The organism is Hyphomonas sp. UBA4505 (assembly GCF_002388685.1).
GTDB lineage: Bacteria > Pseudomonadota > Alphaproteobacteria > Caulobacterales > Hyphomonadaceae > Hyphomonas.
Window position 1 is genome coordinate 166,228 of record NZ_DGMZ01000011.1, and the last position, 56,005, is coordinate 222,232.

The window sequence follows — 56,005 nt, forward strand, 5'->3', positions numbered from 1 at the left end:
TGCCGGGGTGCAGGATCTGAGTATGTTCGGCGCCAACTGGATTGAGTTTGCGCCGGATGGCAAGAAGCTGGTCGTGTCCATGAAGGGCGGCGCATTGCAACTCTGGCAGCTCACTTTTGGGGCTGACTAAGCGCCCCATCTGCACGTCCGGTGCTTGACCCTGCCGCCCGCGCTAGTATGCCGTGCAGGCTTGTAACTACTGGCTGGACCCCTTCATGGCAGACCTGATTCTCGAACTCTTTTCAGAGGAAATCCCCGCGCGCATGCAGGCGAAGGCTGAGAGTGATCTCGGTACTGCACTGGAAAAGGCGCTGGGCGAGGCGGGGCTGAACTGGTCGAAGCTGGAAACGGCCTCTGGCCCGCGACGCCTGACGGTGTTCATGGATGGCCTGACAGAGCGCTCTGCGGATGTGAAGGAAGAGCGCAAAGGCCCGAAGGTCGGCGCGCCGGACAAGGCGGTCGAGGGCTTCCTGCGTGGCGCGGGGCTGAGTGACATCAGTCAGGCCGAAGTGCGCTCCGATCCGAAGAAGGGCGACTTCTACGTTGCCGTGATCGAAACGCCGGGCCGCGATGCGACCGATATCATTGCCGAAGCTGTGCCTGCCATCATTCGCGGTTTCCATTGGCCCAAGAGCATGCGCTGGGGCACGGGTGACCTGCGCTGGGTGCGCCCGTTGCAGCGGATTGTCTGTGTGCTGGACGGAAAAGTGGTGCCATTTGAAGTGGATGGCATTTCCAGTGGCGACGAGACCGAAGGCCACCGCGTGCATGGCCGTGGGCCGTTCAAGGTAACTTTTCGCAAGGATTATGAGAGCCAGCTCAGTGGCGCTGGCCATGTGAAGCTGACGCGCGATGCGCGGCGGGAGGTGATCCTCGCCGGCATCGAGAAGGTTTGCGCCGAGGCTGGCCTCGAATGGATTGAAGACAAGGGCCTGCTCGAAGAGGTCGTTGGCCTCGCCGAATGGCCGGTCGTCGTGCTCGGCGACATGGACCCGGCCTTCCTGGCGCTGCCGCCGGAAGTGATCCAGCTATCCATGCGGACACACCAGAAATATTTCGCCGTTAATGACAGGAAGACCGGGAAGCTGGCGCCGAACTTCATCGTGGTAGCGAACATCGAGGCCGCTGATGGCGGCAAGAAGCTCGCCGAGGGCAATTCCCGCGTCCTGTCGGCGCGGCTCGATGATGGCCGGTTCTTCTGGGAGAAGGACAAGGCGACGCCCCTGGAAGACATGGCCGAGAAGCTCTCGACCATCGCCTTCAAGGCCGAGCTTGGTAGCCTTGGTGACAAGGTGGAGCGCGTCGCCGCGCTCGCCCACGAACTCGCCCCCAAAGTTGGCGCCGATCCGGGCCTTGCCGAACGCGCCGCGCGTCTCGCTAAGGCCGACCTCGTGTCGGAAATGGTTGGCGAGTTCCCGGAATTGCAGGGCGTGATGGGGCGGTATTATGCGCTGGAGGCTGGCGAACCGGCTGCCGTCGCCGATGCCATCCGAGATCATTACAAGCCGCAAGGCCCGAGCGACTCCGTGCCCACCGACCCGGTGAGCATCGCCGTCGCGCTCGCCGACAAGCTGGATACGCTGGTTGGATTTTGGGCGATTGATGAGAAGCCTACGGGATCAAAGGACCCATTCGCGCTACGCCGCGCAGCTCTAGGTGTCGTTCGGATCACTCTGGCCAATGATTTACGTCTTGGGTTCCAAGGAATCCTTGGTATGTCAGATTTTGAATTCCAAAATCAGAAAGGTCTGCAGATTTCGGATGGACCGTTTGTCGGCCTAACCAAGCTTTCTTTGGATTCGCTCGATCTGCTTTCGTTCTTTGCGGACCGTTTGAAGCAGCATTTGCGGGATGAAGGCCAACGCCACGACCTGATCGACGCCGTCTTCGCGCTCGGCGAAGATGACCTCGTGCTCATCACGCGCCGCGTCGAAGCTCTGGGCGCGTTCCTTGATACCGAAGACGGCGCAAACCTGCTCGCGGGCTACAAGCGCGCCGCGAACATCCTCAAGGCCGAGGAGAAAAAGGGCGATCTGCCTGCTGATCTCTCCGTCAATGACGCCCTCATCGCCAAGGGGCCAGCCGAGGAAAAAGCCCTCGCGAAAGCCCTGTCCGATGTCGAGGCCGCCATTGAAAATCCGCTGAAGTCCGAGGATTTCACCGCAGCTATGGCCGAACTTGCCAAATTGCGTGGTCCGGTGGACGCTTTCTTCGAAGCGGTCATGGTCAATGACGAGGATTCCGCTGTGCGCGCAAATCGTCTGGCGCTGCTCACAAAAATCCGTGGAACACTTCACCGCGTAGCGGATTTCTCCCGCATCGATGGCTGATGCAGGTCAGGGCGCTCGCGTGCCCTTGTGTCAGACTGAAACGGCCTGCCTGCACGGGAACGCGCCAATGTGTCACGAACAACGTTGTCACCCCCCGCGTGCCCTTTCGGACACTGGCCAATGGCGCTGCAATGCAGCATAGGAATTGCAATTCGCCCCCCGTTAACTTGGGGGACACGACATATGTATCGGAAGGCAGAATTCATGGGTGAAGCAGCACTGAAGCCAGCAGACGAAACCTGGGTGTATGCTTTTGGAGGCGGGAGCGCAGACGGCGACGCCTCAATGAAGAATTTGCTCGGAGGCAAGGGCGCGAATCTCGCCGAAATGGCGAAGTTGGGTTTGCCCGTGCCACCGGGATTCACGCTGACGACTGCAGTCTGTACTGCTTATTACGAATTGGAGCGCCAGTATCCGGCAGCTCTGGAAGCGCAGGTTGATGCCGCGCTCGCAGCCGTCGAGCAGGAAACCGGCAAGGGCTTCGGCGACCCTGAAAATCCACTGCTCGTATCCGTACGCTCAGGCGCGCGCGCTTCGATGCCGGGCATGATGGACACGGTCCTGAACCTCGGCCTGAACGAATCAGCTGCCGCAGGACTGGCCAAAAAGGCCGGCGAACGCTTCGCCTATGATTCCTATCGCCGCTTCATCCAGATGTATTCCAATGTCGTGTTGAACATCAGCCATGACGAGTTTGAGCACATTCTGGACGATTACAAAGACCGTCAGGGCTATGATCTCGATACCGAGATGACGGCCGATGACTGGAAGCAGATCATCTCGCTCTACAAGGACGCGGTTCAGTACAATCTTGGTCGCCCTTTCCCGGATGATCCGAAGGAACAGCTCTGGGGCGCCATCACGGCGGTGTTCGGTTCGTGGATGAATGACCGCGCGATCACCTATCGCAAGCTGAATGATATTCCTGAAGAATGGGGCACGGCGGTCAATGTGCAGGCCATGGTGTTCGGTAATCTCGGCGAGACGTCTGCCACAGGCGTTGCGTTCACACGCGACCCGTCGAATGGTGACCCGGTCTTCTATGGCGAATATCTGATCAATGCTCAGGGCGAAGACGTGGTGGCGGGCATCCGTACGCCCGCGCCGATCTCCCGTGAGCGCGCAGATACGCTGGGCTCGACCGATGCGCCGCTCGAAGAGTCGATGCCGGAAGTCTATACCCAGCTGCGCGACGTCGCGAACACGCTGGAGCAACACTACAAGGATATGCAGGATCTCGAGTTCACGGTCGAAGATGGCCGCCTCTACATGCTGCAGACCCGTAACGGCAAACGTACCGCTGCCGCAGCGCTCAAGATCGCTGTCGACATGGCACGCGAAGGCCTGGTGACGGAAGAGGAGGCCATCCTGCGCCTTGAACCGTCTCAGCTGGACCAGTTGCTTCACCCAACCATTTCTGAAGATGCCAAGCGCGACGTAATCGTGATAGGCCTTCCCGCCAGTCCCGGCGCGGCCGTTGGGAAGGTCGTGTTTGAGTCAGAAGATGCCTGGGCCATGGCTGAAAAGGGCGAGGACGTGATCCTCGTGCGCATCGAGACCAGCCCGGAAGACATCAAGGGCATGCATGCTTCCCGCGCCATTGTTACGGCACGCGGCGGCATGACCAGCCACGCCGCCGTTGTGGCCCGTGGCATGGGCCGGCCGTGTGTCTGCGGCGCCGGTGGCCTGCAGATCGATACCAAGGCGGGCGTGTTCCGCGTGATGGGCCGTGAAATCAAGAAAGGCGACGTGATCACTGTGGACGGGGCGACCGGTCAGGTGATGATGGGCGCCGTCGAAATGCGCCAACCTGATCTGTCGGGTGATTTCGGTTTGCTGATGAGCTGGGCTGACAAGGTGCGCACGCTGAAAGTGCGCGCCAATGCTGAAACGCCTCTGGATACGCGTACGGCGGTTGAATTTGGCGCCGAAGGCGTTGGCCTCTGCCGCACTGAGCACATGTTCTTTGAAGAAGAGCGTATCCCCGAAGTGCGGGCGATGATCCTTGCGGATGGCGAGAGTGGCCGTCGCGCTGCGCTCGACAAACTCTTGCCGATGCAGCGGAGCGATTTCGAGGAAATCTTCCGCATTCTGGAAGATCGGCCAGCCACGATCCGACTGCTCGACCCACCGCTCCACGAATTCCTGCCGCACACAGATGCGGACATGGACGAAGTTGCCAAGGCTTCTGGCGTCAGCGCGGATGAGTTGCGCCGCCGGGCTGCAGAACTGCATGAGAGCAATCCCATGCTGGGCCATCGCGGCTGCCGTCTCGGCATCACCTATCCCGAAATCTATGAGATGCAGGCGCGCGCTATTTTCGAAGCCGCCGTTAATGTTTCAAAGGAGACGGGTCGCAAGCCAATTCCGGAAGTGATGATCCCACTGGTCGCCACGCACAAGGAGCTCGCAATCCTGAAAGCGGTTGTGGACGAGGTTGCCCAATCGGTGTTTTCCGAGACGGGTGTCACGCTGGACTATATGGTCGGCACGATGATCGAGCTGCCACGCGCGGCGCTTCAGGCTGCTGAGATTGCACAATCCGCCGCGTTCTTCTCGTTCGGCACGAATGACTTGACCCAGACGACACTCGGCATTTCGCGCGATGATGCAGGCCGGTTCCTCAAGATTTATGAGGACAAAGGCATATACGAAAAAGACCCATTCGTGACGCTCGACCAGGTCGGCGTAGGAGAATTGGTCAAAATCGCTACTGAGCGGGGTCGTAAATCACGTCCTGGAATCAAGCTTGGAATCTGCGGTGAGCATGGCGGCGACCCGGCTTCGATTAACTTTTGTCAGTTGGCGGGACTCGATTACGTGTCATGCTCTCCGTATCGTGTGCCAATCGCGCGTCTCGCTGCGGCACATGCGGCGTTGAAAGCCAAATAAAGACGACTGTCCGCTAGAAACCGGCAGGATTTGGGTGTTGCTTCCGGGCAACACCCATTTTTGTGCAGTGCGAAATATTTCACGAAATTTGCAGAAATATTCCACTGTATTACAGAGGCTTGGCCGCTTTCTCCTAATGTAACGGTTTAAATCGAAAATCCGGGGCGGATCTATCCTGACAGAAAAGTCACTCACGTATCTGGCCAGCTTCTTGCTAGGTACCGGGAGAGATGGATATCCAACTCGAAGCGGGGCCAGAAACGGTCTCATAATTTTTAGTCAAACCAACAACACCCGGGGTTCGTAGGACGGAATATACCGTCTGCCGGGGGATTGGGGAGCGGTGATGTTAAGGGTTCTTCAACCACGAAGGGCGACTCTATCGCCAATGCGTGGGCTCCAAGAGCAGCTCAAGCGTTGGTGGATGGCTATGACGAACGAAGAGCAGAGAGATATTGTCATTCGCGGGGCGACCGTTGCGGTCTGCGCTGTGGCTGCGACTGTAACTCTTCCCCTGATTGGCGAACTCCAGATGGAGAAGCGCGCCGAAGCTGATTTCCATGCGGAAGCGGTACGCTTGGCTTCTATTGAAGACGGCGGCGTCACCGTGCGCGCTGATCCGATGACGCCAAGCCTGCTGGATACGCCTTGGATCCGTACCGTCGAGTACACTCTCAAGCGCGATACCGGCGCTTCAATGAGCCGTTATGCGATGCGCGACCGCGATGGTGCTGCACTTTCATCGCTGGTTTCGTTCCGTCCGGAGCACATCAAACGCGCCGAAAAGATTAACGACGAGGCACAGTGTCTGTCCCAGGCTATCTATTATGAGGCCGGAACAGAATCGCTGGGCGGCAAGATGGCCGTTGCCGAAGTCATCGCGAATCGGGTTCGCGACCATCGCTATCCTGACAGCGTCTGTGACGTCGTTTTTCAGGGTGCGACTCGCACAACCGGTTGCCAGTTCACCTTCACCTGTGACGGCGCCATGACCCGCGAGCCACGCGGTCGTAATTGGGATACTGCCCAGAAGGTCGCAGCACACGTACTGATGAACCTCAACGAGGAACGCACAGGCGGCGCGACGCATTATCACGCCACTTATGTTGACCCGATCTGGAGCGCTGGCCTCATCAAGACCGACAAGATTGGTTTGCACATCTTCTATCGGTTCCCGCGCGGCGCCGAATGGGCCCAAGTGCGCCAGAACTACAATCGCAAGCGCGAGCGCGTCATCACGGCAGCGGCTGAGGCTGATGTGAATGCTGCGGCGACGTCTGTGATCAAGACCACCGACGACGCCAAGGTTGAGAAGGTGGCCATGAATGCCCCGGCACCAACTCTGTCGCCGGCCTCTGTGACCACCTCTACGCGCACGATCACCAATGGTGCCCCGAAGTTCAACACGATGCGTAAATCGTCCGAGGTCTCCGACTATACGGCAGCCCAGGTGACGCAGGCGGCGGTAAGAAGCTCCGCTTCAGCCGCCGGCGCCATGAACTAGGAAACATCAGTCGCGTGGGGGCACACCCGCCTTCACGCGCTTCTGGATAGCGCCTGGCAACCAGCGCGCCATGAAACGTGCCCGTTCAGCATCTTTGCCAACCATGAAATGTGTATCTTTGCCATGAGCGGCGTCCCAGGCGCGTTCCGCAGCCATGGAAACCGGATACACATTCATGCCGTTTTCCTTGAGCTGGTCAGACATCTTGTGGTTCGAGCCGTCGCGATCCCCCATTTCGAGGATCGGCGTTTCAATGAACCACGGCATCAGACTGGTGACGCGAATGTCGAGATCGCGAAATTCGGCGTCGAGCGCTTCGGTCAGACCACGCACAGCGAACTTGGTTGCAGAATAAACAGCCAGTTGTGGTGAGCCGACAACTCCCGCGGTAGAGGCCGTGTTCACAATGCGTGCGCCTGATGTCGCCTTCAGAAGGGAGAGTGAAGCCTGCACGCCGTTCACTACACCTTTCACATTGATGTCGATGATCGCGTCATTATCCTCGCCTGTGATGTCTTCGAACCAGCCATGACGTCCAATGCCCGCATTGTTGAAGAGTACGTTCATTGCCCCTTCAGTGGCTTCGCGGAAATCCTTGATGGCAGCGGCCCAGTCCTCGCGGCTGCGAACATCAAGCCTTGCTTTCAGGCAGTTCTCGGATCCGATCTCGGCTTCGACGGCATCGAGGCCAGCAGTGTTCACATCATAAAGGCCGCAGAACCAGCCGCGTTTTGCAAAATAGCGCGCGGTCTCTGCTCCGATGCCGGATGCTGCGCCCGTAATAAAGATACTCTTTCGCCCGCTCGCTCGCGTCATGGGCTTTCCTCCTGCTGATATCAGGGACTGATCGCCCTTTGCAGCAGTGTCAGACCACATCCATACCCACGTCAAGATTGGGAGCAGAATGCGTTAGCGCCCCCACGGAAATAAAGTCCACACCGGTCTCAGCGATTGCCGCAACGGTACCCAGATTGACTCCGCCAGATGCTTCGAGCGTGACGCGGCCCTGATTCATTTCAACGGCGCGGCGCAAGGTGTCGGTATCCATATTGTCGAGCAGGACGGCATGCGGCCCATGTTTCAGCGCTTCTGCGAATTGGTCGAGTGTATCGACTTCAATTTCGATCATGCGCAGGTGGCCCGCATAGGCCTTGGCGCGTTCCAGTGCGAGCGCCACGGAGCCACCGCAAGCAGCGATGTGATTGTCCTTGATCAGGATGGCATCATCCAGGCCGTAGCGATGTGCTGTACCTCCGCCGCACCGAACGGCGCGCTTCTCCAGCGCCCGGTGACCTGGGGTCGTTTTCCGGGTGCAGACAATTGTTGCGGACGTGTGAGAAATCTTTGCGACGTAGTTGCGCGTCATCGTGGCGACCGCTGACAGTCGTCCAATAAAATTCAGCATCGTGCGCTCAGCCGTCAGGATAGAGCGCGCGCTGCCGTCAAGGCGCGCGACAACATCGCCGGGTTTTACTGCCGTGCCATCATCCATCTGAACATCCAGTTCCACGCTTGGATCGATCAGGGTAAGCGCGTGGGCCGCAGCGTCGAGACCTGCGATCACGCCGGGCTGGCGCGCTGCAATAACGACGCTGAGTTGGGTTTCCGGCGCAATGGTCGCGTCCGTGGTCAGATCACCTGCGCGGCCAAGGTCTTCTGACAGGGCAAGCCGAACGATGGGATCGAGGATGATCGCGGGCAGCGGCGGGGGAAGCAGTTTCATACGCGGACGGTCTCCTCAAAATCTCTCAGCAGGAACTGGCGTTCCGGTTGGATCATGTCTGGATAGTCAGACCGGAAATGTCCGCCCCGGCTTTCCTTGCGATTGATTGCGGCCTGAACGATCAGTCTCGCAGTGGTCAGCGCGCGAGCCGGCCCATGTATGGTGTTCAAGCGCTCGATCAGTTCAAGCACGCTGGTCATGCCGGTGGCATTTCGCACAACTCCACATTTTTCGGACATGGCGCCGCGCAATTCCTGCAGGGCTGGAACGGGTAACGCCCCTGGAACATGACCTGTTGATGCGTTAGGGGTGGCGAACTCAGCTTCGCGCAGGCGCTCGGCAATGCGGTGGGCAAATACGACAGCTTCTAACAAAGAGTTGGATGCAAGGCGATTTGCGCCGTGTACGCCGGTAGATGTACATTCGCCGCAGACGGACAGTCCATCGAGGCTGCTGCGCCCCCAGAAGTCTGGGACGATGCCACCCATATGATAGTGCGCCGCTGGAGCAACCGGGATCAATTCGGTGCGTGGGTCGATGCCGGCAGATTTGCAAGTGCCAAATACTGTTGGGAAATGGTCCGGGAAGTGTTCACCCACAGCCGTGCGGCAATCGAGGAATGTGCCTCGGCCAGACAAGCGCTCTGTGTGCACGGCGCGCGCCACTTCATCGCGCGGCGCGAGTTCGGCCAATTCATGGTAGCTTGCCATAAAGGCCGTGCCGTCTCGATTATGGAGCGTGGCGCCTTCACCGCGGAGGGCCTCGGTCGCGAGGGGGGCAGGATCGCGGCCAATGTCGATGGCCGTAGGATGGAATTGGACGAATTCTAGATCTGCAATCAGTGCGCCCGCTTCCCAGGCCATCGCAACAGCGTCGCCGCGCGCTTCGGGTGGGTTGGTGGTAACCTGGAACAGGCCGCCGGAACCGCCGGTGCACAGCACCGTTTCCCGCGCGGTCCGTGTGGAGAGCGTTCCGGCATTGTCCCGCAATATGACGCCTGCCACCTGAAGATTGGCATCCTGCATCAGGCCGGTGGCGCGGACGCCTTCGATGATGGTGATATGTGGCGCGGCGGCAACGGCCGCGACCAGCGCATCCATGATGGCCTTGCCCGCAAGGTCTCCGGCAACGCGTGCCACGCGCGGGTGAGAATGAGCGGCTTCAAGCGACAAGGCCAATGCGCCATCCGGCGTGCGGTCAAATGGAACGCCCAGCGCGACAAGATCGCGAACCCGGGCCGGGCCTTCCTCTGCAATGAGGCGGGCGATGATTGGGTCGACGAGTCCCGCGCCGGCCGCAACGGTGTCTGCGGCATGTTGTTCGGGGCTGTCCAGGGGGTGCATGGCAGCGGCCAGGCCGCCTTGCGCCCATGCGGAGGATGCGGCTTGGCCAAGCGGAGCCGGGGAGATGACGGTGCAGGGGCGCGGCGCCAGTTGCAGCGCCAGGAACAGGCCAGCAAGGCCGGCGCCTACGATCAGAACGTCATCATCGACTGGCCCATTGGCCGTCAGGGTTTGCGGAATGGAGGCGCTCACGGATCAGGAAATGCCGTCATTCGCGCGGCGGAATTCCGCCGGTGCGGTCACGGCAGACACCAGCGCGCCAAACATCCGATCAGCGGATTGGATGGTGAGCGTGAAATTGTCTGGTACATAGATCAGGCCCTCGACCTTGGCTTCCAGCATTTCCTCGATCTGGGACCGAATCGAAATTTGGTCTCCGAAGCGGCGAGCCTTGCAGGATTGGCGTACAACCGACCGGCCCCACATTGAGCAGACTTCAACCGCTGTGAGCTCACAGCTATATTGGCCTTCATCCGGGTGCGGAGAAAGATACATGGTGCCAGACATCATGCACTCCCCATTGCGATAGGGTTTTGTCTGGAAGCTCCAGGTGCCAAGGACATCCGATGAATCTCCCTCGCGTTTGCTGTCGGCATGAGCGGGAGTGCAGACCAAAAGGCCTGCGATCGCCATTGCCGCGAGACCGTATATGCCTCGGACCATTCTACCTCTCCTTGCGCCCTGAGACACATTACGCCGCTCCCCCGCGATTGCACAACCTGTCTGGCTGCTAGACGACCATTTCAAGCTCAAGTGGTTTCAAACCGGTCTTGAACGCGAGCGGCTTGACCATTTTCGGCAGGGCCATCATGGCGTCGAGGGCTTCCTTGGCGCGCACGCGGACATCCTCAGGGATGAGCACCTCGTACTCGCCCGTGACCAGGCAATCATAGATGTTTTCCAGCGTGATACGCTTCATGTGCGGGCAGAGATTGCATGGACGGATGAAGTTCACGTTCGGATTGGCCGACGCCACATTGTCACTCATCGAGCATTCCGTCAGCAGGACGACCTTGTTCGGGCTTTCCTCGGCAACGTAATTGGCCAGCGCGGACGTCGAGCCGGCAAAGTCGGCGGCTTCCAGTACATCCGGCGGACATTCCGGGTGAGCCAGGATGACGACGCCTGGGTGGGCTTCGCGCAATTGCTCGACATCGTCGGCGCTGAACATCTCGTGCACTTCACACGCGCCCGGCCAGGTCATGACGCGGATGCCGGTCTGGGCAGCCACGTTCTTGGCAAGGTATTGGTCCGGCACGAGGATAACCGTGTCAGTATTCCATTCAGCAGCGATGGCTTCGACGACCTGCGCCGCATTCGAACTGGTGCAGGTGATGTGGCACTCGGCCTTTACCTCAGCGGTACAGTTTACGTAGGTCACGACCGGGTAATTCGGGAATTTCTCCTTGATCAGGCGCACATCGGCGCCCGTGATCGAGGCGGCGAGCGAACAGCCCGCGCGGGTGTCCGGTATAAGGACGGTCTTTTCAGGCGCGAGGATCTTCGAGGTCTCGGCCATGAAGTGCACTCCGGCCTGCACGATGATATCGGCATCCACATTGGCAGCTTCACGGGCCAGCTGGAGGCTGTCACCACGGAAATCGCCGACAAGCTGGAAGATGTCCGGCGTCATGTAATTGTGCGCCAGGATGACGGCGTTCTTCTCTTTCTTGAGCCGATTGACTGCCGCCACGAGGGGCGCAATGGCTGGCCATTCCATCGGAGTGATGAAATCCTGTACCAGCGGGTACAGGTCATCGGTCTCCATTTTCACCGCGTCATCATAGACGAGGCCGCGCGCTTCAGCGGCAGAAGCGCCGCGCAGCGGAGTTGGCGTGGGGCAGCCGGGGCCGGAATCAATAAGACGTGCCATGTTGTCCTCCTTCGTAGCAGACCGACTTATGCTCGATCTGAGTATAATATGGGCCTGAAGCCTCGCGTTTCAAGGGGGTCGGCCTTCAAACGTCCGCAGACAGGTGGCTCTTGTGACAGCAGCTTGAAGCTTTTGCGCAGTCTGAGCAAAAGGGGAGTAGCGCTTTCAGCCTCGTCCGGCAAGTTCAAACACGCGTGAACCCCGCGTCAGCTTTCGTCAAACAGTGCCAGCGCGGCGGTTGTCATGGCCGCCACAACCACTGCGATGGTCGTGTCATGATCCGCCCTATGACAGCTCTCAACGCCACCTTGCCTGCTCTCCGCTCACCAACGATTTCGCACTTCTTCGGCAAATCCGGGCAAGTCCTTCACGGTCATCTGGCTGCCATCGTCAAGAATGACACGTCCTGAGAACAGGCCAAAGACCTGGTCCTGCGCAGTTTTCAATATGCCAAGGTCGGTCGTCTGGTGACGATTGATGATGGGAGCGAAATCCATCTCAAATCGATTGTCATTGCTGGTAAATTTCCATAGCGCGGAATCAGGCGCACCTTCAGGCATATGGAATGTGACATGGTCGAGCTTGTGGGCTTTACCATCCACGAACAGCATGTTTTCGCTGGCGGCGGATGTGTCGCCGAACCCATAGCCGATGTTAAACCCAAACGGTCGCCCCTTGACCAGGCCGGAAGCAGAGCCCCAATACCATGTGTTGTTATACGTCCAGACGCCGCGGCCCCAATCCAGTACAGCAAAGGCACTCTCAGGGGAGAACTGATACGTCTCCTCGCCCAGGGTGATCTTCCCGCGCGCGGGCATGCAGTTGATTTTCTGATTGTAATAAAAAGCCTTCGGGGCATTTGGAAACGGTGTCGCAACAACCATCCGGTCCATATCGGGCTGATCGAGCCATAATTCCCCGTGCAGTCCTTTTCCGTTGGCGAAAGCCGGATCATTCACCGTCAGGCGCCGCCCTCCTGCCTCATGCCGAAAGCTCAATTCCAGATCGCCCTTGCGCTGGGAAATGTCGCCACTATCGGCGCTGGCTGGCAACTTCATCTTGCCCATCGACCACGGGATGATAGCGCCATGATTGGTGCCTGTTTTCTGTTCCAGGTCGAGCCAGGATGTGCCTAGGAACCCAAGATAGCCATTGTCAGCGACAGTCAGAGCCAGCCCGAAACGGGGTGTCAGGATGCAGTAATAGTCCCACTCCTTTATGCGCAGGGCGCCCGCTTTGATGGCAGAGCGATCATAAGTCCTGACCTCGCTGGTCGCATATCCTCGTTCGACCAATCGCCCCCGCGCATCAAGTAGAGGGCCTACGCCCATTCTGTGTTGCATTCTCCCTCCTGGCGCGCCGGATATCTGAGATTTCGGAGCTTGTGGAAGACATATAAAGATAAGGTGGGCGTGCCTTCTACCCTCGACGTTAGGTCACTCCATATCGTCTTTCCTGTGCCGCATGGGAAAGTACCTTGCGAATTCGTCTGAGAATCTGTGCCCTCATACTCTTCCACATTTGCGCGGACACAGACTTCCTCTCCTTTAGCCTTCAGCAGGCGTGCCGCGCACTGATCGAAGTAATCGCGGGCGATCTTCCCGCGCCGCTCGCGACAGCGCTCCCTTGCCTAGTGTATGCCAAGTTGGACGAGGTGTAGGAGGACTCAGGTTTAGCTGTGCGAAATCGAGGAGCACCTGCCGTGCCGCACCTGCGTGTCCGGCTAGGGGCGCAGGCTCACCCCTCGAACAGTTCCAACGCGGCCGCAGTCATAGCCTCGACGCCTGTGGCAATGGTCGGGTCGTAATCCGGAGCGAAGAATGGCGAATGCAGTGAAGGCAGGGGCAGGGAACTGTCTTTGGCGGCCTCATAGCGCGCAGGCTCCACTGCGCCGACCCAGAATAGGAGGCCTGGAATGTTTTCGTCCGTCCGTCCGAACTGGCTGAAATCCTCGCCGCCCATGACCGGGGCTACTTCCTTGACATTGTCTTCGCCGATTGCGTCCGCAATGGCCGCCATGGCTGTTTCGGCCAGGTCGGCGTTGTTGAAGAGCGATGGTGTATAGTCCTGCTCGATCGTGATCTCTGGCTCAGGCGCCCCGAAGGCCTCGGCTTGCGCCTTGGCAATGCGCTCAATGCCGCTCAGCAACATTTGACGGGTCGCGTCGTCATAGGAGCGCACCGTCAGGAGCAGCGTTGCTTCGTCGGAAATGATGTTGTGCTTTGCGCCGGCCTTGAACGAGCCGACTGTAATAACGGCAGAGTCTTGCGGGTTCGTATTACGCGAGACGAGGCTCTGCAGAGCTACGACGATGTGAGATCCGATCAGGATCGGGTCGCGTGTTGTGTGCGGGTAGGCGCCATGCCCGCCGACGCCTTTCACGGTGATGTCGACACTGTCGACATTCGCCATGGCGTAGCCCTTCGTATAGACAACCGTGCCAGCGGGCGCGGCTGCGGAAACGTGCAGCGCCAAATTGTAGTCCGGCTGAGGGAAGCGGCTGTAGAGGCCATCGGCCAGCATGGCCTGGGCGCCAAGGCCGATCTCTTCGGCTGGCTGGGCGATCATTACAAGTGTGCCGCTCCACTGATCCTTGCGGGCAGCCAGTGCGCGGGCGGTGCCGATCCAACTGGTCATGTGGATGTCGTGGCCGCAGGCATGCATGACCGGGCTCTCGACGCCAGTCCATGTGGTCGACTGGACCTCTGAGGCAAACGGGAAACCCGTTTGGTCAGGAACGGGCAGGGCATCCATATCGGCGCGGATCATGACGGTCGGGCCATCCCCATTGTGCAATACGCCAACGACGCCGTGTCCGCCGACGCCATCCTTGACCTCACCTACATCTTTCATTGCCTTGGCGACCACCCAGTCCTGACCAATGCCGGTGGAAACGTCGAAGCCGAGATTTTCAAGTTCAGAGGCCATCAGAGCGGCCGATTTGGCTTCCTTGAACGAAAGTTCCGGATTGGCGTGAAGTTGTTTGTAGATTTCGATCAGTTCTGCATCAGCCTTTGGCAAGTTGGTTTCTGCTGAAGGAGTGGCCGCGGATGAGGCCGGGGCGACCGTATTCGATGCTTCGGCCTCGGTCGTTGCGCCCGTGTCGGAGGCGACCGGTTGCGGCGTTTCAGCGGCGTCATTTCCGTTTCCGCAAGCAACGAGTGCAAGCGCGAGAGAAGAGATGGCAACATTACGGAACATGGGTTTCGACCTCCGGCTAAGGTAAGAAGGCACCGTAGCGGCGTTTTCAGCGCTGCCAAGGGGGCGAAAATGTCCTGCATTCTACGGCAATCGCCGGGTTGCGTCGGCGTGCTGCGCTGCATATAAGGGGCGGTCCAAAGGAGATTATCTGCTCATGGCCCGCGTTACCGTTGAAGACTGCGTCGAAAAGGTTCCAAACCGTTTCGAGCTTGTCCTGCTTGCTGCACATCGTGCCCGCATGATCCGCGAAGGTTCGCCGATTACTGTGGACCGCGATAATGACAAGGACCCAGTTGTGTCGCTGCGCGAGATTGCTGACGAGTCGATTGATCTGAAAGTGGTCAAGGAAGCGCTGATCTCCAATCTGCAGGACATTCGTCCAGGCGAAGAGAACGAGCGCGAAGCCGACCGTTTGGCTCTGGAATCTGCACCTGCTGCAACCGAAGAAGACGTCATGCGGGCCTATCAGGCCGAGCTGGAGTCCGGACGGGACGACCGGCTGTAGGAGGCCAGATGGACGGCAGCACCCTATCCGCAAAGGATGAAGGGGCTGGCGACATGGCTGGCACAGAGCGACCGGCTGCGGAAAAACCTAAAGATGTCCTGACCCGGCAGCAGCTGATCGATAAGGTTCGCGCCTATCACCCTCGGGTGAAGTCCGAACTTCTCGGTGCCGCTTACGATTTTGCCAAAACGCATCATGGCGAACAGATGCGCGATTCGGGCGATGCGTATTATTCCCATCCTGTTGAAGTCGCGAGCCTTCTGGCTGACGTCAAGCTCGACGAGATCACCATCGTCGCGGGCCTCCTTCACGATGTGGTCGAGGACACCGAGATCGATATCGGCGATGTCGAAGTGCGCTTTGGTGCGGATGTGGCCGAACTGGTCGATGGGGTCACGAAGCTCGACAAGCTTGAATACAGCTCCAAGGAATTGGCTCAGGCCGAGAACTTCCAGAAGTTCATTCTCGCAACCACCAGCGACATTAGAGTTCTGTTGGTGAAGCTGGCCGACCGGCTTCACAATATGCGCACGCTGCACTTTCGGAAGAAGGCATCCAGCCGCGAACGCACCGCGCGGGAAACCATGGACATTTACGGCCCGCTCGCCCGCCGCGTCGGTCTTTACCAGATTGCTGCCGAGATGGAGGACCTGGCTTTCCAGGAGCTCAATCCAGAAGCGCGTCGTGCCATTCTCTATCGTCAGGACGAACTTGCGCTCGAAAATGCCGATGATCTTGAGCGTATCCGGGGTGACCTTGAGCAATTGATGGAGGTTTCCGGAATTCCTTGCCGCATCAAGGGTCGTCGGAAACAACCTTATTCGCTATGGCGCAAGCTTGAGAAGAAATCGATTTCCTTTCGGGATGTCGCTGACTTGTTCGCTTTTCGCGTGATCGTGGAGAGTGTTGAGGATTGCTACCGGGTTCTGGGAGAAATCCACAGACTCTGGGCCTGCATCCCTGACCGTTTCCGTGACTATATCTCCGTGCCCAAGCCGAACGGTTATGCCAGCCTGCACACAACCGTACGCGCTTCCGGCAACCGGCGTGTCGAACTCCAGATACGCACTGAAGAGATGGACCGCACCGCCGAGTTCGGCGTGGCTGCGCATTGGGGCTACAAGAACCGCGCCTACGGCTTTGACATCGATTCGGCGCGTGCTGCCGGTCTTGACCCTGCCGCCAATCTCGAAGCCTTCGCAGAATTGCTTCAGGATGGCGGCGATCCGAGCGAGTTCATGGAGCACGCCAAGCTCGAAATGTATCGCGAGCACGTCTTTGCTTTCTCTCCGAAGGGCAAGTTGATCATCCTGCCAGCCGGCGCCATGCCGTTGGACTTTGCCTATGCGGTGCACTCGGCGGTGGGTGACACATGTGTTGGCGCCAAGATCAATGGCGAGGTGAAGCCGTTACGCCGCCCGCTGAAAAATGGAGACGTTGTCGAGATCATCCGGGGCAAAGCGCCTCACGCCATTCATGGCTGGGAAGCGCTGGCGATCACCGGGCGCGCGCGCTCTGCGATGCGCAAGCTTGTGCGCGACAAGGAAACAACAGAGTTCCGGCGCCTCGGTCAGGGGCTGATCAATATGGCGCTGCGACGGGCAGGTATTGATCCGGTTGATGTAAAGATGAACCATACGGCCCGCCTCGCCGGTTTTGAGGATATGGAAGACATGTCCGAAGCGCTGGGGCGCGGTCGAATTTCGTCAAACGATGTGATCCAGGCGGCCTTTCCGGGTTACCGGCCGGAACGCGAGGACGATCCCACGAAGGTCCGCATGGACAGTGAGCATACGCCGCTCATGGTATCCGGCACTGAGCTGTCACCGGGCGTGACGCTTCATCTCGGAAATTGCTGCTGCCCGTTGCCTGGGGACCGTATCATGGGGGTTCATGAACCGGGCAAGGGCATTGTGGTCCATGTCGCGAGTTGTCCAAAGCTCGCCGAATATGACGATAAACCCGAGCTCTGGGTGGACCTGCGCTGGACCGAACTGGCGCGCACGGGCGCGGTGGCAATTGGGCGAATTCGTATCAATGCCTCCAATGAGCGCGGCGTACTGGCCAAGCTCTGCGCTGCTGTGGCACAGGCCAGCGGCAACATCACAGCCATACATACGGTAGACCGCCACGAGGACTTCACGGAAATCTTGATGGAAATTGAGGTTGAAGACCTCAAGCGTCTGACGCAGATACTGGCCGCGCTCCGGTCGATCGCTGTGGTCGACAGAGCTGTGCGCGACCAGGAGGGCGAAGATGACGAATGATGATGTGCTGAATGTATTCCGCGAGGCCGGGGCTTTGCTGGAGGGGCATTTCATTTTGTCGTCTGGTCGTCGCAGTCCTGTTTTCCTGCAGAAGGCCCTCGTTTTTTCCCAGCCCACGCTCTCCGAAAAATTGTGCAAGGCCCTTGCGGAAAAGCTTACCGCCGAGTTCGGCAAGATCGATGTTGTTGCCGGGCCAGCTGTCGGCGGCATCATTCCGGGCTATGAATTGGCGCGCCAGCTTGGCGCACGGTCGATCTTTGCCGAGCGGGTCGATGGCCAGCTTCAGTTCCGCCGGGGCTTCTCCATTGCCGAAGGCGAACGTGTGCTGATCGCGGAAGATATCGTCACGACGGGGCTGTCTTTTCGTGAAACCGTTGAAGCGCTGGATGCGCTGCCCGGCGAGGTCGTGGGTGGTGCCTGTATCATCGACCGGTCGAACGGCCGCGCTGATGTTGGCTGCAAGCTAATTTCGCTCGCGGCGGTCGATTTCCCAGACTATGACGCCAATGATTTGCCACCAGATCTTGCCGCGATGGAGGCCGTAAAGCCTGGCTCCAGGGGCCTCGCCTGATGGCAAGCCTGTTGCGCCTTGGTGTGAACATCGATCACGTAGCAACCATTCGCAATGCGCGCGGCGGGGATCATCCCGATCCGATGCGCGCGGCGCAGATTGCGGCTCAGGCAGGCGCAGACGGCATCACGATCCATTTGCGCGAGGACCGGCGCCACATTCGCGATGGGGATCTCGAAGCCATACGTGCGGCTTCCAGCCTTCCGATCAATCTCGAAATGGCTGCGACAGACGAGATGACGGAGATTGCCTGCAAGTTCCGTCCGCATGCAGCTTGTATAGTTCCTGAAAAGCGCGAAGAGCGTACGACCGAAGGCGGGCTCGATGTCGCGGGCCTGCATAACCAAATTGCGCCCGTTGTTCGCCGCCTCAATGAAACGGGTGCGCGGGTGTCACTCTTCATCGAACCCGACCCTGTTCAGATTGCAGTTGCGGAAGTGCTTCAGGCACCTGTGGTCGAACTCCATACGGGCAAGTACGCTGAGCTATGGATCGAAGGCGGTGCAGAGGCCGCGGCGCCAGAACTCGAACGGCTGAAGATCGCGGCGATAGAAGCGCGCAAGCGCGGTGTCGAACCGCATGCCGGACATGGCCTGACATTTGAAAACGTTGCTCCCGTGGCGGCAATCCACGAAATCGCAGAACTGAACATTGGTCACTTCCTTGTTGGTGAGGCCATCTTTATCGGTCTTGATGCTGCAATCCGGGAAATGCGGCGACTGATGGATGAGGCCCGCGCATGATCATTGGTATCGGGAATGATCTCTGCAATATCGAGCGTGTGGAAAAGACACTTGCCCGATTTGGTGAGCGGTTTGAGAAACGCGTGTTTACCGATGTCGAAATCGCGCTGGCGCGCCGCCGTCGCCTGACTGCTGAGACGTATGCCAAACGATTTGCGGCCAAAGAGGCGTGTGCAAAGGCGCTCGGTACGGGTGTGCCGCGTCGCGGCGTTCATTGGAAGCATCTCGGCGTTGTGAATTTGCCAACGGGCAAGCCAACTCTTGCGCTGACTGGCGGCGCGGCGGAGCGCCTCGCCACGATGATGCCCGCCGGCCATGAAGCGATTATTCACCTGACCATCACGGATGATTACCCCTGGGCTGAAGCCCAGGTCATCATCGAAGCTCTTCCGGTGACGCCAGCATGACACCAACAAGACCCAAACGCACGCGCCTCCGGTCGAAGGGAAAAGCGAGCCAGCCCTCACTGGCCGAAACGGATATCCGGACACTGGAGTCCATTCTTGGCCACAAATTCAAAAACCCGGAGACGCTAATCCGTGCGCTGACACATCCAAGCGCTGTAACTTCTGCGGAATCAGTCCGCCTGTCCAACCAGCGCCTCGAATTTCTGGGTGACCGGGTCCTGAACCTCGTGATCGCCGAACGCTTGATTGACCGACGCCGGATGGAGAGTGAGGGCGATCTGGCTCCGCGTCTCAACAGTCTTGTTCGCAAGGGGGCCTGCGCGGATGCCATGCGCCATCTTGGCGTTTCGGAATTCGTTATCATGTCGGATGGCGAGATAGCTGCCGGTGGGCGCGAACGGGAATCGACCCTTGGCGATGCCTGCGAAGCCATTATAGGCGCAATCTACCAGGATGCCGGGCTCTCCACCGCCCGGAAATTCATTGAGAAAGCTTGGGCGCCGCAATTCGAGGCGGCTCCGGCCCAGACCAAGGATCCCAAGACGCTGCTGCAGGAATGGGCCCAGGGACAGGGCCTGCCACTGCCGGATTATGACGTGCTGAGCCGGTCGGGACCGGACCATGAACCCACTTATGAGGTTGAAGTTAAAGTGGCCGACCGGGGTGCGGCTGTTGCCGCGGGGTCGTCAAAGCGTGATGCTGAGCGTAATGCTGCCGCCCTTCTCCTAGAAAGCCTGACCGGAACCCCATGACAGACACCCCCATCACCCATGCTGGATTTGCCGCCATTATCGGCGCGCCGAATGCGGGCAAGTCCACGCTGACCAATCGTCTGGTCGGCACTAAGGTGGCAATCGTCACGCACAAGGTGCAGACGACGCGCTTCCCGGTGCGCGGCGTCGCGCAGGTGGACGGCACGCAGATCGTGCTTGTGGACACTCCGGGTATCTTTGCGGCCAAGCGCCGGCTCGACCGCGCCATGGTCAAGGCGGCCTGGAGCGGCGCTGACGATGCGGACGCCATTGTGCACCTGATCGACGCTTCGGCCTGGGTCGCGGAGCGCGAAGGCAAGGTAGATGGTGCGCAGAAGAAATCTCTGGAAGATGACCGCCGGGTCATCGAGCAACTTCAGCAGATTGGCCGCAAAGCTTTCCTCGCCTTGAACAAGATTGATCTGTTTCCCCATGATCAGGTCCTGCCCATCATTGCGGAACTGAACGAGACGGGCGTCTATGAAGAGGTCTTCATGATCTCCGCCGAAAATGGCGAAGGCGTCGAAGCGCTGGAAAAGGCGCTCGCGAAACGGATGCCCGAAAGCCCGGCGCTCTACCCGCCGGACCAGATTGCCGACCTGCCGATGCGCCTGCTTGCCGCCGAAGTGACGCGGGAAAAGCTAATGCTGCGCCTGCACCAGGAACTGCCTTACCAGCTGATGGTCGAAACAGAGAGCTGGGAAGAGAAAAAGGATGGCTCCGTCCGTGTGCAACAGGTTGTGGTCGTCGGCCGGGACAATCACAAATCCATGGTGCTCGGCAAGGGCGGCGCAGCGATCAAGGATGTTGGTCGCAAGGCCCGCGAAGAACTCTCTGAAATGCTCGGTCGCAAAGTGCACCTCTTCCTGTTCGTGAAGGTGGATGAACGCTGGCAGGAACGCCGAGAGAGTTATCAGGGGCTTGGCCTGGAGTTCGATGTTTGAACTGGTCGGATGACGGCATAATCCTGGGCGCACGCCGCTTTGGAGAAGGTGGCCTCATCCTCGACGTTCTCACCCGCACGCGCGGGCGTCGGTCCGGTCTTGTCTATGGCGGTTCCTCGCGCAAGCGCCGCGCGCAATATGAAGCCGGAAATTCTGTTTCCCTCAGTTGGACCGGTCGCCTTGAAGAGGCTCTGGGCCGGTTTGATGTGGCCGAGGCCAGTCGGGAGCGAGCGGCGCGTGTATTGGACGATCCAGCTGCCCTCGCCGCCATTTCGGCTATTACCGCGATCCTGCGGGGCGGACTGGACGAAGGCGATGCAGCCGGTTCGGCACTGTTTGAGGCCACCGAGCTTCTGCTAGACCAGATTGAGGCGCAGGAAATCTGGCCGGCGCTCTATGTGCGCTGGGAACTGGGCCTGCTCTCCGCGCTGGGTTTCGGGCTTGATCTGGACGCATGCGCGTTGTCCGGCGCGAATGATGGCCTGACCCATGTATCTCCAAAGACCGGCCGGGCCGTGAGAGGGTCGGAGGCCGAGGAATATGTCGACCGTCTCCTTCGCCTGCCGCTCTTTCTTGTCGAATCCACGGCCCATGTTGCGCCGTCCGATATAGCCGATGGCTTGAAGCTCACCGGCTATTTTCTGGAAGAGCGTCTGTTTGGGGGGCTCAATCGGGGCGTTCCAGCAGAGCGCCTGCGACTGGTGGGCCGCATGCTGAAGCGGCCCTAGGCGCTCACACTTGGGCGTTGGCTGACCCGCGCATACCAGTTTCCGATGTGTTTCAGATCGGGGTTGAGGGGCTGGCCCACCTGACTGCCAAAAGCCAGGAAACAGAACAGCAGTATGTCAGCCAGGCCGAATGCCTTGCCTGCCACAAACTCACGGCCGTCAGCCATCTGTTCGTCCAGGAAGACGAGCCCATCCTGTGCGCAGGCTTTCAGGCCATCAGCAGCTTCCGGTAGGCAGCGCATCCGGTCCTGGAACATGGGCAGGCCCTCAGCGGCGCGGAAAGCTGTGGTCAGCGGCTCAACGATCTTGAGGTCCACCCACCGTGTCCAGCGGCGGTTCTGGGCGCGCGCTTCGGGTGTATCCCCCATCAGGCGGTCGCCGGGCTGGGTTTCGTCGAGATACTCGCAAATGGCAGTGATCTCGGTCAGGATGCTGCCATCATCAAGCTCAAGAGCGGGCAGCTGGCCAGCCGGGTTCTTGGTCGTATAGGGCGCCTGCCGGTTTTCTCCGGCCATCAGGTCGATGTCTTCCTTGGGCAGGTCGATGCCGCGTTCCGCCATGAACATGCGCACCACGTGCGGGTTCGGGCCTACGGAATTATACAATTTCATTCTGTTTCCTTCCCTCTTGTGGCGCTGACTGTTGCGCGGCGAGATAACGCGCGCAAGGGCTGTCATATTCAGAAGCCGTTCATTTTCTGATGTGTTAGGTGGCCGGTGAGGACTGGGGCGTTCCGTGCAAACGAAAAGGCTGATGCCATGAAGAAAACTGTTTTTGCCGTAACCGCCATTGCCACGCTTACTCTTGCGGGCTGCATTCACGTCGATGCCGACGAACACGGCCGCGACGCCATGTATGAAAATACCGAAACTGCGCTCCGCGTCTGCGGCGGCGAAGGCCGTGTGAAGGAAGTCAATGAAGACGGCTTCAAATGCATTGACTAGCCCATTGCGGCGCTAGTCACCGGCATACTTTCCCCCCGCCCATGTCGAGATGAAAATGATCGGCATGGGCGGCATTGTATTCAGGCCCCAGCGTCACCGAGAACAAATCGCACGCACCCTTGTGAAGACGCCGCAGGAATTTCTGCTCCGCCCCTCCTGCATCCCAATGCGTTTTCACGCTGATGAGACGGCCATCCTCAAGGCGGAAACCCGATACATCAATCGCATTGCCAAGCCCGTGCTGGGACATTCGTCGCGTGCCTGCGATGTTGCGACAGGAAAAGCTTCCATAGGTCTCGATCCGCGCAATCGGCGAGCCAAGGACCTCGATTGCTGCGGGGCGGGCAATATGGCGTTCCCAGGAATACAGCGCGGCCGCCTGACCACACGTCATGCGCAACGTCGCCGAATATGGCGTCAGCGTCTGGTCCAGCGTCAGGGCGTTTGTCAGCCCGCAACCGCCGTCCAGCTTCTGGTCTTCCAGCGGTGTGTACAGCACGCCCGCATCGTCCAGCGCGGCAAAACACACTTCGCGGTTTCGCTTGGTGCGGGTCAGCTTGTGCCATGTCCCGATGCCGGGCGTTTCGGTCAAATCGACCGGCGCAAAGGGATTGTGGCGCGGAGGCGCCAGCCAGAAGAAGGCCAGCAACACCAGCGCCGGCAGGCTTATCAACAGGATCCATGCCCGGATTGCACTCATCAGCAGCTGCGCCCTTTTCCTTTCCTTAACCAAAGCGACGTTTGTGTTAACGTGCTCCGGCCCTTGAGTCGCTGACTTTAATCAAGGGCCTGCACCAGAATGTGGCACGAACTGCAAAGAGGCCAGAATGTCCGATTTGATTGACGGGACGCCGGAAGACCGGATCATCAACGAGCCGATGAGCGAGGCGCTTTCCAAGCGCTATCTCGCTTACGCGCTGTCGACGATTACGTCCCGCGCGCTGCCTGATGTGCGCGACGGCCTGAAACCCGTCCAGCGCCGTATCCTGTACGGTATGCGCGTCCTGAAGCTTGACCCCGAGGGCGGCTATCGCAAATGCGCCAAGATCGTTGGCGACGTGATGGGTAACTTCCACCCGCATGGCGACAGCTCGATCTACGATACGCTGGTGCGTCTCGCGCAGGACTTCACCGTTCGCTATCCGCTGGTCGATGGCCAGGGCAATTTCGGCAATATTGATGGCGATAGCGCCGCTGCCTATCGTTACACCGAAGCGCGCATGACGGTTGCCGCCGAGCTGTTGCTGGATGGCCTCAACGAGAACGCAGTCGATTTTCGCGCCAACTATGCCGAGAATGATGAAGAGCCGGTTGTCTTGCCAGCCGGATTCCCGAACTTGCTCGCCAATGGTGCGACCGGCATCGCGGTTGGCATGGCCACCTCCATCCCGCCCCACAACGCTGCCGAGCTGATCGATGCGGCGCGTCTGCTGATCGAAAAGCCCAAGGCGACGACGGCGGAACTGATGGATTTCGTCCAGGGACCAGACTTCCCGACCGGTGGCATTATCGTCGAAACCAAGGAAGCCATGCTTCAGGCCTATGAGACCGGTCGCGGCAGCTTCCGTATGCGCGCGCGCTGGGAAGTCGAAGACACTGGTCGTGGCACTTATCAGATCATCGTCACCGAGATTCCCTACCAGGTTCAGAAGTCGCGCCTGCTCGAAAAGCTGGGCGAGCTGATCGAAGCGAAGAAACTGCCCCTGCTCGACGACGTGCGCGACGAGAGCGCCGAAGATGTGCGGCTCGTCTTGGTCCCGCGCTCGAAAACCGTCGAGCCAGAAGTCTTGATGGAGAGCCTCTACAAGGTCTGTGACCTTGAAACTCGCTTCAGCCTGAACATGAACGTGCTGCACAAGGGCGCTCCCCAAGTCATGGGCCTGAAGGATGTGCTGCAGGCCTATCTCGATCATCGCCGCGAAGTCGTTGTGCGCCGGGCCGAGTTCCGTCTCGACAAGATCGAGAAGCGATTGCACCTGCTTGATGGCTATTTGATCGCCTATCTCAACATTGATGAGGTGATCCGCATAATCCGGTATGAGGACGAGCCCAAGGCTGTGTTGATGTCGACCTTCGGTCTGACGGACATTCAGGCTGAAGCCATCCTCAATCTTCGTTTGCGGGCATTGCGCAAACTGGAAGAGATGGAAATTCGCGGCGAGCATGACCGGCTCAGCGCAGAGCGCGAAGACCTGATCAAGCTGATCGGCTCAACACGCCGCCAATGGAGCAAGGTTTCCAAGGAGCTGAAAGAAGCCCGCGAGGCCTTCGACCCTGACTCTGAACTCGGTCGCCGCCGCGCGACGTTTGGCGAAATGGCGGAAGTGGATCTCGCAGCCGCTCTGGAAGCCACACTGCCGAAGGAGCCGCTGACTATTGTGCTGTCCCAACAGGGCTGGATTCGCGGCATGAAGGGGCACGGGCTCGATCCGGAATCAGCCAAGTTCAAGGACGGTGACGAACTCTACCTTTCCGAAGAAGTGATGAGTACGGACAAGATTATCCTCATGGCATCCGACGGACGGGCCTTTACGCTGCCGGCGGACAAGCTGCCGGGTGGACGCGGACACGGCGAGCCGATCCGCCTGTCCATTGATCTGGAAGACAGTGTCGACATTGTCACGATGTTCCGCTTTGAGCCGGACCGCAAACGCGTCGTCGCTTCCAGCGAGGGCTATGGTTTCGTCGTCGAAGAGAAAGAGCTGGAATCCAACCGCAAGGCTGGCAAGCAGGCCGTGAATACCGGTAAGGGCGAGTTGAACATCTGCGTGCCGGTTGAGGGTGATATGCTGGCCGTGGTCGGATCGAACCGGAAACTGTTGATTTTCCCTCTGGATGAGTTGCCGGAGATGGCGCGCGGCAAGGGCAACAAGCTGCAGTCCTATAGTGGCAAGTTCAAGCTGCGTGACCTGATGACCTTCGACAAGCGTGACGGACTGATTGTCATGACGGGCGGTCGCCACCGCGCCTTCCCGGAATGGGAAGAATGGATCGGCAAACGCTCACAGGCTGGCAAGGCCGTACCGAAGGGCTTCCCACGCGGCGGCACGTTCAGCGGTTAGGCTGACGGGTCCAGCCCGAAAGCCTTGTAGGCATCCTTTTGACTACCCCAAAATGGGGTGATGTGGGAGGGAACCTGAAGCTTTGTCACCGGTTGGGCCTCGAACGGCGTCGCAGGTTTCGGGCCAACCAGTACAGCGTTGAACTCGCCATCCCTCGCATTGTCCAGAATCCACTCCGGTCGCTTGCCGGTCAGCTTCTTGATATCCTGACCGTAAAACCGTTTCGCGTCGCGGTACTCCTGTTGCCATTGTTTCTTGTACCGGCTGAGGTCCACGTTCGGATTGAGTTTCCGGGCTGACGCGACCCGATCCTCAACCGGGATAACGCGGCCCGGAGCTGAGACGTAACATTTCCTGGTTGGAGAATTGTCGAAGGAGATGATCCCCGTTCGCGAAGCATCCACTCCATTGGCAATGGCACCCGCTTCATAGGAGTTGATGACCACACCGTCGATTTCCACACCGGGGGCGCGCTGAATGTTCCAGAGAACGGAGTCATAGGATGTGAGGTACAGGAAAACCGGGGTATCGGTCTCCGTCACAAGGACGTCGATCTGGCGGGCGTTGTTTACTGCACTTCCGATAGCCATACCGAGCGCTTCGCGCTGCACGGCCGTCTTGGCGTTTTTTGTCCTCTCCCGGATCATGGCTTTGCGCTCGGCAATCGCTTCTGGCGTGTCCTTTCGGTTGATATGGTGCAGCGGCGTCCGGACCCCGCCACCATACGTGTAGACATAGGCCGCACGCGCATTGTTGCCGGCCTTAGGAGTCCGACAGGATGCATTTGTGCGCACGGCCTCCGGCTGGGCGGGAAGGATTGATGGGCTCAGCGAGGGCGTGCCTGTTGTGACCTGTCCATAGGTGACCGGGGCCTGCCCCTCCGCGATGACAAGCGGTGTGGAGGCCTCAATGGATGTACCGCCCGCATTGCCGCATGCGGATGCGAAAAGAAGGGTTGTTGCCAGCACAGTATTGCGCATTCCAGGCCTCCCACCATGAAGGTTTCTTCTGGATCTATAGCAATCTAGAGTTTCGATTGAGTTGACGGGGTGGCTGAAATTCCATTTTGGCCGAAAGGAAACACCGTGGGCAGATGTCTTACCGGTCGAGCAAGGCCATTGTGTCCGTCATCAGCGAGCCGATCTCGGTATGAAGGACGAGATCGGCGAACGGGTCCTGATCGGTCGGTTCACGATTGACGATCACCATGCGCGCGCCGTTGCGCTTGGCTTCCATCGGAATGGCCGAGGCCGGGTAAACCACAAGTGACGAACCGAGCACGATCACAAGGTCGCAGAGTAACGCTTCCTCGCTGGCCCGCAGCATCTTGTCTTCGGGCATCGATTGGCCGAACGAGATGGTCGCATTCTTAAGCAGGCCCGTGCAGAAGATACAGGTCAGATCCTCGTCTTGTTCCCAGCGAGGCTTCAGCGTCTCGAATTCGTAGCGTTTTCCGCATTGCAGGCATTTGGCATAGCTCGCATTGCCATGTATTTCGATGACCTGATCGTCTGGCACACCGGAATCCTGATGCAGGTTGTCCACATTCTGTGTGACTACGGAGCTAACCTTCCCGCGCTTCACCAGATCGGCGATGGCATAGTGGCCCACATTCGGTTTGGCACCGGTCCAACCTTCGGCGCGACTGAATACGCGCCGCCAGGATTCCCGGCGCGCATCGCGTGAGGCGACGAAATCCTGGAAATAGATCGGGGACATTTTGCTCCAAACGCCACCAGGGCTTCGGAAATCCGGAATGCCGCTCTCGGTGGAGATGCCAGCTCCGGTGAATACCATCACCCGGCGGGCGTCTGAAATCATGCGTGCGAGTTGGCCTGAATCCGTCATGAGCATCTTCTATGCATTACTGTCTGCGCCTCCCCTCACTAGCAGCTAAAGATTTGAAAGAATTTGTAAAGACGGGCCGTTGGGAAGAAGCACGCGAATTTCTAAACGACCGTACCGAAGGCTGCACCGATCAAGCCGGTGACAAGCATGGCAGCAGCCCCCCAGAATACGATTCTCACAATGGCTTTGAACTTGCCCGCGCCGCCCGCCTTGGCCGAAGCCATACCAAGCAGGACCAGCGCCAGCAGGGACACGCCCGCCACAACAGGTGTGACCAGATCCGCCGGTGAGAACACGGCTGCCAACAGAGGCAGGACCGCGCCTACGGAAAAGCTGAGCGCAGAACTGACAGCTGCCTGAATGGGCCGCGCTGCTACAATTTCGTTGATGCCAAGCTCGTCTCTCGCATGGGCTTCCAGCGCATCCTTTTCGGTCAACTGCCGCGCAACCTCATAAGCGGTGTCCTTTTCGACACCGCGATTCATGTAGATGTGCGCAAGTTCAACCAGTTCGGCTTCGGGATGGTCCCGCAGCGCTGCGCGCTCGATCTCGAGGTCGGCTTGTTCAGTGTCAGCCTGTGACGAGACAGAAACATACTCCCCTGCTGCCATCGACATCGCACCCGCCACCAAGCCTGCAAGGCCTGCGGTCAGGATCGCGCCGGTGGAGGCTGCAGCGGACGCAACGCCGATCATCAGGCTGGCGGTCGACAGTATTCCGTCATTCGCGCCAAGCACCGTGGCGCGCAGCCAGCCGATGCGGTGGCTGTAATGATGCTCGCCGAGCGGAAAGGGTGAGGCCATGATCATCTCCTGGTTCCGGGAAATCAGGCGACAAATAGGAATGGGGGTCAAGCCTCCGGCTTGACGCAGATCAGATCGGAGGCGCTATGTATACATGCCGTCGCGCAGGTTGATGCCATGCTCGAGCCAGGCTTTCATGGCGCAAATCATTTGTGACCAGCCCATGCAATTGCCGTAGGAATTCAACAGGCCCTGATCCGTTGACGGCCACCCCTCTTCTGAAATGGAGACGATGGTGCGGCCATCCTCGGTCGGTTCGAACCGAATGGTGACGGTTGTTTTGGCGCCATCTGTTCCATCTCCATCCCATTCCAGGACGATGCGTTTGTTTTCCTCCACGTCTACCACATTGACGGGGAAGGCACCGGGAAAGTCGTGGAAATCCCATATGACCGTCGCGCCAGCCTCCAGTCGGCCTTTCGCACCGCCAGTAGTGAAATAGCCAGATAGCTGTTTGGGGTCTGCGACGGCCTCGAACACGTCCTCGACAGGGCGATTGATACGCCCGCTTACTTCGAATTTCAGGTTCATCGTAGCCTCCCGCTATCGCTTGCCAGATCCAAGTTAATGTTATAAAAAGACAACATGTCAAGCGATGATAAAACTGACCTGATTTTCAGGGCGCTGGCCGCGCCGGTCCGGCGGAGCATTATGGATGCGCTGAAAGATGCACCTCAGACGACGGGTGACCTCTGCGCGCAGTTCAGCCAGCTCAACCGGTGCACGGTGATGCAGCATCTGGGAGTGCTGGAAGAAGCTGACCTTGTGCTCGTGCGTCGGGTTGGTCGCCAGCGCTGGAATTATCTCAATGCCTTGCCGATCAAACATATTCATGAGCGCTGGATCGGGGGCTATGCTTCTGGTGCGGTCGCCCTGCTGGACCGCCTGAAAACTGATCTGGAAACTGAAACGGTCGCGTGAGCATCGCAGCGTCCCTTGCACTCTGCGCCGGGCCCGGATACCCCTTTTAAATCTGGTTCTTATGGAGGGACGCCCGATGAGCCCCATTCTAGTAGTTCTGGCCGCAATCGTCGCGATCGCTGGCTTTGTCATTCTGATCTACAACGGCCTTGTGATGAAGCGTCAGAGGGTCAATCAGGCCTTCGCGGACGTGGATGTCCAGCTGAAACAGCGTCAAAACCTGATCCCGAATCTCGTGGAGACCGTGAAGGGCTATGCGAGCCATGAGAAGGAAACTCTGGATGCCGTCATTTCGGCGCGGAATGCCGCACAAAGCGCGAGCACACCGGGGGAAATGTCCGCGGCCGAAGGCATGCTGACCGCATCGCTCGGCAAGCTGTTTGCGCTCGCCGAAGCCTATCCGGACCTCAAGGCGAACACGAACTTCCTTGAACTTCAGTCGGAACTGTCCTCCATCGAAGACAAGCTCGCCGCCGCGCGCCGCTTCTACAATTCGGCTGTTCAGGACTACAACACGTCCCGCGAACAATTCCCCGGGTCCATCGTGGCGGGCATGTTCAATTTCGAAGGTCGCGAATTCTTCGATGTCGGTGTCGAAGGACGAGAAGCCTTGTCCACGGTGCCAGAAGTCAAGTTCTAGGCTATACTGCTGCCTCCGGATCAGGAGGTGGGACCATGAAATATTTTACGATCAGTGCGGCGCTTGTCCTTGGGGCTTGCGCCGCAAATTCTGCCGGGTGGAGTGCATCCACCTGGAGCGGCCTGCCGGATCGCACCGTGGCGGGGGGCGGCTACAGCTTCTTTGCCTCACCGGCCGAGGGTCAGGGCTTCAAGCTGAAGTTCTCTGTGAAGACTGATGGCACGTTCGGCGTGGCCGAAGCGCCGACGGAAGATGCGCTGGTCGAGGCCGCCACGGCTGCTGCGCCGGAGGGATGCATTTTTCAGTCTCTGCAGCGCTCGCCGGATGGCGGGGCGATAGCTGACTATGACTGCGGTTGAGCCGCGAACCAGGGTTCCAGCAAGCCTAGCGCTTCTTCGATCTGTGCCGTTGACAGCGCAAATGAAAACCGCATGAAGCGAAGACCTTCGACCGGATCGAAATCGACGCCTGGGGCCGTGGCAATGCCAGTATCTTCGAGCAGTTTCAGACAGAAGGCCAAGCTGTCATCGGTGTATTTTGAGATGTCGGCATAGATGTAGAACGCCCCATCCGGGGGCGCGATCTTTTCGAGCCCGAGGTGCGGCAGGGCTTCAAGCATCAATTCGCGATTGCGGCGGTAGACCTCGACATGGCTGTCCAGTTCCTCCGCGCTGTCCATCGCCACGAGGCCAGCATGCTGGGACAGGGATGGCGGCGTCAGAAACAGGTTTCCGACATAGGCGCTGGTCCGCGCGGCCCCATCCTTGGGCGAGACCAGCCAGCCCAGTCGCCAAGCTGGCATGGAGAAGTATTTGGAAAACGAGTTTACGATGTAAGCATCCGGATCAAACTCCAGCATGGATCGGATGTCCGGCCCATAGCTGAGGCCATGATAGATCTCGTCCGAGATGATACGGATGTTTTTTGCCTTGGCCACTGCGGCGATAGCCGCAAGGTCATCCTCGGGAATGATCGTGCCGGTTGGATTGGCGGGACTTGCGATGATGACGCCTGCTGGGGCTGGGTCGATGGAGTCCAGCGCGGCGGCCGTCAGCTGGTAACGCACGTCCGCGCCGCAAGCGATTTCCACGGGGGCGAGATTGAGCGCGCGCAATGTGTTGCGATAGGCCACATAGCCGGGGCGTGCGAGGGCGATCCGGTCGCCCGGATTGAATGCCGTTGAGAGCGCCAGTACGAGCGCGGGCGAGGCCCCGCATGTCAGTGTCACCCGTCCCGGCGTCAGATCGACACCATACTCATCCCTGTAGTGCTGGGAAATACGCTCCTTGAGCGGACGGCTTTCCCAATACCCCATGGGGTCTGTATCCAGTACTTCGTGCGCGCGGGCGATCGCGCCTCTGGGCGCAGGCGTTGAGGGTTGGCCGAACTCCATATGCAGGATGCGGCGGCCCTCGGTCTTCAAATCATGTGCGCGTTTGCTGACCGAAATCGCGCGAAACGGATCAATGTCTTGTCCCATACTATCGGGCGATAGCCGCCGGCAACCAGGTTGCCAAGGCGGGAATTGCGGCAACCAGTCCGATCAACAGAAGCTGAAGCATGATGAAGGGCACCGCACCCTGCCATATCTGCAAGGTCTTGATGCTCGCCGGGGCCGCGCCGCGCAGATAGAACAGGGCAAAGCCAAAGGGCGGCGTCAGGAAGCTGGTTTGCAGGTTCAGCGCCATCAGGATGGCCAACCAGACGGGATCAAAGCCGAGGATGATCAGCGGTGGCGCGACCAGTGGCACGACCACGAAGACGATCTCGATGAAGTCGAGGAAGAATCCGAGGATGAACATGACGATCATGGTCATCACCAGCGCGCCCCATTTGCCACCCGGCATCGAATGCAGGATGTCCGCCACGATGTCGTCGCCACCATAGCCGCGGAAGACGAGACTGAACAGCGACGCGCCGATCAGGATCAGGAACACCATGCTGGTGATCTGCGTCGCGCTTTTGAGGGCGGGTAGAAGCTGGCGCATCCGGCGCAGCACAACGAGACCGGTGGCGACCCCGGCAAAGAAGACGATTGAGGCGAGGATCGTCAGAAGGATGCCAATCTCGTTCGTGCGGCCAATCGTGGCGACGCCGGTGCGCAGATCAAACAGGTTTCGGAGCATAATGATCGCGATGACACTGCCGAGGCCCGCCATGAGCAGCCATGTGATGCGGCGCTCATGATCGTCATCGGCAAGGCGCAGGCCTGCGAGCAGGACGGCACCAGCCACGCCAATGGCGGCGGCTTCGGTGGGTGGGGCCACCCCGCCAAGGATGGCGCCGAGCACGGCCACGATCAACAGGAGCGGCGCGCCGAGCCCGAAAGCAACTTCCTTCGTGGTTAGCGGCGGACTGTCATCATCCTGTACCGGCGGGCAGCGCTCCGGGTGGCGAATGGCGGTCAGTGCGATCCAGCCGAGATAGAGGCCCACCAGCAGGAAGCCCGGAATCAGCGCGCCGGCGAACAGGTCTCCGACCGACACGACAAAAGAACCGGCAGAGCCAGTGGCCTGGCTCGCTTGGCTGGCGGCGTTCGAAATCGCATCGGCCAGCAGGATGAGCACAATGGAAGGCGGGATGATCTGGCCCAGCGTGCCTGAGGCGGCAATCGTGCCGGTGGCGAGACGCGGGTCGTAGCCCTGCCGGATCATGGTGGGCAGGGCAATCAGCGTCATGGTGATGACCGTCGCGCCGACAATGCCTGTGGATGCCGCCAGCAAGGCGCCTACCAGCACCACGGCATAGCCGAGCCCGCCGCGCACCTTCCCCAACAGACGGCTGGCAATATGGAGCAGGTCCTCCGCGACACGCGAGCGCTCCAGGATAACGCCCATCAACACAAAAAGTGGAACCGCGATCAGGGTCTGGTTCTGCATGATCGAGCCGCCCATTATGCGGCTCGGCAGATTGCGCAAGAATGCCTCGTCGAACACGCCAAGACCAATTCCGACCAGAGCGAACAGCAACGCTATGCCGCCAAGCGTCAGCGCGACCTGATACCCTGCCAATAGTGCGAAAATGGCGCAGACGAACATGGAGAGGGCCAGGATGACTTCAAGTTCCATGGACGCCTCCATGGGGCTCTTCCTCGGCCACATCTTCCAGCTTTCCGGTCAGGCGCAGAGCGGCTTTCAGCGCTTCTGACAAGCCCTGAACCAGCATCAGCACGGCAAAGGCTGGCAACAGCGTCTTGAACAGGAAGAGCAGGGGCAAGCCATCGGATTCCCGCGAGCCTTCGAACAGCGCCCAACTGCGGGCAAGGCCTTGTTCAGTCATCGCCAGCAGGCGGATGCAGATGGGGAAGAGGAACAGATATATGCCCGCCAATTCGATCCAGTTGCGCCTGCGCGCGCCAAAGCGGGGCCTGAGAATATCGACCCGCACATGCGCATCGTCTCGAAGAGCTGAGGCCGAGCCGAGCATGAACATGGCGGCGAAGGCATAGATCACGATCTCGTTCAACCAGGTGAATGAGAGGCCAAAGGCATAGCGCAGCAGCACAACCAGCAATTGTGCGCCCACAAGAATGATCGCGCCGGCGATCGCGCCGCCAAGCGCCCAGCCAGAGACCGCATCAATGCGCGCGCTCAACCATTTGGCGATCCGCCCGACTGGGTCTGGCCAGATCGTGACGATCAGTGGCAGCAAGAGCAACGGCGACAGGGCAAGCCCCAGCCATTTCAATGCCCCGCCAAGGGTGAGGAAGATCTCCGGAGACATACCCAGCCCGCCCCCGGCCTATTTGTTCGAATTGCGGGCGGCGTAGTACGGCCCTTCGGACACGTCGGCCCAGCCACGCATCAACTTCAAGCCTGCCTCGAAACTCTCATAGATACGCTTCTCGATCCCATCCCTTCCGGAGGCCGCGCGGACATCCCAGGCGGCTTCGGCCATACGGCTGACGACTTCGTCTGGAAAGCTGCGCATCTGGACGCCATGTTCGCGTTTAAGCAGGTCCAGATGGACCGCATTCTGGTAGGTGAACTCGCCAAGCGATGTGTGATTCACGCTCTCGCAGGCGGCCTTGATGATCTGTTGTTCGCCAAGCGTGAGACCGTCCCAGACGCGGAGGTTCATGCCAACTGCGAGACTTGCGCCCGGTTCGTGGAAACCGGGTCCGTAGTAGTATGGCGCCTCGCGGTGAAAGCCGAGATAATAGTCGTTCCAGGGGCCAACCCATTCCGTCGCGTCGATCGCTCCGGTTTGCAGGGATTGATAGATTTCCCCGCCCGGCAGTGCGACCGAGGAGCCGCCCAGTGCACGCAGGACGTCGCCGCCCTGACCCGGAATGCGCATCTTGAGTCCGACAAGATCATCCAGCGTGTTGATTTCCTTGCGGAACCAGCCGCCCATCTGATGGCCGGTATTTGCGGTCTGGATGGATTTGATTCCGAACTGGGTTGACAATTCATCCCATAATTTCTGGCCGCCGCCGAAATCAATCCAGCCCATAAGTTCCTGTGCGGTCATACCGAAGGGAACAGCGGTGAAAAACGGATAGGCGCTGGACTTGGCCGTCCAGTAGTATTCGGCGCCATGATACATATCGGCCGAGCCATTCGAGACGGCATCGAAGCACTCAAAAGGCGGGACGAGTTCGCCGGCCGCATAGACCTTCACTTCCATCAGGCCTTCGGACATTTGCTGGATGCGCTGGGCAACGCGCTCGGCCGCTTCGCCAAGCCCCGGCAGGCCCTTGGGCCAAGTGGTGACCATGTTGAATCGGCGTCGATTGCGCGCAATAGCCGGCGCAGTGAGATCGGCCGCCTTTTCGGGATTGGCAAAAGCAGCAGCCGCGCCGGCAAGGCCGAGTGCGCCTGCACCCAGCAGGTTGCGTCTATGGATCATCTATCTCCCCATGCCTCCCCGGTCTTGGCCGGGCTAAAGGCTAAACCGTGTCATTCATCGTCGCCCAGCGGACGCCACACGTCGCCATCAAGCACTTCGAGCGGCTTGTAGCGCCGCTTGTAGTCCATCTTCTGGCTGCCCTTCACCCAGTAGCCAAGATACACGTGCGGCAGGCCCAGATCCTGCGCGTGCAAAATGTGATCGAGGATGAGGTAATGGCCGAGTCCCCTCGAGGTCAGCTCCGGATCAAAGAACGTGTAGACCATCGAAAAGCCATCCCGGAGCACATCCGTGATCGAGGCGGCGACCAGAGGCGCGTCCTCTTCCACGCCATCGCGATATTCGAAGATCAGGCTTTGCACCGGGCTGCCGCCAACCATGGCGCTGTAATCCCGATAAGACATGTCGGACATGCCGGCACCATCATGACGGGTTTTCACATAGGATTTCAGCAGCCGGTATTGCTCGCGGCTCGGCTGGGCCTCGACCGGGCGGCGGATCAGAGAGGCATTGCGGTTCAGGGTGCGCCGGTCATTGCGCGACAGTTCGAAATCCCGCGTCGGCACGCGCACGCTGCGACAGGCATTGCAGCGCGGGCAAGCCGGGCGATATGCGATCGTCTGACTGCGCCGAAACCCGGCCTGGCTCAAGGAGTTGTGGACGAGATCTGCTTCCCCGATGGCCAGATTCGTGAACGCTTTCCGCTCTTTCTTGCCCGGCAGATAGGGGCAAGGGCTCGGATTGGTCACGTAGAACCGAAGCGAGCGCTCGAGCCCCGGGGGCAGGATCTGGGAGTCAGTGAACTTCATAAGTGCGACGATACACTTACAAATCGAACCGCCAAGGGGCGAATATGGTAAAGACGACCCAAAGTATGATCACCAACGGCCCGCCGAACTTCATGAAGTCCCCGAACTTGTAGTGCCCGGGACCCATGACCAGCATGTTGGTCTGGTACGCAATCGGCGTCGCGAAGCAGCAATTGGCGCCATAAATAACGGCCAGCAGGAAGGGTAACGGTTCTTCGACCTTCAGCTCCGCGGCGGCTGACAAGGCGATTGGCGAAAACAGGATGGCTGTCGCCGCATTAGACAGGAGATTAGTCAGCAAGGCGACCGCGAGAAAGATCGCCGACAGGACGGCCAGCGTGCCATAGGGCGAAGCCAGATTGACGACCGAATGGGCGATCAGGTCAGCCGCGCCGGTCTTTTCCAGGGCCATGCCCATGGCCAGCGCCGCACCAATCACGAGAAAAATGCGCAGATCGAGTGCCCGGCTGGCTTGGCGTGTGTTCAGGCAGCCCGCGATCAGCATGGCGACGGCGGCCAGAACGGATGCGTGCAGGATCGACACAAAGCCCGTCGCCGCGAGGATCACCATGGAGATGGCAATCACGCGCGCTGCCAGCGCTTTGGTCGTGAGCGGGATTTCGGTTTGGGACCATTCCAGAAGGATCAGATCGCGGCTTGAGCGCAGCTCACGAAACGCTTCGACCGGGCCACACAAAAGCAGCGTATCACCGGATTCCAGCCGGATTTCGCCAAGCTTCGTCCGAATCATTCGGCTGCGGCGCTGGATACCAAGCGTCACGGCGCGGGTCAGGCGGCGAAAGCCGAGCATTTCGACCGTCCGGCCCACCATGCGCGAGCCGGGGGCGATGACGGCCTCGGTGAGGGCCAGCGAGCCGGGGCGCGAGAAATCCTCAAGGTCAGCGCCTGACGCCTGCCAGACCTGCTGCAGGAAATCCGGTTGGCGCGCCAGCACGTTCTGGAGCGCGGCGCGTGTCGCGGCAATGATGACCAGATCTCCAACTTGCAGGCTGATATCCTCATAGGGCGGCAGGATCGCCCGTTCGCCACGCTGGATCATGCGGACGGTCATGTCGGGCAAGTCAGCGAACATGCCTGCGACCGGTTTCTTGCCAAGCAGGAAATGGCCATGTGTCACTTCGATCTGCGCGACGAATTGTTTGCCGGAGGGCTGGACGATGTCATCGGAAAGACCGCGCCGGTTCGGCAACAGGAATTTGGAAAAGATCAGGATGTAAAGCAGGCCGGCGGCCGCAAGGATCAGGCCCATAGGGGTCTGGTCGAAGAAACCGAGTTGCTGGCCGGTGATCCGGTCATAGGATTCGGCCGCCAGCAGGTTTGTCGATGTACCGATCAGCGTGGTCATGCCGGCGAAGATCGACGCAAAGCTAAGCGGCATCATCAGGCGCGACTGCGGCGCGTTCATACGCATGGCGATGGCGGTCATCACGGGCAGGAACATGATGACGATGGGCGTGTTGTTGACGAATGCGCTGGTCACGAAGACCGCAAGGAAGGCCAGAATCAGAGTTGAGACGGGCCGCTTGTCATATCCCGCGAGCAAGGCCTTGGTCGGCCCTTCCAGCGCTCCGGTCTGGAACAGTCCCTGGCCGACCACGAGCAATGCCATGATGGTGATGAGGGCCGGGTTGCCAAAGCCTGACAACAGGTCTGCCGCGCTGATGGCTTCGCCGTCGACCCCGCGTGCACCGGGAATGATGAAAACCAGCAGCAGGGCTGCCATCACGCAAACCGACACGAACTCCATCGACCACCGGTCGAGCATGTAGAACGTGATCGCGGCGCAGACGATGGCGAGGCTCGCCCACATCGGCCAAGTTTGGACGAATTCAGATAGCATTACGGCTCCGGTTCATCAGCACGCCCCGACACGTCGCCAGAACGACTAGCCGTCAGAATGTAGCAATATGCTTATCCGGCGATTGGCTGACAAGTGCGGTTCACCCGGATTGAGAGGTCTGGTGTCGGCCAAACCTGTTACGGCGCGTACACGATCAGTGGAAACGCCTGCCGAGGCGAGGATGCGCCGCGCAGCATTCGCGCGCTCCGAAGAGATGTCCCAATTGGTGCGATTCGCGTCCAGCGAGGGAAATGCGTCCGTGTGGCCCTCAATGGTGATTGGCCCTGCAAGGCCAGAAATGGCCTGGCCAAGCTGAAGGGTCAGCGCTTCGCCCGCTTCGGTCAGGGCGCCGCTTTCGCTGGCAAACAAGGGGCGGGCATCGGTATCAACCAGGTTGAGACGAATGCCGTCTGGTGCCTGAATCAGTTGCAGATTGTTTCCGGCGGCCGCGAGCGACTCGTCTGTTCGCAGCGTCTCGTAAAGGCGAAACGTCTCGGACTGGCGAATTTCCACCAGCGGACCGTTTGCGGCGGCCGTGTCTTTGCCTGTGAAGTAGTCGGCGATCATGCTCCGCGAATCCGGGGAGACGCCACTGACCAGCCAGAGCATAAGGAAAAAGGCCATCAGCGCGGTCAGGAAGTCGGCATAAGCCATCTTCCATGTCCCCATCTTGCGACGGGGCGCAGCGGGCCTTCTGCCCGGAAAGCGTTGCGTATGAGTGGTGGCAATCGCCATGCGCTTCGTGTTCCTTCATTCTGACAGGAACCCGGTTTGTAGCAGGGCTTGGTTTATGGGCGTTGAGAACAAAGGGTGTGATTTCCCTGAAATTCAATCTAATTGGGTCCGCAGGACACACGGAGATCTGGCATGGCGAAAACGGCGTTTCTTGGCTTGGGGGTGATGGGCTTCCATATGGCGGGGCATCTGGCGGCCAAGGGCCATCAAGTGACTGTCTGGAACCGGACAGAGACCAAGAGCCTGGATTGGACCGCCCAGCACAAGGGCGAGGTCGCAAAGGACCCGGCGGCCGCAGCTTTCGGCGCTGAATATGTTTTCCTGTGCCTGGGCGATGATCCGGATGTTCGTGCCGTCTTCGACCAGTTGGAGCCCAGCCTCGGCGCGGGCATGATCGTGGTAGACCATACAACGGCGTCAGCGGATCTTGCGCGCGAACTGGATGAGCGCTGCCGTATGAAGGGCGCGCGCTTTCTGGATGCGCCGATCAGCGGCGGCGAGGCCGGTGCGGTCAATGGCAAGCTGACCATCATGTGTGGCGGCGAAGAGAAGGCATTCAATTCTGCCGAACCGGTGATGGCGGCCTACGGCAAGAATATGACGCTGATCGGTGAGAGTGGCGCGGGCCAGCTGGCCAAATCGGTCAACCAGATATGTATTGCTGGCATCGTCCAGGGCTTGTCGGAGGGCCTGCACTTTGCCGAGAAGGCCGGGCTCGACGCGGAGAAAGTGATCGCAGCGATTAGCGGCGGGGCCGCCCAGAGCTGGCAAATGGAGAACCGCTGGAAAACAATGGTCGAAGGCCACTTCGAACACGGCTTCGCGGTCGATTGGATGCGCAAGGATTTGCGTATCACTTTGGAAGCCGCGCGGGAGAATGGGGCGAGCCTGCCGCTGACGGCGACGGTCGACCAGTATTACGCAGATGTTCAGGCCATGGGTGGCCAGCGCTGGGACACGTCCAGCCTGATCGCACGCTTGAATCGCGGGTAGATAATCATGCGCCTGTTGGAAGTTCACCTGCCGAATGACGAACGCTACGATACCGTAATCCGGGCGGTGAAAGCGGCCGACCCGATCGATTATTATGTTCAGGATACTGAGCGCAAGGATCGCAAGCTGATCTCTGTCTTCATGCGGGAAGGCAGTGGCCAGTCACTGATCGACAATATCCAGACCGCGCTGGATACGTGCGATGATTTCCGGATCACCGTGCTTCCGGTGGAGGCGACTGCGCCAAACATTGAAGAGGCGACGGACCAGAAGGCCGACAAACGGGTTCAGGCGACGCGGGAAGAGATCTATTCCGATGTCTCCACGGGCGCGCGGCTGGACCGGGATTTCATCATCATGGTCGTGCTGTCGACCATTGTGGCGGCGATTGGCCTGAACTCTGACGGCATCGCCGCTGTGATCGGCGCCATGGTGATCGCGCCTCTGTTGGGGCCGGTACTTGGCTTTTCGATGGGCGCTGCGCTGGGCGATTTCAAACTGCTGAAGCGGGCCTCGATCACGCTGGGGTCCGGAATCGCGATCGCGCTTGTCTGTGCATGGCTATTGTCGTTTGTACTCCAGATTGACCTGCAAAGCCGGGAGCTGATGTCACGCGCTGAAGTGCGTCTGGACGGGCTGGCTCTTGCCATGGCGGCTGGTGGTGCGGCGGCCCTGTCCCTGACGCGCGGGCAGGCCTCGGCTTTGGTCGGCGTGATGGTCGCCGCTGCCTTGCTGCCGCCGGGTGCGGCGCTGGGTCTTTTTGTGGGAGCAGGGCACTGGACACTGGCATTGCGGGCAGGCTTGCTCCTGTCTCTGAATGTGGTGGCCCTGGTTCTGGCGGCCTTGATCGTGTTCCGGCTGCGGAAGATCCGGCCGCGTGCCTGGATAGACCAGAAGAATGCCGACCGGGCCGTGTGGATCAATGCGGGACTTTCGATCCTGCTGCTGGCCGCTGCCACCGCATTGATCCTTTGGCTGGACCTTGGCGCTGAGGTGTCGGTCGGCTAGGCTCGTCCGGTCAGGGAGGGGCACATGGCCAAATCGGACAACAAGACCAAGCCGACCCCAGTTTCGCCAGCGGAATTCGTCGCGGCGGTCGAGCATCCCACGCGCCGCGCTGATGGCGAAAAATTGCTGGGCTGGTTCGAGGAAGTCACGGGCTATACACCCCGGATGTGGGGACCGAGCCTGGTGGGGTATGGCCGCTATCATTACAAGTATGACAGCGGTCGCGAAGGCGACATGCTGATCACCGGATTCTCGCCGCGCAAAGCCAATCTCGTCCTGTATATCATGCCGGGATATCGCGATATGAGCGACAAGCTCGCCCGGCTGGGCAAGCACAAGGTCGGCAAGAGCTGTCTTTACATCAACAAGCTCGCTGACGTCGACATGGAGGTTCTGCGCGAGATCGTCGAGGATGGATTCTCTTACATGAAAGAGAATTACGATACGTGGCCGGAATAATCTGGCTGTATCTAACGGGAATGTGATCGGAACTGCCAGCGGGGCGGGTCGTTTAACTTGTGAAAGCAAGATTGGAGATCCCCCTGCATGACCGACCTTCTCAAGACGATCAACCCGGCCACCGGCGAGACGCTGAAGACCTATCCCCGCATGAGTGATGACGAGATGGCGCTCGCTATCGAGCAGTGCCAAGCTGCCTACCAAGACTGGCGCCAGCGCAGTCTCGAAGACCGCGCGAAAGTCATCAAGGCCATCGGCGATGAGTTGCGCAAGCATGTCGATGACTATGCCGAGCTTATGACCAAGGAGATGGGAAAGCTCTATCGCGATGGGCAGGAAGAAGTGAAACTGTGCGCCGGGATTTGCGACTATACTGCTGAGCACGGCCCGAAAGAGCTGGCCAGTGAAGAACGCGATATCATGTCGGGTCGCAAAGGCATTGTGACCTATTCCCCGATTGGCATCGTCTATGGCATCCAGCCATGGAACTTCCCGCTCTATCAGGCGATCCGCTATTCCATCTCCAACCTAATGGCGGGCAACGGTGTTCTGCTGAAGCACGCTGAGACCTGTACGGGCAGTGGATTGATGCTGCGCGATATTTATGAAGCCGCAGGCCTGCCGAAACATCTCTTCACCGTTCTGTTGATCTCGCATGACCAGTCCGATGCCGTGATCGAGAATAACCTTGTACGCGGTGTGACCCTGACCGGCAGTGACGGCGCCGGCCGCGTGGTGGGTGAGAAAGCCGGCAAGGCGTTGAAGAAGACTGTGCTGGAGCTTGGCTCGAACGACGCTTATCTGGTGCTGGAAGATGCCGATGTGGACCTCGCCGTCGAGACATGCGTGAAAGGGCGGCTGTTCAACAATGGCGAGACCTGTGTGAACGCCAAGCGCTTCATTGTGACTGAGGAAGTCTATGATGAGTTCACCGAGAAATTTGTGAAGGCAATGGCGGACATCAAGCTCGGCGACCCGTTTGCCGAAGACAGTGATCTGGGGCCAATGGCCCGCGCTGACCTGCGTGAAACTCTGCATGACCAGGTCAAGGACAGTGTTGAAAAAGGCGCGACCATTCGCTGTGGCGGTGAAATCCCTGACATGCAGGGCGCCTATTATCCCTCGACCGTGTTGACCGATGTGGCGCCGGGCCAGCCCGCCTATGACGACGAATTGTTCGGTCCCGTGGCTTCGGTGATCCGCGCCAAGGATGATGACGATGCGATGCGGATTGCCAATGACAGCCGGTATGGCCTTGGCGGCGGCATTTTCTCGCGCAATGAAGACCGCGCGATTGAGCTGGCCTGTAATCATTTCGACACCGGCATGGTGAGGATCAACGGGTTTGGCATTGCCGCTCCAAACATGCCGTTTGGGGGCGTGAAGGATTCCGGATTTGGCCGGGAACATGGCGGCTTTGGCATGAAGGAATTCGTCAACGTCAAAGCAGTTTTCGTATACTGATCAATGTACTGGCCCGGCACGCCGCCGGGCCATTTGCTGCTCGGCGGGTTTACATATGCCTCAGAAGCCCTAGGTATGGCCTCAGTTCAACGGAGCACCCGTGCGCGCGACGCGGCCTCTGAAATTCCACCCACCACGATTGGAGCGAGACCATGACGCAAGTGAAAACGGGCGATACCGTACACATCCATTACACCGGCACCCTCAATGACGGCACCACATTCGACAGTTCAGAAGGGCGCGAGCCGCTGACATTCGAAGTCGGATCCGGCCAAATCATACCTGGCCTCGACTCTGCCATTCCGGGCATGACCGTTGGCGACAAGAAGACCGTTAATGTTGCGTGTGATGACGCCTATGGTCAGATGAACCCGGCCATGCGCCAGGATGTGCCTCGCGCAGATATTCCGGCGGAGATTCCGCTGGAAGTTGGCTCACGCCTTCAGATGCAGACCCAGGACGGGCAAGTGATCCCTGTGACAGTGGCTGCCGTTGAAGAGGAATCTGTAACGCTGGACGCCAACCATCCATTGGCCGGCGAAGACCTGACCTTCAACATCGAACTGGTAAAGATCGGCGAAGCTGCCTAATTTCTTCCGAGTTTTCGAATTCAAAGCGGCGGGTACCCAGAGTGGGTGTCCGCCGTTTTTCGTTTCAGGCAGCAGGAATGGCCGGCGAGGCGGTGGCCTTCCGGTTGGGTCGATTTGAATTTGGTCAGGTCATCCGTATCAGGATGTGTCGGGAGCAACAGATGAGGTTCCTGAGATGGTGACGGCTTTCGCCTGTGTCACCGCTGCCGCACAGCATTTTGCGAGCGGGACCAGGCCCGTGACGAGATTTTCGGGCAGATCGCTCCAGCGTAACGGGCGCTCCCATGCCGGGATCACCGGCGCGGTGTATTGATAGCGCTGTGGGTTGGGCGCATCCGCCATCGCCGTAATGTAGATGTTGCCGAAGCGGTCAATGCGCAGCAGCACAGTGCGCCCGGTCTCCTCCTGCCAGGCTTCGAGCCGGCGCAGATTCAGCCAGAGCCAGGGCCAGAAGAGTGGCCAGACAAAGGCATAATAGCGGGCGTGACGCGGGTCTGTCATGACGTGCATTATAGGCCGAGCACGGAGGGGTGGGATAAAGTTTTTTGATCGCCAGCAATTTCAAGGGTTTGTGCGGCTGGTTTGGGGGATAGCAGGAGCCTTGGACGGGCACAGGGAATGTCAGAAAACCCCCATCTCGATCCCTGCGCCGAGGGCAGCCCCAAGCTCGCGGCATTTGGCGAGGTCTTCTTCGGGCATCGTCTTTTCCGCGAGGATTTCCGCTTCCGTCTGGGCGTGCGTGCAGATGATCAGGGGTGGTTGGACCTGTTTCAGCCGCCATCCGGTGGCAATGCGGGCCGCCTGACGCGCTGCATTCTCGCCATCCGAACCGGCGCAGATCATCAGGCCATAGGGCCGGCCTTCGATCTCGCCGAGGACGGGATAGTAGCAGCGGTCGAAGAATTCCTTCATTTCGCCCGACAAGGCCGCGAGGTTTTCCGGCGCTGCGAAGAGATAACCCTCAGCGGTCAGCAGGTCTTCTGGGCCGGTGTCTTCCGCCCGCTTCAGCAATGTGTCGGTTTCGTCGCGTGCAGCGCCTGCGGCGGCCTCGGCCATCTGGCGCGTGCCGCCGGTGCGGGAATGATAGATGATGAGAAGCTTGGTCATGCCCCTACATTCCAAGCGTTGGGCTGTGGGGCAAGGGGCATGAGGCCAGGAACAAAGGGGCCGGTGCGGGAGGGGGACCGCACCGGCCAGGTCAAGGCGGCGGGTTAGCCGGCCTTGTGCCATTCAAATTTTGCGAATGGCGCATCCACCGGCGTCTGCGCCAGATGATTGGTGTAGTTCGAGATGGTCTTCTGGGAGACGCCCAGCACGACTTCGAGGATCTGGCGCTGGGTGTAGCCCGCATCGAGAAAAGCCTGCACGGCGGCGTCATCGACATTGCCGCGATTGCGCACGACGCTGAGCGTGAAGGTGCGGAGCGCTTCGAGCTTGTCGCTTGGCAGGGGCGTTTCGTTGCGCAGGGCGTCAGTAATGTCTTGGCTGACACCCATGCTGCCCGCGATGGCGGTGTGGGCCGGGACACAATAGTGGCAGTTATGCTCGACATTGATGGCCTGCCAGACAACGGTCAGCTCATCCTTGTCGAAGCTGGATGCCTGGAACAGATCACCCAGTTCCTTGTAGGCTTTCAGCAGGCCCGGTGCCTCGGCCATGACGGCGTAGAGGTTCGGGACGATGCCCATGCTTTTCTTGGCGCCAGCGAGGATCTCGCGGCTTTCTGCGGGGGCGGTGTCTTCGGTGTGGCGAGTAAATTCGGTCATCCGGGGGGGCTCCTTGCATTGGATGATTGTGTGCCCGTTCGTCGGGGCCCACCTCATCTGGGAGGCCGCGCTGTGAAACCAAGATTTTTTTTGAGCGATCACTCAAATGTGAGCGGAAAGGCGAGACAAGACCGGTTTGCGGCCCTATCTTGAGAACATGACACGTATGCCTGCCTATGATCGTGATGCCGCGCTGGAAGCCGCCATTCGCCTGTTCTGGGCGAAGGGCTATCATGCGACCTCGCTCAAGGATCTCGAAAACGCCCTGAATATGCGGCCGGGTAGCATCTATGCCGCGTTCAAGAGCAAGCAGGCCCTGTTCCTTGCGGCGATGGAGCGGTATTTCGAAAAGATGCAGTCTGGCTTTCGCGCGCATATGACAGGGGCGGCCGCGCCTCTCGCGGGGCTGACCAGCTTCCTGCAGGCCTATGCCGAAGATGCGCCCGGCGCGCGGGTGCATGCTTGCCTGCTGCTCAAGACCCTGCTGGAAGCGACGGCGACGGATTCAGAGATTTCAGGCCCTGCGCGGGACTATCTGAACCGGATGAAGGCTGAGTTTGAAGCGGGATTCAGCGCGGCGAAGGAAGCCGGGGATTTGCCGCACACGGCGGACACAGCCCGGCTGGCCCGGCGTTACCAGGCTGCGCTGACCGCCCTGCAGATTGAATTGCAACGGGGGCTATCCGGCGCTGAGCTGACCGCCTTTGTGGATGATTTGATCGAGCCGTTCGAGCAATTGGCGCGCGAGGCCGCCAGTTGACGGATCACTCGGCCGGGACAGGCGTGAGCGCCTCTTTCCAGTCATCCATGGCGTGACGATTGTCATGGTCCCAGGGATGGAAGCCGGGCTTGAACCAGGACAGCCAGACCTTCCAGCCGCGTCCGAACAGGGCCGGTTTCTTCCAGAGGAATTGCTTCACGGCGCGGTCGGCCTCTTCGCGTGTATAGCCGTCGGCTTCCAGCAGCTTGGCGGAGAAATTGGCGATATTGGCAGTGAAGTGTTTCGTGATCAGCAGCATGGACAGGCTGCGCCGGAAATAGCGTTTCAGCGGTGACCAGCCCTTGGTGACCTCCAGAAAGACATCGTAGGCAACGGCCTTGTGCTCAGTCTCTTCCATCGCATGCCAGCGCCAGAGGCGCTCCAGCGCCGGGTCTGTCTTGCTGAACATCGCCACACCATCGATCTCGGCATCGAACATCAGATCGGCCATCATGGAGGTGAAGTGCTCGAGGCAGATCGTGGCCATCAGCATACGCATCGGTCCGCCGGCGCGGCCGAAATTGACCCGCTCCAGGATCTCCGCCTCAATCTCTGCAACGGGATATTTTTCGCGGTCGATCTTGTTGTTCAGCAGGTGATGCTCGCGCGAATGGATGGCTTCCTGCGTGATGAAATCCTTCACATCCTCGGCCAGCTTGCCCGAAACCTCGCCGCGATAGGCTTTCACCGCATCCATGAACATGCGTTCGCCGTCCGGGAAGGTCAGCGACATGGCATTGTAAACGGCGGTGGCGACGGGGTTGCCGTCCAGCCAGGGGCGGCCATCATCGGCGGCGGACATGTCAAAGCGCAGGTCGCGCGGTTCAATGGTGATGTCTTCGGGGGTGCGTTTGCGCGTCATTGTGTTTACTGCTTTCTGGTACAGAACTGGCAATCGTCTTGTCGCAACAGGTAACACTACTGACAAAAATGTCAATAAAGAAAAAAGAACCCTCGCCCAGAATCCGTCGAACGCCGGAGGAATCGCGCGCCAATATCCTTGCTGCGGCGGAGACGCTGCTGGTCGAACAGGGGCCGCAGACGCTGCGCCTGGCCGATGTGGCAAAGGCGGCGGGCGTGGCGAATGCCACCGTGCTGCATCATTTCGGATCCATCGACGCCGTTCAGCAGGCCCTCATGGAGCGGATGATTGCCGATCTCGTGGACGCGATCATGGCAATCGAAATCCCCGCCGATGCCCCGGCAGAGGCGCGCGCCATAGGCCTGAAGACCTTGTTTGATGCGCTGGAGTCGCGCGGCGCGGCGCGGCTGGCTGCCTGGCTGGAACTGACGGATGAGACCAGCCGCCTGACCGTGGTGCGCGAGGCGGTTCAGGAAGTGGCGCAGAAAAAGATCTCGCAGGGCGGCATCCCCTCAGAGCTTGCCGAGGACATGATCCTGATGAGCGTGACCCTCGCTCTCGGCACCGGCCTGTTCGGCCCGTCCCTCGGCACACTGATCGACAAGCCCCCCGAACGCGCACGGGAGCTGACCCTGCAGATGCTGATGAGCTATTTCGAAAAGCTGGCGGGGTAAAGAGGTGAGCACTCATGCTGAGCGAAGTCGAAGCACGAGCGCGGGCGGGCAGACAACAAGGTGGACTACGATTGCAGGTCGTTCGGTTCTCGCATTTTCAGGAAGCTCTCCGAATCCAGCGCTTCGGGTAGGGCCAGTATGTAAACGACCTTATCTTTCACCGCGCCTTCTGCGTGCAGGGTTCGGGCCGGTACGATGACTTTGTCGCCTGCCACGACGGTTGTGCGGACACCTGTCCCCGCGTCCAGGAAGTCTGTTTCCCCCTCCATGATGTAGGCGTGCACTTCTTCGGAATGCCAATGTGGGTCCAACCCAGCCGATGGTGGAGACACGAAGGTTGTGGGCCAGGTTCCATTTCGTTGCACGTCTTCCATGACCTCGGAAAGCGACGAAAAGAACTGATGGTGAAATTTCACTGACATACGAAGCGCTCCTAGCATTGAGGCGCAAAGTATGGATCGTGCAGTTATCGAGATAAACCTAGCCAGTTGCATCATATTCATGCAGGAATTGCATCATGCAGATCACGGCGCTTCAAACCTTTGTCGATGTGATGAAGCTTGGCAGTTTCGCCAATGCGGCCCGCTACCGAGATGTCGACCCATCATCAGTGTCCCGCGCGATTGCCGGACTGGAAGAAGAGTTGGGATTTCGACTATTTCAGCGAAGTCGGCGAAAGCTGGCACCGACGGAAGCTGGTCAGAGCTATTTTGAGCAGATAAGAAACCTTATCGAAGATCTCGATCACGCGCGGCAGAAAGCGCAGGATCTGGCGACAGAGCCACAGGGCCTGCTGCGGATCACGGCCTGTACGTCGCTGGGGCAGCGCGTAATCGCGCCGCTTCTCAAGAAGTTCATGGACCGGTATCCGGCGCTGTCACTCGAACTGGTATTGACTGATTCACAAGTCGATCTCGTCGCCGATCAGATCGATCTCGGGATTCGGTTCGGTCCCGAACCGGACGGCGAGATGTGCGCTACCAAACTGGTTCCGCGAAAATTTCAAATCTGTGCGAGCCCGTCTTATATCCAGCGCAATGGCGGGCTGCTTCACCCAAGAGATTTGTCAGAGCGTGAGTGTGTCCTGTTTCCGCTCCCCGGATATCGCACGCACTGGCTGTTTCGTGACGACGCAGGCGAAGCTTTTGAAGTTCCGGTCAATGGACGGCTACTCGTCTCGCATGGTCTGACGATGACCCAATGCGCTCTGGCCGGGTTGGGGCCAACATTGCTACCAGATTGGCTCTGCAAGCCGGAGCTGGAAGCTGGTGATCTGGTAGACCTGTTTCCCGATTTCGAGTGCGCCGCAAATCAATTCGGAACGGCAGCCTGGATGGTTCATCCGTCAAGGCGCTATGTACCTCACAAAGTGGAGGCCTTCATGCAGTTCCTGCGTGAAGAAATCTGACGCGGCAACTTGCATTGAAAATTCGTTGCGTACCGTGACTGCTCTGAGCAGGTGCTGCCGGACAGCGGTAGGTACGGGCTTGATCATCCGAGCTTTACCGCCGCCTCTTCAGCAAAATAGGTGATCACGCCGCTCGCGCCCGCGCGTTTGAAGCACATGAGCGACTCCATCATGACGCGATCTCCGTCGATCCAGCCATTCTGGGCGGCGGCCTTTATCTGGGCGTATTCGCCGGAGACCTGGTAGGCGATGGTCGGCACACCGAAAGTGGAGCTGACGCGTTGCACAATGTCCAGATACGGAAGGCCGGGCTTGACCATGACCATGTCGGCGCCTTCGGCAAGATCGAGCGCGACCTCGCGCAGGGCTTCATCGGAATTGGCCGGATCTTGCTGATAGGTTTTCTTGTCGCCCTTCAGCGCGGCGGCCGAGCCGATGGCGTCGCGATAGGGGCCGTAGAATCCGCTGGCATATTTGGCGGCATAGGCGAGGATCATCTGGTTGGTGAAGCCTTCTTCCTCGAATGCCGAACGAATCGCGCCGATGCGGCCATCCATCATGTCCGACGGGGCGACGATATCGGCGCCCGCGCCGATATGGACCAGCGCCTGCTGGACCAGTTTATCCGTAGTCGCATCATTCGGGATGGTGCCGTCTTCGTCCAGCAGGCCGTCATGCCCGTGGCTGGTATAGGCGTCGAGCGCCACATCCGTGATCAGGCCGACTTCGGGCGCAGCATCCTTCATCGCCTTCAGGGCGCGCGGCACGAGCCCGTCCGGGTCCAGCGCGCCGGAGCCGGTCTCGTCCTTGCCGTCTGCGCCAATATAGGGAAACAGCGCGATGGCCGGAATGCCAAGCTCTCGCGCGCGAATGGCGGCCTTGGCGGCGTCCTTGACGCTCAGCCGATCAATGCCGGGCAAGGAGCCGACGGGCATGCGATCTTCGCCATCATGGACGAAGACGGCCCAGATCAAATCAGCGGGCGTCAGCACGTTTTCGCCAGCGAGCGAACGGATCCATGGGGCCTGGCGCAAGCGGCGCATGCGGGTGGCGGGGAAGGCTTGGGGGAATTGGGTCATGTGAGCCTCATTGGTCCAAAATCCGGATGGCTACAACCAGCCAATTTTACGCACCATGAAACAGCGTTTGGAAACGTCGAGTTCTTCGGCCTGGATACGTTCCAGTTCCAGCATCCACTCGGCCATATCACTGCGTCTGATCTCGCGAAAGCCATGCTTGGCGTAGAACGGCGCGTTCCAGGGCAGGTCGCGGAAAGTGGACAGCGCAACGCGGCGCAGCTTGCGACGCTTCGCTTCGTCGATCACACGGGTCAGCAGAGCCGCGCCAATGCCGCGCTGGCCCTGATCCGGATGGACGCTGATCTGGTCAAGATAGAGCATGCCGCCGCGCAGGGAGACCAGCGCGAATCCTACCGGCGCGCCGGTGTCCAGCCGCGCGGTGAACAGGTCGCCATTCTCTGCAGCGCTGGCAAGGATGTCGATGGGTACATGGTCTTTCAGGGCTTCTGCGGACAATAGGCCGGTTGGAGCAAACAGGGCGCTGGCGGCGCGGTCCACTTCGGCCAACACGCCGACTTCTGACGCGTCCGCATCATCGATTCCATAGCGTGTGCTGGCGTGTTGCATTGACATTGCGCGCTGCCCATTCAATTCCCGTGGAAACCTCTTACGCCAAAAAACGGGGAATTAACAATGAGTGCTTTGTTTTCCGACGAACAATTGATGATCCGGGACATGGCCCGCAAATTTGCCGAGGCGCAATTGCTGCCGCATTCGGAAGCATGGGACCGAGACAGCCACTTCCCGGTCGATGTTATCAAGCAGGCGGCCGAGCTTGGCTTTGCGGGCATTTATGTCTCTGAAGAAGTTGGCGGCAGCGCTCTGACGCGCACCGATGCGGCCATGATCTTCGAGCAGTTGTCCTATGGGGATGTCTCTACGGCGGCATTCATTTCCATTCACAATATGGCCAGTTGGATGATCGACACGTTCGGATCGGACGCGCAGCGCCAGGCGTGGGTGCCGCGGCTGACGCGTATGGAGTTGATCGCATCATATTGCCTGACCGAACCCGGTGCGGGATCGGATGCTGCCAGCCTGAAGACGCGCGCAGTGAAGGATGGCGATGATTATGTCATCTCCGGCACGAAACAATTCATCTCCGGCGCGGGCACGTCTGACGTTTACGTCTTGATGGCGCGCACTTCCGACGACGGCGCCAAGGGCGTGTCGGCCTTCATTATCGAGAAGGACACGCCGGGGCTGAGCTTTGGGGCGAATGAGCGCAAGATGGGCTGGAAGAGCCAGCCCACGCGGCAGGTGATGCTGGACGGCGTTCGCGTGCCGGCGGCAAACCGAATTGGCGAGGAAGGTCACGGCTTCCGATTTGCGATGGCAGGGCTGGATGGCGGGCGGCTGAATATTGCGGCGTGTGCCCTCGGCGGTGCGCAACTCGCGCTCGACAAGGCGGTGGCCTACGCGAAAGAGCGCGAACAGTTCGGCAAGGCGATTGCGACCTTCCAGAACACGGCGTTCAAGCTGGCGGATATGGAAACCGAGCTTCAGGCCGCAAGGGTCATGCTGTACGAGGCGGCCGGACGACTGGACGGCAAGTCGCCGGACGCGACGCGTTGGTGCGCGATGGCCAAGCGCTTTGTCACGGATACGGCGTTCAAGGTTGCGAACGACGCCCTGCAGATACACGGCGGATACGGCTACCTCGCCGATTATGGTGTTGAACGGATCGTGCGCGATTTGCGCGTGCACCAGATTCTGGAGGGTACGAACGAGATCATGCGCGTCATCATCTCGCGGGACATGCTCAAGGATTAGGCCTTTCGGGCAATTTCTCAAACATTACCGATATTTATAGCGTTTTCGCGGGTGCGGGGAAGGTTTTCATGCCGTCCGTATCTGGACAAGCGGCGGTGGCTGCGCTGTTCTTTCATTCTGGTAGAGTGCAAGAGAAGGAGGACTGGCGATGCGTATGGTCCGTAAGCTGTCGATTGTGGCCGGATTCGCTGTGCTGGGCGCGTGCGCCAGTGCGCCGCCCAATCTGAATGACAATCAAATCGTCCGGGGTGAGCGCGTCGGCGAGGTCGAGTTGGGTATGAGCCTGATCGAGCTGTTCGCCGTGATGGGCACGCCGCGCCACACAACGCCGATCGAAGGCACGCGGGCAACGACTTACACCTATGATGGACTCATCATCGCAGCGGATGAAAATGTCTATTGGATCATCGCGCGTGACCCGCGGTATCGCACGGATATCGGTGTGGGGACCGGCGCGGAGCAGATCCTGGCGCGTGGGGCCTATGGCAAGCCGAAATGCGTGGTCACCAAGGGCGATGAGACGCTGTACGACTATAGCGACATCTATTTCGGCGTCGACAACAAGAGCGGCAAGGTCACCAAGGTCGGCATCATGCGCGATACCCAGACTTGTGACGGGTAAGGTGGCACACTGAGCCCTGACGGGCTGTCAGCCCGGAAAGCGATTGAACCTCAATCCGATATGCGGCACCGTGCGGCTGTGGTTCAGCTGATCGGAAGAGGTGCGCTTGTGCGGGGATTGAAGAGTCTGGTTTTGGCGATGGTGGCGACGCTCGTCCTTCCACTGGCGTGGGCGCAGTCTGGGAATTGGGCCGAGGAAACCGGATCGCTTGTTCACAAGGAGGGATTTGTTGACCTCTACCTGGATGCGGATGGCGGGCGCGTTCTGGTCGCGCTGCCTGCGCCGGACGCGGAGGGCGTTGCCCTGCGCGCGATCCAGGCGACGGGGCTGACGGCGGGACTCGGGTCCAATCCGATCGGGCTGGACCGGGGCCGCGCCAATGCCGGTGAGATCGTGGCCTTCCGCAAGGTAGGCGACAAGGTCATCGCGGAGATCGAGAACTGGACCTATCGCGCCAGCGCCGACAATCCGCTGGAGCGCAAAGCCGTGCGGGATTCCTTTGCGCGCAGCTTTGTCTGGTCGGGTGAAATTCTCGGCACCGGACCGGAGGGCGAATTGTTGGTGGACCTGTCGTCCTATCTGACGCGCGACACGATGGATGTGCGCGCGCGGCTGAAACAGCATCCCAAGGGCGGCGCGTTCCAGATCTCGAAGGACTTGTCCATGCCGGACGTTTCGGCGGCGCTGGCCTTTCCGGACAATGCCGAGTTTGATGCCTTTCTGACGCTGAGCAGTGACGAACCGAAAGCGGAAGTCTGGGCCACGGCGGCTGATGCGCGCTCTGTGACGCTGGTGCAGCACACATCGCTCGTGCGCTTGCCGGATGACGGCTACACGCCCCGCATGTTCGATCCACGCAGCGGTGCGATTGACGTCGGCTACTATGATTTTTCCGCGCCCCTGAGCGGACAGGTTGGGCAGTCCTTTGCACGCCGCTTTCGGCTGGAAAAGCAGGACCCCACTGCCGCGAGCAGCCCCGCAAAAGAGCCGATTGTCTACTATGTCGATTCCGGTGCGCCAGAGGAAATCCGTGCCGCCCTGATTGAAGGGGCATCCTGGTGGGCCGAAGCGTTCGAGGCAGCTGGTTTTCCGGACTCCTTTCGCGTGCAAGTCCTGCCCGAAGGCGCCCATCCACTTGATGTCCGCTATAATGTGATCCAGTGGGTGCACCGCCAGACCCGCGGCTGGTCCTATGGTGGTGGACTGACCGATCCGCGTACGGGTGAAATGCTGAAAGCCAACGTTATTCTGGGTAGTCAGCGTGTGCGCCAGGACAGGATGATTTTTGAAGGACTGGCGGGCGCATCAAAGACCGGCACTGGCGCGGCGGATGATCCTGTCCAGATCGCTCTGTCCCGTATTCGCCAATTGGCTGCGCATGAAGTTGGCCACACGCTTGGCTTCGCCCACAATTTTGCGGCGTCCTCGAATGAGCGCGCGTCGGTGATGGATTATCCGGCACCGCTTGTTTGGGTTGGCCAGAATGGGGAGCTGGATTTCTCAGCTGCCTATGATGTCGGAATCGGTGAGTGGGACATAGTGTCTGCAATGTGGCTCTACCGGCAATATCCTGATGGCACGGACGAGAATGCTGCAGGAGACGAACTGTTGGAATCGGCCTGGGGAAGCGGACTGCGATACATCGATGATCCGCAGGGGCGTGGCGTGGGTACCGCGCATCCCTATGCGAGCGTCTGGGACAATGGCACAGACCCTGTCGCCTCCCTGACGGAGGTGATGCGGGTACGGAAAGTAGCGCTTGAACGGTTCGGCCTCGGCGCGCTGCAGTCAGGCGAGCCGACCTCGCGCCTGCGGGCGGTGATCGTGCCGGTCTATCTTTATCATCGTTATCAGGTGAACGCAGCGGCGAAGATGATCGGCGGTTATGATTTCCACTATGCCGAAACGGGGCAGGCCAATATTGGCGGAGCGCCTGTGCCGGCAGATCAGCAACGCGGCGCGCTCAGTGCGCTGGTGGCAACGCTGGATCCGGCCGTGCTTGATCTGCCAGACCGGACGCTCGACCTGTTGACGCCGCCGCTGGTGTCGTTCCGTGGGGCGGGCGCGGGGGCGGAATATTTCCCAGGCGAAACCGGGGCGATGTTTGATCTTCTGACAGCCGCTGACACATCGGCCTCACAAACCTTGGGCGCCTTGCTGCATCCGCAGCGCGTTGCACGCCTGATCGAAACTGAACGCCGCGACGCGAACGCACTGAGCTATGGTGATGTCTTGCGCGAAGTGGAGGAGGCGCTGTTCAAAGATGCTGACATGCCACGTCAGGCGAGTATCCTGCGGCGCGAGCAAGTGCGGTACGTTTCCGTACTGATAGACCTTGCCGCAAACACAAATGCGACGCCTGAAACGGTGATCCAGACCAATGCATATCTCAGCGCTCTGGCGCGCCGGATTGTGTCCCGTTCGCGGCGAGCTGATCCAGCGGATGTGGCAGTGCGGGACGAGCTCTCCCGTCGTATTACAGCCCATCTCGACAGGCCATCTCTACCCGTCATGCCGTCCACACCTGAAGTCGATATCCCGCCCGGCAGCCCCATTGGCGCAGGCAGCGCCGAAGCTTGCTGGCATTGCGATACGGCGCTGTTACCACGCTAGGCGGAGGGGTCATTTGAGAAGTTCCTGCCTCCTCACCCTGCCGCTACAAAGGGAATGGATCAGATAAACTCGACACCGGTCTCGCGACCGAGTTGCCAACGCCGCTGACACAGGCGCGGTTGTTTACTGTTGGGCAGACGGATCGAGAAGGTTTCTGGCAGATTGATTTCCTTGCGGGTCGCAAAGCGGACTCCGCCGGATGAAATGTTGCGAATATCGCACGGCACCGAGCGCAAGAAACCCAGTTTCAGAATACCTTTGGCGATCACCGGAGTGCGGCGTCCACGCAGCTCTGCGCCGGGAAGGTCGGTCTGTCTCATAGGCGAAGAATAGTCTCAACGAGTAAACATTCGCGGTTTGCTATTGCCAGGAATTTCCAATCGGGATTTGCGGACTGTTAACGTCCTGACGCACGAGTCGGGCTTGATCCGCGAGGCGTCGAATGTAGGGGTAGGCGAAACAGATAATGATCGGCGTAAAGCGCCTGAGACAAAGGGATAAAGCATGTCGAATGACGTATCGGTGGAGACCCATCGCGGTGTGGGACGAGTTACGCTGACGCGGCCAAAGGCGTTGCATGCGCTGAACGCACCTATGTGCGACACCATCTTGGCCGCCTTGGAACGCTGGGCGGCAGACCCGACCGTTCACTTGGTCATGATCGACCATGAAGAAGAAACGCGCGGATTCTGCGCTGGCGGTGACATTCGCATGCTGGCCGATAGCGGCGCGGGGGATGCGAGCGAGGCGCGCGCTTTCTTCAATGTCGAATATCGGATGAATGCCGCGCTGAAGACCTTTCCCAAGCCGGTGCTGGCGATCATGGATGGTGTGACCATGGGCGGAGGGGTCGGCCTGTCTGTGCATGGCTCTCACCGGGTTGCGACCGAGCGCACGCTGTTCGCCATGCCGGAGACCGGGATCGGCCTGTTCCCGGACGTGGGGGGTGGTTGGTTCCTGCCGCGCCTGTCGGGCTATCTTGGTACATGGTTGGCACTGACGGGGGAGCGTTTGAAGGGCGCAGATGTCGCTGCGGCCCGGGTGGCGACGCAATTCCTGCCATCGGAATTGGTGCCGAACCTGAAAAAGCAGATCGAAGGCGCGGATTTCTCCGTCGGTGCCGCCGAAATGCTGAACGAGATCCTGCGCGGCATGACCCATCCTGTGCCAGCGGGCAGCTTTGCGGCGCATAGCGATTTGATTGATGATTGCTTTGCAAAGGACACCGCCGAGGAGATTGTTGCTGCGTTGGACACGGCTGACAATGAGTGGGCATCCGAGCAGGCGACGACCATTCGAACGAAGTCCCCAGAGACTGTGAAGGTTGCTCTTCGTCAGGTTCGAGATGGCGCCAAACTTGATAACTTTGAAGAGAACATGCGGATGGAGTACCGCATTGGCTGGCGTAAAGTGCAAAGTCATGACTTCCTTGAAGGCGTTCGCGCGGTCATTATCGACAAGGACAATGCTCCGAAATGGAAGCCGGCCACGCTGGAAGAGGTCAGCGATGCGGACGTGGCGAGATATTTCGAGCCATTGGGCGACGATGAGTTGACCTTTGGGGATTGAGCGCGAGCCAAGGCCTTGAAATAGTGGCCACACTTAAAGTTGGGGCGATTCAGGAGCATGTATGCGCGGACAAGTATTGAAGGCTGACTCTGTGGAGGGGCTAGGCCT

At 59.6% G+C, this 56,005-nt stretch carries 58 protein-coding genes (2 of these 58 running past the window's edge); 30 read left to right on the forward strand and 28 right to left on the reverse strand.

From position 1 onward, the window contains the following. The 4 genes from B3527_RS08025 to B3527_RS08040 form a co-directional block, all read left to right on the forward strand. Window positions 1-130: the 3' end of a caspase family protein gene (locus tag B3527_RS08025; protein ID WP_290479010.1), read on the forward strand. The gene continues 1,736 nt to the left of window position 1, outside the view; 130 of the gene's 1,866 nt are visible here — the last part of the coding sequence; the start codon falls outside the window, past its left edge; it ends in the stop codon at window positions 128-130. An 85-nt stretch (window positions 131-215) separates the two neighbouring features. Beyond that, window positions 216-2,330 carry a glycine--tRNA ligase subunit beta gene (glyS, locus tag B3527_RS08030; protein WP_290479009.1) on the forward strand — a complete coding sequence of 705 codons (2,115 nt, stop codon included), beginning with the start codon at window positions 216-218 and terminating at the stop codon, window positions 2,328-2,330. Between the two features lie 183 nt (window positions 2,331-2,513). Next, window positions 2,514-5,222: a pyruvate, phosphate dikinase gene (gene ppdK, locus B3527_RS08035; protein WP_290479008.1), complete on the forward strand. Its 2,709-nt coding sequence runs from the start codon at window positions 2,514-2,516 to the stop codon at window positions 5,220-5,222. 424 nt (window positions 5,223-5,646) lie between these two features. After that, window positions 5,647-6,726, forward strand: a complete 1,080-nt coding sequence (locus tag B3527_RS08040) for a cell wall hydrolase (protein WP_242517500.1) — start codon at window positions 5,647-5,649, stop codon at window positions 6,724-6,726. A gap of 6 nt (window positions 6,727-6,732) precedes the next feature. On the opposite strand, the gene B3527_RS08045 is transcribed toward B3527_RS08040, so the two are convergent. The 7 genes from B3527_RS08045 to B3527_RS08075 all read right to left on the reverse strand — a co-directional run bounded on the left by B3527_RS08045 (window position 6,733) and on the right by B3527_RS08075 (window position 14,866). Continuing rightward, complete coding sequence (locus tag B3527_RS08045; RefSeq protein ID WP_290479007.1) at window positions 6,733-7,542, reverse strand: SDR family oxidoreductase; 810 nt, start codon at window positions 7,540-7,542, stop codon at window positions 6,733-6,735. Between the two features lie 49 nt (window positions 7,543-7,591). Then, window positions 7,592-8,449, reverse strand: coding sequence for a carboxylating nicotinate-nucleotide diphosphorylase (nadC, locus tag B3527_RS08050; RefSeq protein ID WP_290479006.1), 858 nt, complete (start codon window positions 8,447-8,449; stop codon window positions 7,592-7,594). Further along, window positions 8,446-9,984 (reverse strand): L-aspartate oxidase, encoded by a 1,539-nt coding sequence (locus B3527_RS08055; RefSeq protein WP_290479005.1) that lies wholly within the window; start codon window positions 9,982-9,984, stop codon window positions 8,446-8,448. The genes nadC and B3527_RS08055 overlap by 4 nt, the downstream gene beginning before the upstream one ends. Window positions 9,985-9,987: 3 nt before the next feature. Beyond that, entirely contained in the window at window positions 9,988-10,455 is a 468-nt protein-coding gene (locus B3527_RS08060) for a hypothetical protein (RefSeq protein ID WP_034814006.1), read from the reverse strand. Between the two features lie 67 nt (window positions 10,456-10,522). Next, window positions 10,523-11,665 (reverse strand): quinolinate synthase NadA, encoded by a 1,143-nt coding sequence (gene nadA, locus B3527_RS08065; RefSeq protein WP_206992624.1) that lies wholly within the window; start codon window positions 11,663-11,665, stop codon window positions 10,523-10,525. Between the two features lie 323 nt (window positions 11,666-11,988). Then, a complete protein-coding gene (locus B3527_RS08070) occupies window positions 11,989-13,008 on the reverse strand; it encodes a DUF2804 domain-containing protein (protein WP_290479004.1) in 1,020 nt (339 codons plus the stop codon). Window positions 13,009-13,402: 394 nt separating this feature from the next. Next, a complete protein-coding gene (locus B3527_RS08075; RefSeq protein ID WP_290479003.1) occupies window positions 13,403-14,866 on the reverse strand; it encodes a M20 metallopeptidase family protein in 1,464 nt (487 codons plus the stop codon). A 154-nt stretch (window positions 14,867-15,020) separates the two neighbouring features. Between B3527_RS08075 and rpoZ the strand changes: the two genes are divergently transcribed. Genes rpoZ through recO form a run of 8 tightly spaced genes read left to right on the forward strand, consistent with a single transcriptional unit; the run spans window position 15,021 to window position 21,783 of the window. Continuing rightward, complete coding sequence (gene rpoZ, locus B3527_RS08080; protein ID WP_034814002.1) at window positions 15,021-15,371, forward strand: DNA-directed RNA polymerase subunit omega; 351 nt, start codon at window positions 15,021-15,023, stop codon at window positions 15,369-15,371. 8 nt (window positions 15,372-15,379) lie between these two features. Further along, window positions 15,380-17,638 (forward strand): RelA/SpoT family protein, encoded by a 2,259-nt coding sequence (locus B3527_RS08085; RefSeq protein ID WP_206992627.1) that lies wholly within the window; start codon window positions 15,380-15,382, stop codon window positions 17,636-17,638. Next, a complete protein-coding gene (pyrE, locus tag B3527_RS08090) occupies window positions 17,628-18,209 on the forward strand; it encodes an orotate phosphoribosyltransferase (RefSeq protein WP_206992628.1) in 582 nt (193 codons plus the stop codon). Before B3527_RS08085 ends, pyrE begins: the two co-directional genes overlap by 11 nt. Beyond that, window positions 18,209-18,952, forward strand: a complete 744-nt coding sequence (locus tag B3527_RS08095) for a pyridoxine 5'-phosphate synthase (RefSeq protein ID WP_290479002.1) — start codon at window positions 18,209-18,211, stop codon at window positions 18,950-18,952. Before pyrE ends, B3527_RS08095 begins: the two co-directional genes overlap by 1 nt. Further along, complete coding sequence (acpS, locus tag B3527_RS08100; RefSeq protein ID WP_206992630.1) at window positions 18,949-19,359, forward strand: holo-ACP synthase; 411 nt, start codon at window positions 18,949-18,951, stop codon at window positions 19,357-19,359. The genes B3527_RS08095 and acpS overlap by 4 nt, the downstream gene beginning before the upstream one ends. Continuing rightward, window positions 19,356-20,111 carry a ribonuclease III gene (gene rnc / locus B3527_RS08105; protein WP_290479001.1) on the forward strand — a complete coding sequence of 252 codons (756 nt, stop codon included), beginning with the start codon at window positions 19,356-19,358 and terminating at the stop codon, window positions 20,109-20,111. Before acpS ends, rnc begins: the two co-directional genes overlap by 4 nt. After that, on the forward strand, window positions 20,108-21,055 hold the full coding sequence (era, locus tag B3527_RS08110; protein WP_290479000.1) for a GTPase Era: 948 nt from the start codon (window positions 20,108-20,110) through the stop codon (window positions 21,053-21,055). Before rnc ends, era begins: the two co-directional genes overlap by 4 nt. Further along, window positions 21,052-21,783 (forward strand): DNA repair protein RecO, encoded by a 732-nt coding sequence (recO, locus tag B3527_RS08115; protein WP_206992633.1) that lies wholly within the window; start codon window positions 21,052-21,054, stop codon window positions 21,781-21,783. The genes era and recO overlap by 4 nt, the downstream gene beginning before the upstream one ends. On the opposite strand, the gene B3527_RS08120 is transcribed toward recO, so the two are convergent. After that, window positions 21,780-22,394, reverse strand: a complete 615-nt coding sequence (locus tag B3527_RS08120; RefSeq protein WP_034814363.1) for a glutathione S-transferase family protein — start codon at window positions 22,392-22,394, stop codon at window positions 21,780-21,782. The two genes, recO and B3527_RS08120, sit on opposite strands and share 4 nt — an antisense overlap. A gap of 147 nt (window positions 22,395-22,541) precedes the next feature. On the opposite strand from B3527_RS08120, the gene B3527_RS08125 reads away from it, so the two are divergent. Beyond that, window positions 22,542-22,727 carry a hypothetical protein gene (locus B3527_RS08125; RefSeq protein ID WP_206992635.1) on the forward strand — a complete coding sequence of 62 codons (186 nt, stop codon included), beginning with the start codon at window positions 22,542-22,544 and terminating at the stop codon, window positions 22,725-22,727. 16 nt (window positions 22,728-22,743) lie between these two features. On the opposite strand, the gene B3527_RS08130 is transcribed toward B3527_RS08125, so the two are convergent. Next, window positions 22,744-23,427, reverse strand: coding sequence for an extensin family protein (locus B3527_RS08130; protein WP_206992636.1), 684 nt, complete (start codon window positions 23,425-23,427; stop codon window positions 22,744-22,746). A 127-nt stretch (window positions 23,428-23,554) separates the two neighbouring features. On the opposite strand from B3527_RS08130, the gene parC reads away from it, so the two are divergent. Next, window positions 23,555-25,789, forward strand: a complete 2,235-nt coding sequence (gene parC / locus B3527_RS08135) for a DNA topoisomerase IV subunit A (protein ID WP_034813994.1) — start codon at window positions 23,555-23,557, stop codon at window positions 25,787-25,789. Here the strand turns inward: parC and B3527_RS08140 are convergent. From B3527_RS08140 to B3527_RS08155, 4 genes are all read right to left on the reverse strand, one after another. Further along, the gene (locus tag B3527_RS08140) at window positions 25,786-26,769 is read right to left on the reverse strand and encodes a hypothetical protein (RefSeq protein ID WP_290478999.1); all 984 of its coding nucleotides are present in this window, start codon (window positions 26,767-26,769) and stop codon (window positions 25,786-25,788) included. The genes parC and B3527_RS08140 overlap by 4 nt on opposite strands. A gap of 118 nt (window positions 26,770-26,887) precedes the next feature. Further along, a complete protein-coding gene (locus B3527_RS08145) occupies window positions 26,888-27,643 on the reverse strand; it encodes an SIR2 family NAD-dependent protein deacylase (protein WP_349677877.1) in 756 nt (251 codons plus the stop codon). 95 nt (window positions 27,644-27,738) lie between these two features. Further along, a complete protein-coding gene (locus B3527_RS08150) occupies window positions 27,739-28,446 on the reverse strand; it encodes a VIT1/CCC1 transporter family protein (protein ID WP_371822986.1) in 708 nt (235 codons plus the stop codon). Between the two features lie 78 nt (window positions 28,447-28,524). Continuing rightward, a complete protein-coding gene (locus B3527_RS08155) occupies window positions 28,525-28,971 on the reverse strand; it encodes an SRPBCC family protein (protein ID WP_290478998.1) in 447 nt (148 codons plus the stop codon). A gap of 54 nt (window positions 28,972-29,025) precedes the next feature. On the opposite strand from B3527_RS08155, the gene B3527_RS08160 reads away from it, so the two are divergent. The 3 genes from B3527_RS08160 to B3527_RS08170 all read left to right on the forward strand — a co-directional run bounded on the left by B3527_RS08160 (window position 29,026) and on the right by B3527_RS08170 (window position 30,360). Next, window positions 29,026-29,361 carry an ArsR/SmtB family transcription factor gene (locus B3527_RS08160; protein ID WP_034813984.1) on the forward strand — a complete coding sequence of 112 codons (336 nt, stop codon included), beginning with the start codon at window positions 29,026-29,028 and terminating at the stop codon, window positions 29,359-29,361. Between the two features lie 76 nt (window positions 29,362-29,437). Beyond that, window positions 29,438-30,001, forward strand: a complete 564-nt coding sequence (locus tag B3527_RS08165; RefSeq protein WP_206992641.1) for a LemA family protein — start codon at window positions 29,438-29,440, stop codon at window positions 29,999-30,001. A gap of 35 nt (window positions 30,002-30,036) precedes the next feature. Beyond that, complete coding sequence (locus B3527_RS08170; RefSeq protein ID WP_290478997.1) at window positions 30,037-30,360, forward strand: hypothetical protein; 324 nt, start codon at window positions 30,037-30,039, stop codon at window positions 30,358-30,360. Here the strand turns inward: B3527_RS08170 and B3527_RS08175 are convergent. The 7 genes from B3527_RS08175 to B3527_RS08205 are packed head-to-tail and all read right to left on the reverse strand — an operon-like array spanning window position 30,345 to window position 38,257. Beyond that, the gene (locus tag B3527_RS08175) at window positions 30,345-31,481 is read right to left on the reverse strand and encodes a pyridoxal phosphate-dependent aminotransferase (protein ID WP_290478996.1); all 1,137 of its coding nucleotides are present in this window, start codon (window positions 31,479-31,481) and stop codon (window positions 30,345-30,347) included. The genes B3527_RS08170 and B3527_RS08175 overlap by 16 nt on opposite strands. A 1-nt stretch (window position 31,482) precedes the next feature. Next, the gene (locus tag B3527_RS08180; protein ID WP_290480783.1) at window positions 31,483-33,069 is read right to left on the reverse strand and encodes a TRAP transporter large permease; all 1,587 of its coding nucleotides are present in this window, start codon (window positions 33,067-33,069) and stop codon (window positions 31,483-31,485) included. Further along, complete coding sequence (locus B3527_RS08185) at window positions 33,059-33,724, reverse strand: TRAP transporter small permease subunit (protein ID WP_290478994.1); 666 nt, start codon at window positions 33,722-33,724, stop codon at window positions 33,059-33,061. Before B3527_RS08185 ends, B3527_RS08180 begins: the two co-directional genes overlap by 11 nt. Window positions 33,725-33,742: 18 nt before the next feature. Continuing rightward, entirely contained in the window at window positions 33,743-34,852 is a 1,110-nt protein-coding gene (locus B3527_RS08190; protein ID WP_290478993.1) for a TRAP transporter substrate-binding protein, read from the reverse strand. Window positions 34,853-34,902: 50 nt separating this feature from the next. Beyond that, window positions 34,903-35,661 (reverse strand): arginyltransferase, encoded by a 759-nt coding sequence (locus B3527_RS08195; RefSeq protein ID WP_206992646.1) that lies wholly within the window; start codon window positions 35,659-35,661, stop codon window positions 34,903-34,905. A 16-nt stretch (window positions 35,662-35,677) separates the two neighbouring features. Then, complete coding sequence (locus tag B3527_RS08200) at window positions 35,678-37,522, reverse strand: SLC13 family permease (protein ID WP_290478992.1); 1,845 nt, start codon at window positions 37,520-37,522, stop codon at window positions 35,678-35,680. A 45-nt stretch (window positions 37,523-37,567) separates the two neighbouring features. After that, a complete protein-coding gene (locus B3527_RS08205; RefSeq protein WP_290478991.1) occupies window positions 37,568-38,257 on the reverse strand; it encodes a flagellar motor protein MotB in 690 nt (229 codons plus the stop codon). A 132-nt stretch (window positions 38,258-38,389) separates the two neighbouring features. On the opposite strand from B3527_RS08205, the gene B3527_RS08210 reads away from it, so the two are divergent. The 5 genes from B3527_RS08210 (at window position 38,390) to B3527_RS08230 (ending at window position 42,771) form a co-directional block, all read left to right on the forward strand. Continuing rightward, window positions 38,390-39,250, forward strand: a complete 861-nt coding sequence (locus B3527_RS08210; RefSeq protein ID WP_290478990.1) for an NAD(P)-dependent oxidoreductase — start codon at window positions 38,390-38,392, stop codon at window positions 39,248-39,250. A 6-nt stretch (window positions 39,251-39,256) separates the two neighbouring features. Further along, window positions 39,257-40,258: a TIGR00341 family protein gene (locus tag B3527_RS08215; protein WP_206992649.1), complete on the forward strand. Its 1,002-nt coding sequence runs from the start codon at window positions 39,257-39,259 to the stop codon at window positions 40,256-40,258. Between the two features lie 24 nt (window positions 40,259-40,282). Next, a complete protein-coding gene (locus tag B3527_RS08220; protein WP_290478989.1) occupies window positions 40,283-40,717 on the forward strand; it encodes a DUF1801 domain-containing protein in 435 nt (144 codons plus the stop codon). Between the two features lie 87 nt (window positions 40,718-40,804). Continuing rightward, window positions 40,805-42,181, forward strand: a complete 1,377-nt coding sequence (locus B3527_RS08225; protein ID WP_290478988.1) for an NAD-dependent succinate-semialdehyde dehydrogenase — start codon at window positions 40,805-40,807, stop codon at window positions 42,179-42,181. A 152-nt stretch (window positions 42,182-42,333) separates the two neighbouring features. After that, window positions 42,334-42,771 carry an FKBP-type peptidyl-prolyl cis-trans isomerase gene (locus B3527_RS08230; RefSeq protein ID WP_034813971.1) on the forward strand — a complete coding sequence of 146 codons (438 nt, stop codon included), beginning with the start codon at window positions 42,334-42,336 and terminating at the stop codon, window positions 42,769-42,771. Between the two features lie 138 nt (window positions 42,772-42,909). Here the strand turns inward: B3527_RS08230 and B3527_RS08235 are convergent, their stop codons facing one another. The 3 genes from B3527_RS08235 to B3527_RS08245 all read right to left on the reverse strand — a co-directional run bounded on the left by B3527_RS08235 (window position 42,910) and on the right by B3527_RS08245 (window position 44,537). Then, window positions 42,910-43,272, reverse strand: a complete 363-nt coding sequence (locus B3527_RS08235) for a hypothetical protein (protein WP_290478987.1) — start codon at window positions 43,270-43,272, stop codon at window positions 42,910-42,912. A gap of 120 nt (window positions 43,273-43,392) precedes the next feature. Beyond that, entirely contained in the window at window positions 43,393-43,878 is a 486-nt protein-coding gene (locus B3527_RS08240; protein ID WP_206992653.1) for a flavodoxin family protein, read from the reverse strand. A gap of 104 nt (window positions 43,879-43,982) precedes the next feature. Beyond that, on the reverse strand, window positions 43,983-44,537 hold the full coding sequence (locus tag B3527_RS08245; RefSeq protein WP_206992654.1) for a carboxymuconolactone decarboxylase family protein: 555 nt from the start codon (window positions 44,535-44,537) through the stop codon (window positions 43,983-43,985). A gap of 157 nt (window positions 44,538-44,694) precedes the next feature. Between B3527_RS08245 and B3527_RS08250 the strand changes: the two genes are divergently transcribed. Further along, entirely contained in the window at window positions 44,695-45,297 is a 603-nt protein-coding gene (locus B3527_RS08250; protein WP_290478986.1) for a TetR/AcrR family transcriptional regulator, read from the forward strand. Window positions 45,298-45,301: 4 nt separating this feature from the next. On the opposite strand, the gene B3527_RS08255 is transcribed toward B3527_RS08250, so the two are convergent. Further along, on the reverse strand, window positions 45,302-46,159 hold the full coding sequence (locus B3527_RS08255; RefSeq protein ID WP_290478985.1) for a metal-dependent hydrolase: 858 nt from the start codon (window positions 46,157-46,159) through the stop codon (window positions 45,302-45,304). Between the two features lie 68 nt (window positions 46,160-46,227). On the opposite strand from B3527_RS08255, the gene B3527_RS08260 reads away from it, so the two are divergent. Beyond that, complete coding sequence (locus B3527_RS08260; RefSeq protein WP_290478984.1) at window positions 46,228-46,833, forward strand: TetR/AcrR family transcriptional regulator; 606 nt, start codon at window positions 46,228-46,230, stop codon at window positions 46,831-46,833. A gap of 65 nt (window positions 46,834-46,898) precedes the next feature. On the opposite strand, the gene B3527_RS08265 is transcribed toward B3527_RS08260, so the two are convergent. Then, window positions 46,899-47,255, reverse strand: a complete 357-nt coding sequence (locus B3527_RS08265) for a cupin domain-containing protein (RefSeq protein WP_206992658.1) — start codon at window positions 47,253-47,255, stop codon at window positions 46,899-46,901. Between the two features lie 95 nt (window positions 47,256-47,350). On the opposite strand from B3527_RS08265, the gene B3527_RS08270 reads away from it, so the two are divergent. Beyond that, entirely contained in the window at window positions 47,351-48,241 is an 891-nt protein-coding gene (locus B3527_RS08270) for a LysR family transcriptional regulator (protein WP_290478983.1), read from the forward strand. Between the two features lie 83 nt (window positions 48,242-48,324). On the opposite strand, the gene hemB is transcribed toward B3527_RS08270, so the two are convergent. After that, window positions 48,325-49,320, reverse strand: coding sequence for a porphobilinogen synthase (gene hemB, locus B3527_RS08275; RefSeq protein ID WP_290478982.1), 996 nt, complete (start codon window positions 49,318-49,320; stop codon window positions 48,325-48,327). A 30-nt stretch (window positions 49,321-49,350) separates the two neighbouring features. Next, on the reverse strand, window positions 49,351-49,893 hold the full coding sequence (locus B3527_RS08280) for a GNAT family N-acetyltransferase (RefSeq protein WP_290478981.1): 543 nt from the start codon (window positions 49,891-49,893) through the stop codon (window positions 49,351-49,353). A 60-nt stretch (window positions 49,894-49,953) separates the two neighbouring features. Between B3527_RS08280 and B3527_RS08285 the strand changes: the two genes are divergently transcribed. The 3 genes from B3527_RS08285 (at window position 49,954) to B3527_RS08295 (ending at window position 54,328) form a co-directional block, all read left to right on the forward strand. Then, entirely contained in the window at window positions 49,954-51,093 is a 1,140-nt protein-coding gene (locus B3527_RS08285) for an acyl-CoA dehydrogenase family protein (protein ID WP_034813961.1), read from the forward strand. A gap of 148 nt (window positions 51,094-51,241) precedes the next feature. Further along, complete coding sequence (locus B3527_RS08290; protein ID WP_206992662.1) at window positions 51,242-51,715, forward strand: hypothetical protein; 474 nt, start codon at window positions 51,242-51,244, stop codon at window positions 51,713-51,715. A gap of 108 nt (window positions 51,716-51,823) precedes the next feature. After that, window positions 51,824-54,328: a zinc-dependent metalloprotease gene (locus B3527_RS08295; protein ID WP_290481297.1), complete on the forward strand. Its 2,505-nt coding sequence runs from the start codon at window positions 51,824-51,826 to the stop codon at window positions 54,326-54,328. Between the two features lie 59 nt (window positions 54,329-54,387). Here the strand turns inward: B3527_RS08295 and B3527_RS08300 are convergent, their stop codons facing one another. Next, a complete protein-coding gene (locus B3527_RS08300; protein ID WP_206992664.1) occupies window positions 54,388-54,648 on the reverse strand; it encodes a hypothetical protein in 261 nt (86 codons plus the stop codon). Between the two features lie 184 nt (window positions 54,649-54,832). Here B3527_RS08300 and B3527_RS08305 point away from each other — a divergent pair, with 184 nt between their 5' ends. Beyond that, the gene (locus B3527_RS08305; RefSeq protein WP_290478979.1) at window positions 54,833-55,897 is read left to right on the forward strand and encodes an enoyl-CoA hydratase/isomerase family protein; all 1,065 of its coding nucleotides are present in this window, start codon (window positions 54,833-54,835) and stop codon (window positions 55,895-55,897) included. A gap of 61 nt (window positions 55,898-55,958) precedes the next feature. Further along, window positions 55,959-56,005 carry the start of a DUF805 domain-containing protein gene (locus tag B3527_RS08310; protein WP_290478978.1) on the forward strand. 655 nt of this gene lie beyond the right edge of the window, so the window shows 47 of its 702 coding nt (coding positions 1-47); it begins with the start codon at window positions 55,959-55,961; its stop codon lies beyond the right edge, outside the window.

Bases quoted from the DNA above. Each gene is read 5' to 3' on its own strand.
- glyS (WP_290479009.1), top strand. From the start codon at position 216: ATGGCAGACCTGATTCTCGAACTCTTTTCAGAGGAAATCCCCGCGCGC.
- ppdK (WP_290479008.1), top strand. From the start codon at position 2,514: ATGTATCGGAAGGCAGAATTCATGGGTGAAGCAGCACTGAAGCCAGCA.
- B3527_RS08040 (WP_242517500.1), top strand. From the start codon at position 5,647: ATGGCTATGACGAACGAAGAGCAGAGAGATATTGTCATTCGCGGGGCG.
- B3527_RS08045 (WP_290479007.1), bottom strand. From the start codon at position 7,542: ATGACGCGAGCGAGCGGGCGAAAGAGTATCTTTATTACGGGCGCAGCA.
- nadC (WP_290479006.1), bottom strand. From the start codon at position 8,449: ATGAAACTGCTTCCCCCGCCGCTGCCCGCGATCATCCTCGATCCCATC.
- B3527_RS08060 (WP_034814006.1), bottom strand. From the start codon at position 10,455: ATGGTCCGAGGCATATACGGTCTCGCGGCAATGGCGATCGCAGGCCTT.
- nadA (WP_206992624.1), bottom strand. From the start codon at position 11,665: ATGGCACGTCTTATTGATTCCGGCCCCGGCTGCCCCACGCCAACTCCG.
- B3527_RS08070 (WP_290479004.1), bottom strand. From the start codon at position 13,008: ATGCAACACAGAATGGGCGTAGGCCCTCTACTTGATGCGCGGGGGCGA.
- B3527_RS08075 (WP_290479003.1), bottom strand. From the start codon at position 14,866: ATGTTCCGTAATGTTGCCATCTCTTCTCTCGCGCTTGCACTCGTTGCT.
- rpoZ (WP_034814002.1), top strand. From the start codon at position 15,021: ATGGCCCGCGTTACCGTTGAAGACTGCGTCGAAAAGGTTCCAAACCGT.
- B3527_RS08085 (WP_206992627.1), top strand. From the start codon at position 15,380: ATGGACGGCAGCACCCTATCCGCAAAGGATGAAGGGGCTGGCGACATG.
- pyrE (WP_206992628.1), top strand. From the start codon at position 17,628: ATGACGAATGATGATGTGCTGAATGTATTCCGCGAGGCCGGGGCTTTG.
- B3527_RS08095 (WP_290479002.1), top strand. From the start codon at position 18,209: ATGGCAAGCCTGTTGCGCCTTGGTGTGAACATCGATCACGTAGCAACC.
- acpS (WP_206992630.1), top strand. From the start codon at position 18,949: ATGATCATTGGTATCGGGAATGATCTCTGCAATATCGAGCGTGTGGAA.
- rnc (WP_290479001.1), top strand. From the start codon at position 19,356: ATGACACCAACAAGACCCAAACGCACGCGCCTCCGGTCGAAGGGAAAA.
- era (WP_290479000.1), top strand. From the start codon at position 20,108: ATGACAGACACCCCCATCACCCATGCTGGATTTGCCGCCATTATCGGC.
- B3527_RS08120 (WP_034814363.1), bottom strand. From the start codon at position 22,394: ATGAAATTGTATAATTCCGTAGGCCCGAACCCGCACGTGGTGCGCATG.
- B3527_RS08125 (WP_206992635.1), top strand. From the start codon at position 22,542: ATGAAGAAAACTGTTTTTGCCGTAACCGCCATTGCCACGCTTACTCTT.
- B3527_RS08130 (WP_206992636.1), bottom strand. From the start codon at position 23,427: ATGAGTGCAATCCGGGCATGGATCCTGTTGATAAGCCTGCCGGCGCTG.
- parC (WP_034813994.1), top strand. From the start codon at position 23,555: ATGTCCGATTTGATTGACGGGACGCCGGAAGACCGGATCATCAACGAG.
- B3527_RS08140 (WP_290478999.1), bottom strand. From the start codon at position 26,769: ATGCGCAATACTGTGCTGGCAACAACCCTTCTTTTCGCATCCGCATGC.
- B3527_RS08145 (WP_349677877.1), bottom strand. From the start codon at position 27,643: ATGCTCATGACGGATTCAGGCCAACTCGCACGCATGATTTCAGACGCC.
- B3527_RS08150 (WP_371822986.1), bottom strand. From the start codon at position 28,446: ATGATCATGGCCTCACCCTTTCCGCTCGGCGAGCATCATTACAGCCAC.
- B3527_RS08155 (WP_290478998.1), bottom strand. From the start codon at position 28,971: ATGAACCTGAAATTCGAAGTAAGCGGGCGTATCAATCGCCCTGTCGAG.
- B3527_RS08160 (WP_034813984.1), top strand. From the start codon at position 29,026: ATGTCAAGCGATGATAAAACTGACCTGATTTTCAGGGCGCTGGCCGCG.
- B3527_RS08165 (WP_206992641.1), top strand. From the start codon at position 29,438: ATGAGCCCCATTCTAGTAGTTCTGGCCGCAATCGTCGCGATCGCTGGC.
- B3527_RS08170 (WP_290478997.1), top strand. From the start codon at position 30,037: ATGAAATATTTTACGATCAGTGCGGCGCTTGTCCTTGGGGCTTGCGCC.
- B3527_RS08175 (WP_290478996.1), bottom strand. From the start codon at position 31,481: ATGGGACAAGACATTGATCCGTTTCGCGCGATTTCGGTCAGCAAACGC.
- B3527_RS08180 (WP_290480783.1), bottom strand. From the start codon at position 33,069: ATGGAACTTGAAGTCATCCTGGCCCTCTCCATGTTCGTCTGCGCCATT.
- B3527_RS08185 (WP_290478994.1), bottom strand. From the start codon at position 33,724: ATGTCTCCGGAGATCTTCCTCACCCTTGGCGGGGCATTGAAATGGCTG.
- B3527_RS08190 (WP_290478993.1), bottom strand. From the start codon at position 34,852: ATGATCCATAGACGCAACCTGCTGGGTGCAGGCGCACTCGGCCTTGCC.
- B3527_RS08195 (WP_206992646.1), bottom strand. From the start codon at position 35,661: ATGAAGTTCACTGACTCCCAGATCCTGCCCCCGGGGCTCGAGCGCTCG.
- B3527_RS08200 (WP_290478992.1), bottom strand. From the start codon at position 37,522: ATGCTATCTGAATTCGTCCAAACTTGGCCGATGTGGGCGAGCCTCGCC.
- B3527_RS08205 (WP_290478991.1), bottom strand. From the start codon at position 38,257: ATGGCGATTGCCACCACTCATACGCAACGCTTTCCGGGCAGAAGGCCC.
- B3527_RS08210 (WP_290478990.1), top strand. From the start codon at position 38,390: ATGGCGAAAACGGCGTTTCTTGGCTTGGGGGTGATGGGCTTCCATATG.
- B3527_RS08215 (WP_206992649.1), top strand. From the start codon at position 39,257: ATGCGCCTGTTGGAAGTTCACCTGCCGAATGACGAACGCTACGATACC.
- B3527_RS08220 (WP_290478989.1), top strand. From the start codon at position 40,283: ATGGCCAAATCGGACAACAAGACCAAGCCGACCCCAGTTTCGCCAGCG.
- B3527_RS08225 (WP_290478988.1), top strand. From the start codon at position 40,805: ATGACCGACCTTCTCAAGACGATCAACCCGGCCACCGGCGAGACGCTG.
- B3527_RS08230 (WP_034813971.1), top strand. From the start codon at position 42,334: ATGACGCAAGTGAAAACGGGCGATACCGTACACATCCATTACACCGGC.
- B3527_RS08235 (WP_290478987.1), bottom strand. From the start codon at position 43,272: ATGACAGACCCGCGTCACGCCCGCTATTATGCCTTTGTCTGGCCACTC.
- B3527_RS08240 (WP_206992653.1), bottom strand. From the start codon at position 43,878: ATGACCAAGCTTCTCATCATCTATCATTCCCGCACCGGCGGCACGCGC.
- B3527_RS08245 (WP_206992654.1), bottom strand. From the start codon at position 44,537: ATGACCGAATTTACTCGCCACACCGAAGACACCGCCCCCGCAGAAAGC.
- B3527_RS08250 (WP_290478986.1), top strand. From the start codon at position 44,695: ATGACACGTATGCCTGCCTATGATCGTGATGCCGCGCTGGAAGCCGCC.
- B3527_RS08255 (WP_290478985.1), bottom strand. From the start codon at position 46,159: ATGACGCGCAAACGCACCCCCGAAGACATCACCATTGAACCGCGCGAC.
- B3527_RS08260 (WP_290478984.1), top strand. From the start codon at position 46,228: ATGTCAATAAAGAAAAAAGAACCCTCGCCCAGAATCCGTCGAACGCCG.
- B3527_RS08265 (WP_206992658.1), bottom strand. From the start codon at position 47,255: ATGTCAGTGAAATTTCACCATCAGTTCTTTTCGTCGCTTTCCGAGGTC.
- B3527_RS08270 (WP_290478983.1), top strand. From the start codon at position 47,351: ATGCAGATCACGGCGCTTCAAACCTTTGTCGATGTGATGAAGCTTGGC.
- hemB (WP_290478982.1), bottom strand. From the start codon at position 49,320: ATGACCCAATTCCCCCAAGCCTTCCCCGCCACCCGCATGCGCCGCTTG.
- B3527_RS08280 (WP_290478981.1), bottom strand. From the start codon at position 49,893: ATGTCAATGCAACACGCCAGCACACGCTATGGAATCGATGATGCGGAC.
- B3527_RS08285 (WP_034813961.1), top strand. From the start codon at position 49,954: ATGAGTGCTTTGTTTTCCGACGAACAATTGATGATCCGGGACATGGCC.
- B3527_RS08290 (WP_206992662.1), top strand. From the start codon at position 51,242: ATGCGTATGGTCCGTAAGCTGTCGATTGTGGCCGGATTCGCTGTGCTG.
- B3527_RS08300 (WP_206992664.1), bottom strand. From the start codon at position 54,648: ATGAGACAGACCGACCTTCCCGGCGCAGAGCTGCGTGGACGCCGCACT.
- B3527_RS08305 (WP_290478979.1), top strand. From the start codon at position 54,833: ATGTCGAATGACGTATCGGTGGAGACCCATCGCGGTGTGGGACGAGTT.